The sequence below is a fragment of the Klenkia marina genome (genome assembly GCF_900101025.1).
Lineage (GTDB): Bacteria > Actinomycetota > Actinomycetes > Mycobacteriales > Geodermatophilaceae > Klenkia > Klenkia marina.
In genome coordinates this window covers 57,404-114,649 of record NZ_FMUH01000008.1, presented here as the reverse complement: position 1 = coordinate 114,649, position 57,246 = coordinate 57,404, and the positions used below count along the sequence as shown (strand labels likewise).

The following is a 57,246-nucleotide window of genomic DNA, read 5'->3' as shown; positions in this document are numbered from 1 at the left end:
TCGACCGCTTCGCTCTCGGGCTCGCCCTCACCGCCGCCCCCGGGGCGATCGGGCCAGGGCAGGGCAGCCCCGTACACGTTGGCCGGGTCGGTGGCGGCCAGCACGACGGCGGGGGTGGGGGTGCGGTCGGGGCTGGCGAAGCTGCGCAGCCGGTCGATGGAACCGGGGGTGCCGAACTGGGCGGCCCCCAGGGTCTCGACGAAGTAGCCGCGCCGAGCCCGGCCGTTCTCCTCGTAGGCCCGCAGGATCGGGTAGACCGCGGAGAACCCGCCGAACACCTGCTCGGCCATGACCGCGCCGCGGGTGAGCACGCCGTGGCGCTCGAGCAGCGCCTCGGTGCGGGCGTTGTTGCGCTTGGTCGAGTTGGTCTCCAGGTCGGGCAGCCGGGACCAGCGGCCGGCCACCATCGGGGGACCGGTGCGGGTGGGCATGGCCGGTCGGCCGACGCGGGTGCGGCCGTAGCGGGTGCGGTCGAGCCGGGCCCGTGGCGCCGGGGCCGCCTTCTTGTGCGCCCCCCCGCCGGCCAGCCGGGCGCGCAGCGGGGCGAGGGTGTCGTTGGTGAGGGCGCCGGCCCACACCAGGTCCCAGACCACCTCGGCGAACGCCTGGTCGTCGGTGGCCCCGACCCGGTCGGACAGTCCGCGGAAGAACAGCGCCTGGCCGCCGGCCAGCTCGTCGATCACCTGCTGGGCCACCCCGCCCTCGTCGCGGGCCCCCAGCGGCGGCTCGGGCAGGAGCAGCTCGGCCAGGTCGGCCGGCACGAGCGTGATCCAGCCGTCGCCGCCGGCCAGTCCGCCGGCTCCGGCCCACAGCACCTCGCCGGCGCTGGTCAGCTCGTCGAGCATGCCGGGCTGGTAGCCCTGCACCCGCGAGGGGAGCACGAGCGTCTCCAGGGCCGAGGCCGGCACCAGCGCGCCGGCGAGCTGCTCGACGACCGACAGCACGCCGTCGACCCCGCGCGTGCGACTGCCCACCGACTGCCACGACGGGGTGTAGCGGGCCAGCGTGGTGGTGGGGACCGGCTCGACCTCCTGCCGCAGCTTGGCCAGCGACCGGCGCCGGATCGAGCGCAGCACGTCGGCGTCGCACCACTCCTGGCCCACACCGCCGGGACGGAACTCGCCGGTGACGACGCGGCCGGTGCCCACCAGCCGGGCGATGGTGGTGGTGACCACGGCGACGCCCAGCCCGAGACGGTCGGCCACCTCGCTGGGCACGAAGGGGCCGTGCGTGCGTGCGTAGCGGCCGACCAGGTCACCCAGCGGGTCGGCGACCGGCTCGGTGAACGCCTCGGGGACCCCGACCGGCAGTGCCGTGCCCAGGGCGTCGCGGAACCGGCCGGCGTCCTCGATCGCGATGTAGCGGTCCTGGCCGGCGATGCGCACCTGCAGCACGCGGCGGGAGGCGACGAGCTCGTCGAGCCAGGCCTGGGGCACCCCGCGGGCGGCCGCCTCGGACGCGGTCAGGTCGCCGACCACGCGCAGCAGGTCGGCGCCGGCGTCGACGTCGCGGGGGTGCCGGTCGGCGGGCAGCCGCTGCAGCTCGGCCTCGATCTCGCCCAGGGCGTCGCCGTCGAGCAGCTCCCGCAGCTCGGAGCGGCCCAGCAGCTCGGCGAGCAGCCCGGTGTCCAGCGCGAGCGCCTGGGCGCGGCGCTCTGCCAGCGGTGCGTCGCCCTCGTAGATGAACTGGCCGACGTAGCCGAAGAGCAGGGACTGGGCGAACGGCGACGCGGTCTGGGTCTGCACGTCGGCCACGCGCACCCGGCGGGCACGGATGTCGCTCATCAGCTCGACCAGCCCGGGCACGTCGTAGACGTCCTGCAGGACCTCCCGGACCGCCTCGAGCGTGATCGGGAAGCCGGAGAACTCGCTGGCGACGCTCAGCAGCTGGGCCGCCCGCTGCCGCTGCTGCCACAGGGGCGTGCGTCGCCGCGGGTCGCGGCGGGGGAGCAGCAGGGCGCGGGCCGCGCACTCGCGGAACCGGCTGGCGAACAGCGCGGAGTTGCCGACCTCGGCGGTGACCTCGCGTTCGACGTCGTCGGGGTCGAGGATCGCGAGGTCGGCCTCGGGGGGTTCGCCGGTGGTGTCGGGCAACCGCAGGACGATGCCGTCGTCGGCGTGCATGGAGGCGACGTCGACGCCGTAGCGCTCGCGCAGCCGGGCCGCCAGCACCAGGGCCCACGGTGCGTTGACCTGCGCGCCGAAGGGGGAGTGCACGACCAGGCGCCAGTCACCCAGCTCGTCGCGGAAGCGCTCGACGAGCAGGGTGCGGTCGTCGGGCAGGTGGCCGGTGGCCGCCTTCTGCTCGGTCAGGTAGGCCTGCAGGTTGGCCGCGCCCCACTCGTCGAGCCCGGCGGCGCGAGCCCGTTCGAGCCCGGCCGCCGGGGTGGCACCGCCGACCTCGCGCAGGAAAGCGCCGAGGGCCCGGCCGAGCTCGAGCGGGCGGCCGAGGGTGTCGCCGTGCCAGAACGGCATCTTCCCCGGCTGCCCGGGTGCGGGGGTGACCAGCACGCGGTCGTGGGTGATCTCCTCGATGCGCCACGACGAGGAACCGAGCAGGAAGACGTCGCCCACCCGCGACTCGTAGACCATCTCCTCGTCGAGCTCGCCCACCCGCCGCCCACCGGTCTCGCCACCGCCGGAGACGATGAAGACGCCGAACAGGCCGCGGTCGGGGATGGTGCCGCCGCTGGTGACGGCCAGCCGTTGTGCACCGTTGCGGGCGGTGAGGGTGTCGGTGACCCGGTCCCAGGTGAGCCGGGGCCGCAGCTCGGCGAACGCGTCGGAGGGGTAGCGCCCGGCCAGCATGTCGAGCACCGCGTGCAGTGCGGAGTCCGGCAGGGAGGCGAAGGCCGCCGACCGGCGCAGCACCCCGGCGACCTCGTCGACGGTCTTCGGCTCCTCGGCGACGATGGCCACGATCTGCTGGGCGAGCACGTCGAGGGGGTTGCGCAGGTACCGGATGGACTCGATCTGCCCGGCCTTCATCCGCTCGGCCACGACGGCGGACTGCACCAGGTCACCGCGGAACTTGGGGAACAGCACGCCCCGGCTGACCGCGCCCACCTGGTGCCCGGCCCGCCCCACCCGCTGCAGCCCGGCGGCCACGTTGGGCGGCGACTCGACCTGCACGACGAGGTCGACCGCGCCCATGTCGATGCCCAGCTCGAGCGAGGAGGTGGCGACCACGGCCGGCAACTGCCCGGACTTCAGGGCCTCCTCCACGACCGCCCGCTGCTCGCGGGACACCGACCCGTGGTGCGCGCTGGCCACCGGTTTCGCGTCGGGCGGGAGACCCCCGCCGCCCCCGGACTGCGCCATGAGCTGGGCCGCGTCGGCCCCGGCCGGCACGGTCTCACCGGTCGCCCGCTCGTAGGCCAGCTCGTTCAGCCGGCTGGTGAGCCGTTCGGCCAGCCGGCGCGAGTTGGCGAACACAATGGTGGAGCGGTGCGCCTCGATGAGGTCGAGCACCCGTTCCTCGACCGCGGGCCAGATCGAGCTGCGCGGTTGCGAGCCCGAGGCCGATCCCTCGAGCTCACCGGTGGGCTGCCCCAGCTGGCTCATGTCCTCGACCGGGACGACGACGGAGAGGTCCCACTGCTTCTCCGACGGCGGCGCCACCACCTGCACGGGCCGGCCGCCGGCCAGGAAGGTGGACACCTCCTCGATCGGGCGGACGGTGGCCGACAGCCCGATGCGTTGGGCGGGCTTGTCCAGCAGCATGTCGAGCCGGTCGAGGGAGACCGCGAGGTGCGCCCCGCGCTTGCTGCCGCACACCGCGTGCACCTCGTCGAGGATCACCGTCTCGACCCCGCGCAGCGCCTCGCGTGCCTGGCTGGTGAGCAGCAGGAACAGCGACTCGGGGGTGGTGATGAGGATGTCGGTGGGTCGGCGGGCGAAGGCCCGGCGCTCGTCGGCCGGGGTGTCACCGGAGCGGATGCCCACGCTGATCTCGGGCCGGGGCAGCCCCAGGCGCGCGGCGGCCTGCCCGATGCCGGTCAGCGGGGCGCGCAGGTTGCGCTCGACGTCGACGGCCAGCGCCTTGAGCGGGGACACGTAGAGCACCCGGCAGGCGCGCTTCTCGTCGACGGGGGGCGTGCTGGCCAACCGGTCGAGGGACCAGAGGAAGGCCGCCAGCGTCTTGCCCGACCCGGTGGGGGCCACCACCAGTGCGTGCTCGCCGCTGCTGATCGCCGTCCAGGCGCCCTCCTGGGCCGCGGTGGGTGCGTCGAAGGCGCCGGTGAACCAGGCCCGGGTGGGCTCGGTGAACCGGTCGATCGCGGACGGGGCGGTGGGCACGGCACGAGTGTCCCCAGGGGGTACGACATTCACGCACGGGACTGGAAACAGTCAGCACTGTCTGCCAGAGTCGGCGCATGCGTCCCCACCTGTACGAGGCCGACCACGACGACTTCCGCGCCAGCGTGCGCACGTTCGTGGAGAAGGAGATCGTGCCCTTCCACGCCCAGTGGGAGAAGGACTCCATCGTGCCCCGGGACGTCTGGACCGCCGGGGGCGCGCAGGGCTTCCTCGGCATCGACCAGGACGAGCAGTTCGGCGGCGGGGGAGTCCGCGACTTCCGCTACCAGGCCGTGCTCTCGGAGGAGATGACCCGGGTCGGGGCCAGCGGCGTCGGCTTCACGCTGCACAACGACGTCGTCAGCCCGTACCTGCGCGACCTGGCGACCGAGGAGCAGAAGCAGCGCTGGGTGCCCGGGTTCTGCTCCGGCGAGCTGATCACCGCCATCGCCATGACCGAGCCGGGCACGGGCAGCGACCTGCAGGGCATCACCACCACCGCCCGCCGCGACGGCGAGGACTGGGTGCTCAACGGGTCGAAGACGTTCATCACCAACGGCATCAACGCCGACCTGGTGATCGTGGTCGCCCGCACGAACCCCGACGTCCCGGCGTCCAAGGGCACCAGCCTGCTGGTCGTCGAGCGCGGGATGCCCGGCTTCGAGCGCGGTCGCAACCTGGAGAAGGTCGGGCTGAAGGCCCAGGACACCGCCGAGCTGTTCTTCACCGACGTCCGGGTGCCGGCGGGGAACGTGCTCGGGACGCTCGACCGCGGCTTCCTGCACCTCATGGAGAACCTGCCGCAGGAGCGGCTGTCCATCGCCGTCGGTGCGGTCGCCGCCGTCGAGACCGTGCTGGCCCAGACCGTGGAGTACGTGACCGAGCGCACCGCCTTCGGTCGACCCGTGGGCAGCTTCCAGAACAGCCGGTTCGTCCTCGCCGAGCTGCAGACCGAGGCGACCATCGCCCGGGTGTTCGTCGACGAGTGCATCCGCCAGCTCGACGCCGGCACGCTCACCGCGGTCGACGCCGCCCAGGCCAAGTGGTGGTGCTCGGACCTGCAGAACCGGGCAGCCGACAAGTGCCTGCAGCTGCACGGCGGCTACGGCTACATGGACGAGTACCCGGTGTCCAAGGCCTGGCGCGATGCCCGAGTGCAGTCCATCTACGGCGGCACGAACGAGATCATGAAGGAGATCATCGGCCGCTCGATGGGCCTGTGACCATCAGCGCCGGCGGCGCCACATGATGAACAGCGAGACGGCCATGAGGCAGGCGATGGCGATCTGGCCGACGGTGTCCCAGGTCGCCGAGCCGGTGCTGGGGATCATGCGGTCACCGTAGCCGCGGGTACCGTCGGCGGGGTGCGACTGCAGGAGTTCTGGGGCCAGCTGCGCGACCAGTTCGGCGACGTCCGGGGTGAGGCGATCGCCCGCGACCACGTGTTCTCCGCGTTCGACGGCCGCACCGCGGTCGGGGCGATCGAGAACGGGGTGCCGGTGCGGACGGTCTGGCTCGCCATCTGCGAGGAGTTCGACGTCCCGGCGCAGGCCCGCTGACCTGCACCGGGACGCCGCCGCTCAGCGGCCGAGCACCAGGGCGACGTGCTCGGCCAGGGTGCGGGTCGGCCGACCGGTGAGGGCCGAGATGCCGCCCTGCCCGGCGTCGAGCTCGCCGGCGGCGATGTTGCCGTCGAGCGCGACGACGAACCCGGCGGTGCCCTCGTCGAGCCCGGCCCCGAGCAGCACGGCGCGGTGTTCGTCGGCGGAGAGGTCGGCACAGACCACCTCGGTGCCGGTCTGCCGGCCCACCTCGGCGGCCAGGTCGGCGAGCACGAAGGGCTGGTCCCCACCGAGCTCGTGCACGCCGGGCGAGGCCTGCTCGTCGGTGAGGACGGCGACGGCCGCCGCGGCGAAGTCGGCGCGCGAGGCCGGGAACGCCCGGCCGGCGCCGGAGCTGCCGGCGAGCTGCCCGGTGGCGGCCGCCTGCTGCACCTGGGTGTCGTAGTTCTCCCAGTACCAGTTGTTGCGCAGGACGACGGCCGGGATGCCGGCCGCGGCGATGGCCCGCTCGGTGGCGGCGTGCTCGGGGGCGAGCACCAGCGTGGTGGCGTCGGCCTTGGGGGCCGAGGTGTAGACCAGCAGGCCCACGCCGGCGGCCACGGCCGCCTCGACGACGTTGGTGTGCTGGGCGACCCGCTGGCCGACCTCGCTGCCCGACACCAGCAGGAGGCGGTCCACCCCGGTGAGGGCGGCGCGCAGGCCAGTCGGGTCCGTGTAGTCCGCGACCGCCACCTGGACACCGCGGGCCGCGAGGTCGGCGGCCCTGGCCTCGTCGCGCACGAGTGCGGTGACCTCGGCGGCGGGGACGCCGGCGTCCAGCAGGCCGGTGACGACGAGCCGGCCGAGCTGCCCGGTGGCTCCGGTGACGGCGATCATGAGCTTCCTCCTCGATAGGCACTAACCATTCGTTAGTACTGTGACGCAGAACGTACACTGCTCGGCATGGAGCGCACGCAGGGGTCGGCCGAGACCGGCGAGGTCGACCCCGCCGAGGCGTTCGCGGCTGACGTCTTCTCCCGGGCCTGCACGTCCCGCGGCGCGCTCGAGCACGTGACGGGCAAGTGGTCGCTGCTCGCCCTCACGGCACTGCTGGATGCCCCGCACCGCTTCGGCGAGCTGCGTCGGCGCGTCGACGGCGTGAGCGAGAAGATGCTGTCGCAGAGCCTGCAGGGGCTCGAGCGCGACGGGTGGGTGCACCGCGAGGTCCGGTCGTCGATCCCGCCGCACGTCGAGTACCGGTTGACGCCGGCCGGCGCCGAGCTCGCGCCGCGGCTGCTCGCCCTGGTGACGTTCGTCGAGGACCACATGCCCGAGGTGCACCGCGCCCGCGAGGACCACGACTCTCGCAGCTGAGCGCGACACGCCGATCGGCGGGCGTGTCGCTGGCTTCGAACACGTGTTCGTCCTACCGTGTTGTCCACAGACATCGTGCGGATCCACAGTTCTGCCCGGTCGGCCGATTTTGTCGGACCCCCGGCCTAGCGTCGGACCCGACCCGCAGACAGCGACTCGCAGCGACTCAGAAGGTGGACACCATGGCAACCCTGGACCGCGACAAGGCCCTCGACATGGCCCTGGCCCAGATCGACAAGCAGTTCGGCAAGGGCTCGGTCATGCGGCTGGGCGACTCGCCCGAGGTGGCCATGAAGGTCATCCCGACGGGCTCGATCGCCCTCGACATCGCCCTGGGCGTCGGCGGCCTGCCGCGCGGCCGGGTCGTCGAGGTGTACGGCCCCGAGGCGTCGGGCAAGACGACGGTCGCCCTGCACGCGGTGGCCAACGCCCAGGCCTCCGGCGGCATCGTGGCCTTCATCGACGCCGAGCACGCGCTCGACCCCGAGTACGCCCGCGCCATCGGTGTCGACACCGACGCACTGCTCATCAGCCAGCCCGACACCGGTGAGCAGGCCCTCGAGATCGCCGACATGCTGATCCGCTCCGGCGCCCTCGACCTCATCGTCATCGACTCCGTCGCCGCCCTGGTGCCCCGCGCCGAGATCGAGGGCGAGATGGGTGACAGCCACGTCGGTCTGCAGGCCCGCCTCATGAGCCAGGCGCTGCGCAAGATCACCGGCGCGCTGAGCAACTCCAACACCACCGCGATCTTCATCAACCAGCTGCGCGAGAAGGTCGGCGTGGTCTACGGCTCGCCCGAGGTCACCACCGGTGGTCGTGCGCTGAAGTTCTACTCCTCGGTCCGTCTCGACGTCCGCCGCATCGAGACCCTCAAGCAGGGCACCGACGCGGTCGGCAGCCGGGTGCGGGTCAAGGTCGTCAAGAACAAGGTCGCCTCCCCGTTCAAGCAGGCCGAACTCGACCTGATCTGGGGTACCGGTTTCAGCCGTGAGGGCGGGCTCATCGACATCGGCGTCGAGCAGGGTTTCGTCCGCAAGTCCGGCGCTTGGTACACCTACGAGGGCGACCAGCTGGGCCAGGGCAAGGAGAACGCCCGCGGGTTCCTGCGCGACAACCCCGACCTCGCCGACGAGATCGAGAAGAAGATCAAGGAGAAGCTCGGCATCGGGCCCCGGCTCGACGCGCCCGTCGACGCCGTGCCCGCCGACTTCTGAGCGAGCCGGTGACCAGCTCGGCCGACTCCGAGCCCGGTGACGGGGGCCACGACCACCAGGACGTCCTGGGGCGGGCCCCCGCCCCGGGCGAGGCGCTCGAGGTGGTCGACTTCGACCTCCTCGACGCGCCGGCCGCCGCGTCGGCGCCGCAGGTCGTCGACTTCGGCGACCTCGACCGGCCGCGGTCGGGCCGTGGTCAGGTGGCCGAACCGGCGCACACCTCGATCGCGGGCCCGGCGGACGTCGGGTCCGGCGAGGCCGACGTCCTGGACGGCCCCATCACCGCCACGGCTGTCGAGGTCGTGGAGCTCGACGAGATGCCGGTGGTCGCAGCGCCCGCTGTCGTCGTGGACGTCGAAGCAGCGGGCCGGGCGCTCGACCGGCCCGAGGACTCCCGGTCGTCCAGCGGGCGGTCGTCCGGCCGGCGATCCCGCGCCGCCGGTGGCCGGTCGTCCTCCGGCGACGGTGGGTCCCGGTCGTTCGGCGACGGCGGCTCGCGGTCGTTCGGCGGGCGTTCCCGCGGGGCGGGGTCCCGCCGCAGCGGTGGTGGGCGTGCCCGTGGCGCATGGGGCATCCAGCTGGATGCCGAGGTCGAGGAACCAGCGCCGGCGCCGACGCCGGGGGAGCTGCCCGCCGCGGCCGAGGAGCCGCAGGCCGCCACCGAGGCCGGACGTCGGCCGCGGGCGGGTGGACGCGGCCGCGCAGGGTCGTTCGGCCGGCCACGGCGGGCCGAGGGCGAACCTGCGCCCGAGTACGAGGACCCCGAACAGGCAGCCAAGCAGATCTGCCTCACGGCGCTCACCGGCGCTTCGCGCACGCGCCAGCAGCTCGCCGACCTGCTGGCCGCGCGGGACATCCCTGCCGACGTCGCCGAATCGGTGCTCGAGCGGTTCACCGAGGTCGGGCTCGTCGACGACGCGGCCTTCGCGGCGGCCTGGGTCAGCTCCCGCCAGTCGGCGCGCGGGTTGAGCCGGCGTGCGCTGGCCGACGAGCTGCGACGCAAGGGGGTCGACAAGGAGGTCGCCGAGGTGGCGCTCGAGGCGGTCGACCCGCAGGACGAATGGGAGACCGCTCGTGCGTTGGTCGCGCGCAAGGTGCCGGGGATGCGTCGGCTGGACCACGCGACCGCGACCCGCCGGTTGACCGCGCTGCTGGGCCGGAAGGGGTACGGCCCAGGGCTGTCGTCCTGGGTGGTGCGCGAGGCGCTGGAGGCCGACGGCAAGGCCGAGGACGCGGCCGCGGAGGCCGACGACGCACCGCCGGACCTCGCGGGCGCCAGGGGGTCGACGCGTCGGGGTCTGTGGTCAGGTCGTCCGCTCGACGACGAGGCAGCGGGTCAGCCGGCCGTGGTCGACGAGGTGGGCGAAGGTCTCGGCGCCGAGGGGTGGGCCCGCACGCGGCGGCCGGGTCGGTCGGGCTGACCCTCTCGACGCGGCACGGCCGTCGGCCGCGCACCGGGGGTGCACCGCCGCCGTCGTGTCCGGCCCGGTCGTGTCCCTCGGCTCAGGTCGCCAGCCATGCCGCGACGTCGACGGCGGTGCCCGCGGGGGAGTCCTCGTCGGGTACCAGCCACAGCGGGGACTCCGGCCGGCCCTCGGTGAGCCAGGCCTGGATCGCGGCGTCGAACCCCGAGGTCGTCGCGGTCAGCGCGGCCGGGCCGCGGCTGGGGTCGACGGGTCGGCGCGCGGGACCCAGGAACGTCACGTCGGACTCGGCGCCGTCGTCCCACTGCAGCACCACGCGGCACCGCGACCGCCGGTGGCGCGCGGGCGGCACGGCCTCGCGCACGACGGCCGACTGCGCACCGGCGGCCGCGGCGAAGTGCGTCGCCGAGGACCGCAGCTGGCTGACGAACAGCTGCTCGGTGTCGTCGCCCACCAGGTGCAGGGGGGCCACGCCCGGCTCGTCGGAGGGGCAGGCGGCGTAGGCGGCGGTGTCCATGGTCCGGCCAGTCTCGTACGTCCCCACCGGACGTGCGCGCAACGGCACGCCGTGTCACGTGTTCGGTGACGGACGGACCTAGACCGGTCCAGCCGCCCCCGGGGTGATGGTCGAGGTGGGGTCGTTGGGAGCGGCCACTGCGGCGGTCTTGGCGTTCGAGCGGGTCCGTCGCTCGATGACCTTCGCGGCCTGGGACAGCGCCACGTTCACCACGATGTAGATCACCGCCGCGGCGACGTAGAGCTGGAACGTGTACAGGTTGCCGAACTGGAAGTTGAAGAACTCGACCAGGCTGCGCGCCTGCCGGAGCAGCTCGATGTAGCCGACGATGAACCCGAGGGACGAGTCCTTCAGCAGCACGACCAGCTGGGCCACGAGCACGGGCAGCATGCGCCGGACGGCCTGCGGCAGCAGCACCAGCGTCATCACCTGGGTCTTGCGCATGCCCAGGGCCATCGCCGCCTCGCGTTGGCCCTTGTCCACCGACAGGATGCCAGCCCGGAAGATCTCCGAGAGCACCGCCATGTTGTAGAGCGTCAGCCCCAGCGCCAGGGCCCGGAAGGGGTTCATCGGCAGGCCGACGGTCGGCAGGAACAGCAGGCAGAACAGGATCAGCACCAGCAGCGGCACCGCCCGGAAGAACTCCACCACCACGGTGACCGGGATGCGCACCCAGATGTGGTGGGACAGGCGCCCGACCGCGAGCAGCGCGCCCAGCACGGTGGCGGCCACCATGCCCACGGCGGCCACGTAGAGGGTGTTGAGCAGCGCCTCACCGAGTGCCTGCGGCACGCCGGCGGCGGGGTCGAAGAGGACGGCCCAGCGCGCCGGGTCCAGCTGACCGTTGTCGGCCAGCCGCCACAGCCCGAGGCCGACCAGGCCCAGCACCAGGACGGCACCCACCGCGGTGCCGATGCGCTGGCGCCGGCGCGCCTTGGGGCCCGGCAGGTCGAACAGCACGGCCTGGGCGCTCATCGGATGATCGCCACCTTCCGCTCGATGACCCGGATGGCCCAGGCGGACGGGAGCGTGATGACCAGGTAGGCCAGCACGATGACGGCGAAGACCAGCAGGATCTGGTTGCCGTTGCTGTTGGTGAGGCGCTGCAGCGCCGCGGTCAGCTCGGTGGTGGCGAAGCCAGCGGCGATCGAGGTGTTCTTCGCCAGCGCGATCCACACGTTGCCCAGGGGCGGCACCACGGTGCGGAAGGCCTGGGGGAGCACGACGGTGGTCAGCGTCTGCCCGAAGCCCAACCCCAGGGCACGCGCGGCCTCGGCCTGACCGGGCGGGACGGCGTTGATGCCCGAGCGCACGGCCTCGCAGACGAAGGCCGCGGTGTAGAGACCCAGGGCGGCGACCGCGGCGGTGAAGCGCGACGGGAACTGCAGGTCCAGCTGCACGATGCCGAACACGAGGAAGAAGAACACCACCGTCAGCGGGGTGTTGCGGAAGGTCTCCACGAAGAAGGTGGCCAGGCCGCGCAGCGGCAGCACGGGGCTGACGCGCATGGCGGCCAGCACGGTGCCCAGCACCAGGGCGACCAGACCGCTGAGGACCGCCAGCGAGAGCGTCGTCAGGAACGCGCTCCACAGCAGGTCTGAGTTGTCGGAGATGAACTGCACCGGGCCAGCGCCGTCCTCGTGGGTGTCGGGAGGTGGGTCGGGGTGGCGGCGCCGGTGGGCGCCGCCACCCCGCGGGGATCAGTAGCGGTCGACCGTCGGCGGCTCGGGGGCGTCCTCACCGGTGATCGCACCGGCGGTGCGGTCCCAGGCCTCGGCCCAGCGGCCGTCCTCGAAGCTGTCCTCGAGGACGTCGTTGACGAAGTCGCGGAACTCGGTGTCGCCGAGGGCGAGGCCGATGCCGTAGGGCTCCTCGGTGAACGGGTTGCCCACGAGCTCGAAGCCGTCGGGGTTGCCGGCGACCAGACCGGTCAGGATGACGTTGTCGGTGGTGACGGCCTGCACGTTGCCGTTGGTCAGGTCGTCGGCGCACTTGGAGTACACGTCGTAGGTGACCAGGTTGGCCTGCGGGTAGTTGTCCCGGATGTTCTGCGCCGGGGTCGAGCCCTCGACCGAGCAGACCGTCTTGCCGGCCAGGTCGTCGGGACCCTCGATGCCCTCGGGGTTGCCGGCCGCGACCATGATGTCCTGGCCGGCGACGTAGTAGGGCCCGGCGAAGTCGACGGACTGCTTGCGGGTGTCGTTGATGGTGTAGGTGGCCACGACCAGGTCGACCTGCCCGTTCTGGATGAACGGCTCGCGGTTGGCCGACACCGTCTCGGTCCAGGTGATGTCCTCGGGCGCGATGCCCAGCTCGCCGGCCACGATCTTGGCGATCTCGACGTCGAAGCCCTCGGGTGTCCCGTCGGGGTTGAGCAGGCCGAACCCGGGCTGGTCGTACTTGGTGCCGATGGTGATGGTGCCGGCCTCGTTGAGCTCGGCCATGGTGGTGCCGGCCTCGAAGCTGGCCTCGGTGTTGACCGAGGCGCTGCTGTCGGCCTCCTGCTCGCTGGCCTGGTTGCCGGCCTCGGACGAGCAGCCGGTGAGCACGACGCCGAAGGCGGCGAACGCGGCCGCGTACCGAGCGGGACGGGATGTGAGACGCATGGGTCCTCTTCTCGTGGGGGTGCGGTCGGTCAGTGGTTCAGGATCTTGGAGAGGAAGTCCTTGGCCCGGTCGCTGCTCGGGGCCGTGAAGAACGTCTCGGGGTCGCTGGACTCGACGATGCGGCCGCCGTCCATGAAGACCACCCGGTTGGCCGCCCGCCGGGCGAAGCCCATCTCGTGGGTGACGACGACCATCGTCATGCCCTCGCGCGCCAGCGAGGTCATGACGTCGAGGACCTCGTTGATCATTTCGGGGTCCAGCGCCGAGGTGGGCTCGTCGAAGAGCATCACCTTCGGGTCCATGGCCAGGGCGCGGGCGATCGCCACGCGCTGCTGCTGACCACCCGACAGCTGGGCGGGCACCTTGTCCGCCTGGTGCCCGACGCCGACCCGGTCGAGCAGCTCGCGGGCCCGCTTCTCGGCGTCCGCCTTGCTCTTCCCGCGGACCTTGACCGGCCCGAGCATGACGTTCTCGAGGATCGTCTTGTGCGCGAAGAGGTTGAAGCTCTGGAACACCATGCCGACGTCGCTGCGCAGCGCGGCCAGGGCCTTGCCCTCGGCGGGCAGCGGGGTGCCGTCGATGGTGATCTCGCCCTGCTCGATGGACTCGAGCCGGTTGATGGTGCGGCACAGCGTCGACTTGCCCGACCCCGACGGCCCGATGACGACGACGACCTCACCGCGGTCGATGGTCAGGTCGATGTCCTGCAGCACGTGCAGGTCGCCGTACCACTTGTTGACCCCGGCGAGACGGACGAGGGGTTCTCCTGCGGCAGCGCTGGTCACGAGACGCGACACTAGGGCGACCCGGATGGCGGAGACGAATCCCGCCCATCACGAACCTGTAACGAACCTGGCAACCGGCCACGAGTTCCCCGTGCGCACATCGATTCGGTCACGATCGGTCCGTCGACCCGGCGCCGTACCCTCGCTGGTGCCATGACGAGCACCGATCTGACGAGCACCGACCGCACCAGCGCCGACCTCACCAGCGCCGACCTCACCAGCGCCGACCTGACGAGCACCGGCACGCGCACCTACCGCGTGCGCACGTACGGCTGCCAGATGAACGTCCACGACTCCGAGCGCCTGGCCGGGCTGCTGGAGGACGCCGGCTACACCGCCGCGGACGAGGGTGACGGTGCCGACGTGGTGGTCCTCAACACCTGCGCGGTGCGCGAGAACGCCGACAACAAGCTGTACGGGAACCTGGGGCACCTGCGCCCGGTGAAGGACGCCCGCCCGGGCATGCAGATCGCCGTGGGGGGCTGCCTGGCCCAGAAGGACCGGGCCAGGATCGTCGACCGGGCACCGTGGGTGGACGTCGTCTTCGGCACCCACAACGTCGGATCGCTGCCGGCGCTGCTCGAGCGCGCCCGGCACAACGACGAGGCCCAGGTCGAGATCAAGGAAGCCCTCGAGGTCTTCCCGAGCTCGCTGCCGGCCAAGCGCGACAGCGCGTACAGCGGCTGGGTGTCGATCAGCGTGGGCTGCAACAACACCTGCACCTTCTGCATCGTGCCGGCCCTGCGCGGCAAGGAGGCCGACCGGCGTCCCGGCGACGTGCTCGCCGAGGTGCAGGCGCTGGTGGACCAGGGCGTGCTCGAGGTGACCCTGCTGGGCCAGAACGTCAACGCCTACGGCTCCGACCTGGGCCACCGCGGTGCCTTCGCCGATCTGCTGCGCGCCACCGGCGCGGTCGAGGGCCTCGAGCGCGTGCGCTTCACCAGCCCGCACCCCCGCGACTTCACCGACGACGTCATCGCCGCCATGGCCGAGACGCCGGCGGTCTGCCACCAGCTCCACATGCCGCTGCAGAGCGGTTCCGACGACGTCCTGCGCCGCATGCGCCGCTCCTACCGGCGGGACCGCTACCTGGGCATCATCGAGCGCGTGCGGGCGGCGATGCCCGACGCCGCCATCACCACCGACATCATCGTGGGCTTCCCGGGCGAGACCGAGCAGGACTTCGCCGACACCCTGGACGTCGTGCGCGAGGCGCGCTTCTCCAGCGCCTTCACCTTCCAGTACTCCAAGCGACCGGGCACCCCCGCCGCGGACATGGACGGCCAGCTGCCCAAGGAGGTCGTGCAGGAGCGGTACCTGCGGCTGACCGCCCTGCAGGAGGAGATCAGCTGGGCCGAGAACCGCGCCCTGGTCGGCACCCGGGTGGAGCTGCTGGTCGCCGCGGGCGAGGGCAGCAAGGACGCCGACCGCGGCCGCATGTCCGGCCGGGCCCGCGACGGCCGGCTCGTGCACTTCGGGTCGGTCCCGGGGGTCCGCCCCGGCGACGTCGTCGAGACCGTGGTCACCGAGGCCAAGCCGCACTTCCTGATCGCCGACGCCGGGTTGCTGTCCCACCGGCGCACCCGCGCCGGCGACGCCGCCGAGAGCGGCGTCCGGCCGACCACGCCCGGGGTCAGCCTGGGCATGCCGGGCATCGGCCGGCCGGCGCCGCTGCCGGCGGCCACCGCCTGCGGCTGACCTCCTGGCACGGCGGGCGGCCGCGCCGTCCACAGTCGAGGTCGGTGTCCACAGATCCTCGCGGGCGGTTCCCGGCCGCGTCGTCCGCGGCGAGGCTGCCGGCATGCCATCCGCGCGCAGGTCCCGCCGTCCCCGACCCCGCCCCGCCCCGCCCCGGCCCGAGCCGCGCCCCCGCGCCGGGGTGCTGCGCGGGCGCGCCGAGGAGTTCGCCGCCGCGCTCCCCGAAGTGCTCGGGTTCCGGCCGGTGGAGTCGTTGGTCGTGCTCTGCTTCGGTGGCGGCGGTCGGCGCCCGAAGGAGCTGGTGTTCACCGTCCGGCTGGACCTGGTCGACGTAGAGCACGACGAGGACCTCGTGGCCGCCGTCCGCGACCAGGTGCGGCGCATCCAGCCGCTGCCCCGGCGGGCCATGTTCTTCGTCGTCACCGAGGACGCCGACGACCAGGTCGAGGCCGTCGCCGCCGACCCCTGGCGGGTGGTCCCGCACCGGCCCGACGCCGATGTGCGCCCGCTGCTGCCCGACCTGCCGCGGCGCGCGCTGGTGCACACCTTCGTCGAGGCCTTCGACGGCCTCGGGATCGGGACGCACGACGCGCTGCTGGTGCGCGGTGGCCGCTGGTGGAGCTACCCCGACGTGGACCCCCTGACCGGTGCCGCGGCCGGGCAGCCCCTCGACGTCGAGGGATCCCGGCTGACCGGGGTCGCGGCGCTGAACGGGCAGGTGGTCGAGACCGACCGCGCTGCTGCGGCGGCCCGGGCCTGGCCGACCGCGCCGCCGACCATCGCCGTCCTCGGGGCGTGCCAGCGGGCCGAGGACGCCCTGGTCACCCGGCTCGGGGACGGCGACCTGGACGGCGTCGTCGCCGACTACCGCACGGTGGTGGACGACGCCCTGCGCGCCCACGAGCCAGGCAGCCGGGTGGCGCTCACCCCCGACGCGCTGGCCGCGGTCGCCGCCGGACTGCTGCTCGTCCCCGTACGCGACCACGCCCTGGCGATGACGGCCGCCCCGGTCCACGACGACCGGGGCGAGGCCGCCGCAGCTGCCGCCGAGATCCTGTGGACCGAGCTCGTCACCCGGTTGCCGGACGACCTGGCGGGTGTGCCGGCCCTGCTGATGGGCACCGCGGCCTGGCTGCGCGGCTCAGGGGTGCTAGCGGTCTCGGCCCTGGAGCGCTCGCTCGTCTGCGAACCGACGCCGATGGCCGAGATGCTGCTCGACGCGGTGCGTGCGAACACCCCGCCCGCCGTCCTGCGGGCCGTGCTGACGGCTCCGGGGGACGGCGGGGCGGGATGACGCCGAGGTCAGCGGCGGCTGCCGGCCTTCTCGGCCGCGGCCAGGAACTCCTGCCGGCTGGCCAGGTTCGCCTCGGCCTCGCTGATCCGCTTGGGGTCACCGGCTGCCTTGGCCTTGGCCAGCTGCTCGGCGGCCTTCTCGGCGGCTGCGCGCAGCGAGGTCAGCATCGGGTTCTCCGCCACGGCCCGCGGGCGTCCGGAGTCGGCCGCGCCGCGCACCTTCTCCTCCACGGCCTGCATGCGGTCCTCCAGGCTGCGCATGACCTCGCGCGGCACGTGGCCGATCGCGTCGTAGCGCTCCTGGATCTTGCGGAGGGCGTTCTGCGCGCCGCGCAGGTCGCGGGTCGGGTCGATCTTCTCCGCCTCCGCGAGCAGGGCCTCCTTCTTCTCCTGGTTGGCCTTCTGCTCGGAGTTGCGCGCCTTGTCCGACTCCGACCGGGCGTCGAAGAAGACGTCCTGCGCGGCCCGGAACTTCTTCCACAGGTCGTCGTCGGTGTCCCGACCGACGCGCGGGACGGCCTTCCAGCGGTCCATGAGGCTGCGCATGGCTGCCGAGGTGGGGCCCCACTCGGTCGAGGTCGACAGCTTCTCCGCCTCGGCGATGAGCGCGCTCTTGGCGGCTCGCGACTCCGAGCGCTGCACGTCGAGGGCGGCGAAGTGCGAGCCGCGGCGCCGGCCGAAGGCGTCGCGGGCCGCGGCGAAGCGGGTCCACAGGGCCTCGTCGGTCTTGCGGTCGATGCCCTTGATCGTCTTCCACTCCTCGACGATCGCCTTCAGGCGGTCGCCGGATGCCTTCCACTGCGTGGAGTCCGCGGCGATGGCCTCGGCCTCGGCCGCGAGGGCCTCCTTGCGGGCGATCTGCTCGGCGCGGACCTTGGCCTTCTCGGCCCGGGCCACGGCCGCGGCGGCCTCGGACGCCTCGAGGATGGTGCCCAACCGGGAGGCCAGGGCGGGCAGGTCACCCACGACGTCGGCGGTGGGCACCTGCTCGGCCAGTGCCTGCGCCTTGGCGCGGATCTCGGCGGGGTTGCCGGTGTTCGCCCGCAGGCGCGCCTCGAGGAGACCCACCTCGGTCGCCAGGTCGTCGTAGCGGCGGCCGTAGTGGGCCAGCCCCTCGGCGGGCTCACCGGCCTGCCAGGAGCCGACGGCGCGCTCGCCGCCGTCGGCGGTGCGCACGTACACGGTGCCCTCGTCGTCGACCCGGCCCCACAGCGTGGGGTCCGAGGCCGGCGCCGCGGGGGTGGCGGGGGCAGCGGGAGCTGCGGGGGCTGCGGGGGCTGCGGGGGCGTGCGGGGTGGCTGCGGCGTCGGTGCTGGTGGTCGGGGTGTCGGCGGCGTCGGTGACGGCGGCCTCGGTCGGGACCTGCTCGGCGGCCCCGTCGGTGTCGGCGGCACCGACCGCGTCGGTGGTCTCGGCGGTCTCGGACACGTCGAGCACGTCACCGGCGGCAGGGACGTCGGCGGCGGCCACCACCTCGGCGGCGTCGGGCACCGGCGCGGACTCCACCGACTCCGTCGGCTCGGTCGCCTCTGCCGACTCCGTCGGCTCGGTAGCCTCTGCCGACCCCGTCGGCTCGGTCGCCTCTGCCGACTCGGTCGGCTGCACGCCGGCCTGGTCGACCGCCTCCTGCTCGGTGGCCTCGGTGGTCGGCTCGGCCGCGGGCTGCGCGGTCGGGTCGGCCAGTGCGGCGTCCGCGGGATCGGCGGCGGCCGGGGTACCGGCATCGGGGGTGACGGCGTCCGACCCGGCGGCCGGGGTGGCCTCCTCCGGCTGCGGGGTCACGTCTGCGGTGTTCTCCGTGCTCGACACGCAGGCAGTCTCCCACGGTGCGATCGGCGACACTCGCCCCGTGAGTCCCGACACGTCCAGCACCTCCGTCGCCGTCGCCTTCTGCCCGCACCCACCCGCGCTCCTCCCGGGTCTGGGTGGCGGCCCCGGGGTGGAGACCGACCGGCTGCGGATCGCCTGCGGGGAGGCGCTGCAGACCGTGCTGGGGATGCGGCCCGACGTCGTCCTGGTGGTGGGTGCGGGCCCGCCCGGTGTGCGCTACGGCGCCGGTGACGCCGCGGACCTCACCGCGTGGGGTGCAGCCGGCCGGTTGCCGTTCGCGGGCCGGGTGCGGCCCGGTGGGCACCTGCTGCCGCTGGCGCACGCCGTCGGCGCCCGACTGCTGGACGAGGCCGGCCACAGCGGGACCCGGCTGGGGGTCGCCCCCGACGACCTCGCCGATGCGCTCACCCAGCTGCCCGGACCGGTCGGCATCCTGGCGATGGGCGCCGGTGCCGGCCCCGGCGTCGCGACGGCGCTCGCCGCCGGCGACGCGGCGGCGCTGGCCGCGAGCGGAGCCCCGGGCCCGGAGAGCTGGGTGGCGGTCGGGTCGGTGCTGGCCGGTCGGTCGGTCACCGCCCGGGTGCTCCTCGACGAGGGGGCGCCGGGGGATGGCCACCTGGTCGCCGACTGGCTGCTGGCCGACGTCCCCGACGGCGTCCCGGGGTGGCTGCAGTGATGGCTGCCCTCGCGGGTCCGCCCCCGGTGGTCGCCGTCGTCGGGCCCACCGCGACCGGCAAGACGGCGCTCGCCGTGGCGTTGGCCGACCGGCTCGGCGGCGAGGTCGTCAACGCCGACTCCATGCAGCTCTACCGCGGCATGGACATCGGCACCGCCAAGCCCTCCGAGGCCGAGCGGGGCGGCGTGCCGCACCACCTCATGGACCTCTGGGACGTGCGGGAGCCGGCCAGCGTCGCTGAGTACCGCACCCGGGCCCGGGCCGAGGTCGACCGGCTGCGCGCCGCCGGCGTCGTCCCCCTGCTGGTGGGCGGGTCGGGCCTCTACGTCCGGGCGGTGCTCGACGAGCTGGAGTTCCCGGGCACCGACCCCGTGCTGCGGGCCCGGCTCGAGGCCGAGCTCACCGAGGTCGGTGCGGCGGAGCTGCACCGGCGCCTGGCCGGGGTGGACCCGGCGGCCGCTGCGGCCATCCTGCCCAGCAACGGTCGCCGGGTCGTGCGGGCGCTCGAGGTGGTCGAGCTGACCGGGCGGCCCTTCGCCGCATCGCTGCCCGAGCCCCGGCCGCACTACCCGGCCGTCGTGCTCGGCGTCGACCGCGACCCCGCCGAGCTCGACGAGCGGGTGGCGACCCGGGTGGACCGGATGTGGGCCCAGGGGTTCGTCGAGGAGGTGGCGGCGCTGGCCTCCGACGGCCTGCGCGAGGGCCCCACCGCGTCCCGCGCCCTGGGGTACGCGCAGGTGCTGCGCCAGCTCGACGGCGACCTCGACGCCGGCACCGCGCGGGAGGAGACGGTGCGCACCACCCGCCGCTTCGTCCGGCGGCAGCGGTCGTGGTTCCGCCGCGACACCGCGGTGCGCTGGCTGGACGCCGCCGACCCTGACCTGGTGGGGCGTGCGCTCTCTACGATCGGGGGGTGATCGACGCCAGCGGACCCCGGGTGCTCAAGGGCCACGGGACCCAGAACGACTTCGTGGTGCTGCCCGACCCCGACGGCACGGTGTGGCCCGAGGCCCGGCTGGACGCCACCCTGGTCCGCCGGCTCTGCGACCGGCGGGAGGGGCTGGGCGCCGACGGCGTGCTGCGCGTCGTCCCCAGCGCCTGCGTGCCCGACGCCGCCGACGTGCTCGGCGAAGCCCTGGCCGAGTGCACGTGGTTCATGGACCACCGCAACGCCGACGGGTCCTACGCCGAGATGTGCGGCAACGGCATCCGGCTCTACCTGCACGTGCTGCTCGCCGAGGGCCTCCTCGACGCCGAGCAGGCCCGCGCCGGTGTGCTGGTGGGCACCCGCGGTGGTCCCCGCCGGGTGGGGGCGGGCGCCGAGGGCTACTGGGTGGACATGGGCCCGGCCCGACCGCTGGGCCGGGGCGAGGCGCAGCTGGGCGGCCGCAGCTACCCCGGCACCGGGGTCTCGATGGGCAACCCGCACCTGGTCTGCCTCACCGACGCGGCCCTGGACTCCCTCGACCTCACCGTCGCCCCCGCGGTCGACCCGGCGCTGTTCCCCGACGGGGTCAACGTCGAACTGGTCAACGTGCTGTCGGCGCAGGAGGGCCCGGGTGGCACCACGGCGCACGTGCGGCTGCGGGTCTCCGAGCGCGGCGTGGGGGAGACCCGCTCGTGCGGCACGGGCGCGTGCGCGGCCGCGTGGGCGGCGCTGGACGCCGGCGGTCGCACCTCCGGCACGGTCACCGTCGACGTCCCCGGCGGCCGGTTGTCGGTCGAGGTCTCACCGACCACCACGGTGCTCACCGGCCCGGCCGTCGTCGTGGGCGCCGGTGCGCTCACCCCGGAGTGGCTGGGCTGACCGGCTCGCCGGCGGTCTCGTCGAGGGCGTCGGGCAGGTCGCGCATCCGCAGCAGCGGGCTCGCGACCACGGGCAGCGCCGCGAGCAGCTGACCGGCCACGGCCACCCACAGCGCCGGGACGACGCCGACCGCCGTCCCCAGCACCCCGCCGAGCAGCCCGCCGAGCGGCATCGTGCCGAACACGACGAACCGCACCGAGGCGTTCATGCGGCCCAGGAGGCGGGGCGGGCACAGCCGCTGCCGGAAGCTGACCTGGACGACGTTGTAGACCACGACCGCCCAGCTCAGCCCGACGCCGCCGGCCACCAGCACGACGACCTGGGCCGCGCCGTCCAGGGTGGCCGCCAGGGGGGTGCCGGCGGCGAAGACGCCGAACGCGACCGCGGAGACCGGGATCGTCCGGCCCTCACCCACCCACCGGGCGACCCGGGCCGCGGTGACCGCACCGAGCAGCCCGCCGGCCGCCCCCGCGGAGAGCACCAGGCCCAGCGTGGACTCGGACAGGCCCAGGGTGCGCAGCACGTAGAGCACGAGCAGCGTGCCGCTGATCGCCGAGAACAGGTTGCCGGTGCTCGTGCACGCCACGATGCGGCGCAGCAACGGGTGGGTGACGACGAAGGCCAGCCCCTCACGGATCTCGGTCCGCAGCGGTCGGCGGTCGGCCCGGTCGGGCACGACGTCGACGTGCCCGATGCGGCCGACGAAGAAGGCTGACAGCAGGTAGCCCACGGCCGTCACCACGACCAGCAGGGGCGCGGCCAGCACCCGCAGCAGCACGCCGGTGAGGCCGGGGCCGGCCACCTGCGCGACCGCCCGGCTGATCTCGAGCTTGCCGTTGCCGTCGGTGAGCTGGGCGCGGTCGACGATCTGCGGCAGGTAGCTCTGGTAGGCGACGTCGAAGAAGACGGTCGCGGTGCCGACCACCGCGGCCACGGCGTAGAGCTGGCCGAGGGTGAGCACGTCGAGCAGGTGGGCCACCGGCACCGTGGCCAGGGCCAGTGCCCGCACGGTGTCGGCGCGCACGAGCACCCGCTGCCGTCGCCACCGGTCCACCCACGCCCCGGCCGGCAGGGCCACGAGCAGGAAGGCGGCGGTCTCCAGGGCGGTGAGCACGCCCATCTGCCAGGGCGTCGCGCCCAGCAGCGCCACCGCGACGACCGGCAGCACCACGCCCACCACCTGGGTGCCGACGTGGCTGGCCGTCTCGGCCGCCCAGAGCTGCCGGAAGTCGCGGTGCCGCCACAGGCTCGTCATGCGGTCACCCTGGCGCGAGTGATTGGGACATGTCAATCAGTCGCTAGACTCCTGGCGTGGCGCGGGAGGGGTGGGGTGAGCGACGTCCCGCGACCGAGGCCGAGGCCCGGGCGATGGCCTCCGAGGTGCGGCTGCGGATCTTGCGCCTGTGCCTGGACCGACCGCTCACCAACCGCGAGATCGCCGACCGGCTGGACCGCAACCCGGCCACCGTCCTGCACCACGTGCGCACCCTGGTCGACACCGGGTTCCTCGTCGCCGAGCCCGAACGTCGCGGGACCCGCGGGGCCCGCGAGGTGCCCTACCGGGCCACCGGTCGGTCCTGGCAGCTCGACTGGTCGGCGGTCCCACCCCCGGCCCGGGACCCGATGCTGGGCGCGTTCCTCGCCGAGGTGTCCGCGGTGGGGGAGCGGCAGCTGCGCAGCACCCGGCTGGGCCTGCGGCTGTCCGCGCAGCGCCGCGAGGAGTTCGAGCGCGAGCTGTACGGGCTGCTCGACCGGTGGGCGCAACAGCCCTCCGACCCCGACGGCGAGCGATGGTCGCTCTACCTGGGGCTGCACCCGGAGGAATGAGGCCGGGTCCCCGACCGTTGTGCAGGACAGCAATCAAGGTGCCCCCCGCCCCGGGGGCATGTCACGCTGGGAGACGATGACCACAGCACAGAACCGGGCCGTTCTCGAGGACGCCGCCGCACGCGCCGCCAAGGCCGCCGTGCCCGCCGCCCCGACCGATCCCCGCCCCGCGCCGCGCGGGCAATGGGACACCCCGGACGACACCACCGGCAGCTACGCGCTCGAGGAGCGCGGTGCGCTGCGCCGCGTGGCCGGGCTCTCCACCGAGCTCGCCGACGTCACCGAGGTCGAGTACCGCCAGCTGCGCCTCGAGCGCGTCGTGCTGGTGGGCGTCTGGACGGAGGGGACGGCCGCCGACGCCGACCGCTCCCTGGCCGAGCTCGCCGCGCTCGCCGAGACCGCGGGCTCGGAGGTCCTGGAGGCGGTGAGCCAGCGACGGGACAAGCCCGACGCCGGGACCTACGTGGGCTCGGGCAAGGCCGCCGAGATCCGCGAGATCGTCGCGGGCACCGGCGCCGACACCGTCATCTGCGACGGCGAGCTGACCCCCGGCCAGCTCAACCAGCTGGAGAAGATCCTCAAGGTGAAGGTCGTCGACCGCACCGCGTTGATCCTGGACATCTTCGCCCAGCACGCCTCCTCGCGGGAGGGCAAGGCCCAGGTCGAGCTCGCCCAGATGCAGTACATGCTGCCGCGGCTGCGCGGGTGGGGTGAGTCGCTGTCCCGGCAGGCCGGTGGTCGCGTCGCCGGCGGTGGCGGCATCGGTACCCGTGGTCCGGGTGAGACCAAGATCGAGACCGACCGGCGGCGCATCCGCGCGCGGGTGAGCAAGCTGCGTCGCGAGATCGCCGGCATGGCCACCGCGCGGGCCACCCAGCGCTCGGGCCGCGACCGCAACAAGGTGCCCTCGGTCGCCATCGCCGGCTACACCAACGCGGGCAAGTCCAGCCTGCTGAACCGGCTCACCGACGCCGGGGTGCTGGTGCAGGACGCGTTGTTCGCCACCCTGGACCCCACGGTGCGTCGGGCCCAGACGCCCGACGGTCGGGACTACACGCTCACCGACACGGTCGGGTTCGTGCGGCACCTGCCCCACCAGCTGGTCGACGCCTTCCGCTCGACGCTCGAGGAGGTGGCCGCCGCCGACCTGCTGGTGCACGTCGTCGACGGCGCCGACCCCGACCCGTTGGGCCAGATCGACGCGGTGCACGTCGTCCTCTCCGAGATCGACGCGGGCTCCGTGCCCGAGCTGGTCGTCGTCAACAAGGTCGACGCGATGGCCCCCGACGACGTCCTCGCGCTGCGCCAGGCCCTGCCCGGCGCGCAGTGGGTGTCCGCGGCCACCGGCGAGGGCATCGAGGAGCTGCGGGCGGTCATCGCCGGGCGGTTGCCCCACCCCGACGTGGACGTCGACGTCCTGGTGCCCTTCGACCGCGGGGACCTGGTGTCCCGGGTGCACGCCGACGGGGAGGTCCTCAGCGAGGAGTTCTGCGCCGAGGGCACCCGCCTGCACGCCCGGGTCGACGGCGCACTGGCCGCTGCGCTCGGCGAGTTCGCGACCACGCGGTCCTGACGTCGGGCCCTGACCACCCGAGATCACGGGGAGGTCACGGCCTGGGCGGTACCGTGACCGGGTGAGCACCCCGAGCGCTGCGGCGCCCGCCCGGCGCGGGCCTGCGGTCATCGGGACGGGGCGTCCGCCGTGGTGGGCGGTGGCCGTCGGGGCCGTGGTCACCGTGCTGGTCACGATCAACCTGCTCGACCGCGGTGCCCTCGAGCGCATGGACCTGCGGGTCTCCGAGGTGGTCGGCGACTGGGGTCTGCGCGACTCGGGCGCGTACTGGGCGGTCTGGGTGCCCACGCAGGCCGGCGGCCGGGTCACCATCCTCGTGGTGCTCGCGGCCCTGGTGGGCTGGATCGCATGGCAGCGCCGCAGCCTGGTGCCGCTGCTGCGGGTGCTCGTCGCGCTCGCGCTGCTGACCGGGGTGGTCTACGCGTTCAAGTACGGCACCGGCCGCACGGCGCCGGCCTACCCGGGGTCCTTCTTCCACCGGGACGGCGCCTCCTACCCCTCCGGGCACGTCGCCAACGCCGTGCTGATGTGGGGGGTGGCGCGCTGGCAGGCCGTCGACTTCGGCCTGCCGGCCCGGGCCCAGCGGGCCTTCTGGGTGCTGTCGGTGGTCGGTCCCGCTGTGACGGGTGTGGCCATGGTGGCGCTGAACTTCCACTGGGTCACGGATGCACTGGTGGGGGCCGCAGTGGGGGTCGTCCTGCTGGGCGTGGTGCACGCACTCGATGCAGTCGTCCTGTCACGCTTCGTACATGCTCGAGGACGGCGGACCGCTGCCTGAGGCCACGGCCGGCCGGCCGTGGGCCCGCGCCCGGGTGTCCGCCGTCGTCCTCTGCGCCGCGATCGCGACCGGCCCCTTCCTGCCCGGCGCCTTCCTCTCCACCGGGGTGGCCGAGCCCGGTGTGCAGACCGCGGCCGCCGAGGAGGTGGCCCTGTTCGGTGAGCCCGCCGACGTGTGCGCGGTGACCGACCCCCGGTTGCCGGAGATCTCGGGTCTGGCCGTCGACGGCGCCACCACGCTGGTGATGAACGACGGCGGCGACTCGGTGGTCGTCCACGAGCTCGACGGGGCCTGCGCGGTGGTCGGTGAGCGCACGGCGGCGGTGGACCCCTACGACCCCGAGGACCTGGCACTGGGCTCCGACGGCACGGTGTGGCTGGCCGACACCGGGGACAACCGGCTCAGCCGGGCGACCGTCGCCCTCATCGCGCTGCGGCCCGACGGCACGGCTCCGGTGTACCGGCTGACCTACCCGGACGGCCCGCACGACGCGGAGGCCCTGCTGCTGGCCCCGGACGGCACGCCCTACCTGGTCACCAAGGAGGTGCTGGGCACCAGCGCGGTCTACCGCCCGACCGCGGCGTTGGACGCCGGCGCTCCGGTGCCGCTGGAGAAGGTCGCCGACCTGCCGCTGACGCTCACCGGCACGCCCGGTGGCCCGGTCGGTCGCGCCGGGCAGCTCATGGTCACCGGTGGGGCGGTGAGCCCGGACGGCGCCGTGCTGGCCCTGCGGACCTACACCGATGCCTACGTCTGGCCGCTGAACGGCTCCGACGTGGCCGGCGCGCTCGCCACGGCTCCGGTGCGCGTGGCGCTGCCGGAGTCCCCGCAGGGTGAGGCCATCTCGTTCGCCGGCGACGGGCGCAGCCTGCTGGTCACCGGGGAGGGGCTGCCGGCCCGGCTCGCGGTGCTGCCCGCGATCGGTGCCGTGGCCCCGGCTGCGGCGACGGCCCCGGCGGATGGTTCCCCCGCCGATGCCGCGCCCGCCCCGGCCGGCACGAAGCTCTCGCCGTGGACGGCCGGGGCGATCTCGGTGGTCGCGGCCGCGGTGCTGGTGGCCGGCGTCGGCCGCCTGCGCGGCCGACGCTGACCCGCTGCCTCAGACCCGCCGCAGGACGGTGACGACCCGCCCGAGCACCGTGGCGTCGTCGCCGGGGATCGGCTCGAAGGCCGGGTTGTGCGGCAGCAGCCACACGTGCCCGTCCCGTCGCTTGTAGGTCTTGACGGTGGCCTCGCCGTCGATCATCGCGGCCACGATCTCGCCGTTCTCGGCCGTGGCCTGCTGCCGCACGACCACCCAGTCGCCGTCGCAGATGGCGGCGTCGACCATCGACTCACCGGTGACCTTGAGCATGAACAGGGTGCCCTCGCCGACCAGCTCGCGGGGGAGCGGGAAGACCTCCTCCACCGCCTGCTCGGCAAGGACGGGGCCACCGGCGGCGATGCGCCCGACGAGGGGCACGTAGGTGGGGGCGGGCACCCGGGGGTCGTCGACGCCGGAGCCGGTGCCGCTGGCCGCCAGCCCGGCCGACGACGGGTCGCCCTCGGGGTGGTCGCCGGGCAGCCGGACGTCGAGGGCGCGCGGCCGATTGGGGTCGCGGCGCAGCCACCCCTTCTTCTGCAGCACGGACAGCTGGTGGGCCACCGACGACGCCGAGGAGAGCCCGACCGCCTCGCCGATCTCGCGGACGCTGGGCGGGTAGCCGCGGCGCTCGACGGAGTCGCGGATCACCTCGAGCACACGCCGCTGACGCTGCGTGAGGCCGTCGCCGGCCTCGCCGCGCTCGGGGAACTCACGGACCGACCCGCGGCCGGTGTCGCCGGCCGTCGACGTGCTGCCCGACGTGTTGCCCGACGTGGTGTCCCCGGACGCCGAGGCGGTGGACCTGCCGCGACCGGCCCGCTTGCTGCCGGTCGTCCCGCCGGGGGTGTCTCCCGCGCTGGCCACGTGTCCTCCTCGTCGGCCGCCTGCCGGCGACCGTCCTGTGCCCCCGGTCGAGCCGGCCTCGGAGGCTGTCCGACGGGGTGCTGATGGGGTGGTCGATCGGTACGCACCGTAACGCCTCGCGGGCCGGAGTTCAAACAGGTGTTCGAAGTTCCAGCGGTGTCATCTCGATTTTGTCGGAGGGGTGCGGTAGACATCGCACAGACGTTCGATCGAACAGCCGTTCGAGCGTCGCGGGGCCCGGCTGGGGTCCCGCCGAGCGACAGGGAGTGACCCACCATGGCCGGTACCGCGACCCACCTGCACACCGTCCCGACCCCTGCCCCCGTCGCCGTCCGGCGCCGGGGCAACCACCCGGCGGGCCGCGCGCTCGCGGCCCCGTCCCGTCCGGCGGTCGACGCCCGCGTCGAGCGACCGGTCGTCGTGCCCCTGCGGCCGGCGCTGGCCGAGGTCGTGCCCCTGCCGGCACGTGCGGCCCGTCCCGACCGGCAGCAGGTCCCCGGCCCCGTCCGGCTCACCCGTCGGGGGCGCCGCGTCGTGGCCGGTCTCGGGGTGGGGGCGGCCCTGGCCCTGGCCGCCGTCGTCGGCGGTGCCGCGCTCGACTCCTCCGCGGGGCCCGCGCTCGAGCTGGCCGGCCGCTCCACGGTGACGGTGCACAGCGGCGACACCCTGTGGTCCATCGCGGTGGCCGTGGCCCCCGACACCGACCCGCGCGAGGTCGTCGACGCGCTCCAGGAGGTCAACGACCTCACCGGCGCCGCGCTCGTCCCCGGCCAGGTCCTGCTGCTGCCCTGATCCCGCTCGCCGGCCCGCACCCGGGTGCGGGTACGGGCGCGTCGGAGGTCTCCGGCGTGGCGCTGCCAACCGCGCTCCGTCGTGCTGTCAGGTGCTGTGCCCGCGGTGGTGCCGGTGGGGCTCGAGGGGGTCGCGGGGCCCCCACCTGGGCCGACGCCTGGGCGGAAGACGACACGCCGAGTTGGGGTTGCGTACCTGTAGGGGTGCGGAGCTACTCTCACCACAACATCTAGTAGTTACAGAGATGTTCTTCCGTCCACATGCTGTTCCCCAGGTTTCCCCGAGGTCGTCCACCGGATGTCCCCGGCGGCGTCCACAGGGAGCCTCGCCGTCGAGAGGAGACGATCCGGTGCGCTGCCCGTTCTGCCACAACCCCGACAGCCGTGTCGTCGACTCCCGCGAGACCGACGAGGGCGCGACCACGCGGCGGCGTCGGTCCTGCCCCGGGTGCGGGCGCCGGTTCACCACCGTCGAGGAGGCGGTGCTGGCCGTGGTCAAGCGCAGCGGGGTGACCGAGCCGTTCAACCGCGCCAAGGTCATCGCCGGCGTGCGGCGCGCGTGCCAGGGTCGCCCGGTCGACGAGGACCAGCTCGCCGTCCTGGCCGCACAGGTCGAGGACGCCGTGCGCTGCAGCGGCTCGGCCGAGGTGCCCAGCCACGAGGTCGGCCTCGCCATCCTGCGCCCGCTGCGCGACCTCGACGAGGTCGCCTACCTGCGGTTCGCCAGCGTGTACCGCTCCTTCACCTCGGCGGCGGACTTCGAGAAGGAGATCGCCGAGATGCGGGCCAAGGCCGCGTCGGTGGCGCAGATGGCCACCGCCGACCTCCCGCCCCCGGTCATCCCGCGCAGCGCCGCCGGGCCGCCGGACCCCACCGCGCCCGGCGACTGACCCCGCCGCACTCCGCGACCTCCCCGCCGCGGTCGACCCGCGGGGGCCTCCCACCGGAGGTCTGCCCGCACTCCGCACGACCACCACCCAGCCGAACCAGCAGCTCGCACCCGACCCACCGGTCCGGGTGCAGACCCACGAACCCCAGGGGGAGTCTTGACCGAGACCACCGACCGCATCTCGTCCGGCCGCAAGCGCAACGGCAAGTCCGTCGGCCGCAAGGGCATCACGGTCGAGCGGGTGTTCACCACCGAGGGCGTGCACCCCTACGACGAGGTGACCTGGGAGCGTCGCGACGTCGTCATGACCAACTGGCGCGACGGCTCGATCAACTTCGAGCAGCGCGGGGTCGAGTTCCCGGCCGAGTGGTCGATCAACGCGACCAACATCGTCACCACCAAGTACTTCCGGGGCGCCGTCGGCACCCCGCAGCGCGAGACCAGCCTGCGCCAGCTCATCGACCGCGTGGTGCTCACCTACACCGAGGCCGGCCGCGAGCACGGCTACTTCGCCACCGAGGGCGACGCCGAGCTCTTCGAGCACGAGCTGACCTGGATGCTGCTGCACCAGGTGTTCAGCTTCAACTCACCCGTCTGGTTCAACGTGGGCACCGCGTCGCCGCAGCAGGTCAGCGCCTGCTTCATCCTCGCCGTCGACGACACGATGGACTCGATCCTGAACTGGTACCGCGAGGAGGGCCTGATCTTCAAGGGCGGCTCCGGTGCCGGCCTGAACCTCTCCCGCATCCGCTCCTCCAAGGAGCTGCTGTCCTCCGGTGGCACCGCCTCGGGCCCGGTCTCCTTCATGCGCGGCGCCGACGCCTCGGCCGGCACCATCAAGTCCGGCGGTGCCACCCGTCGCGCGGCGAAGATGGTCGTCCTCGACATCGACCACCCCGACATCGAGGAGTTCGTCGAGACCAAGGCGCGCGAGGAGAACAAGATCCGCGCGCTGCGCGACGCCGGCTACGACATGGACCTCGGTGGCAAGGACATCACCAGCGTCCAGTACCAGAACGCCAACAACTCGGTGCGCGTCAACGAGGAGTTCATGCGTGCGGTCGAGGAGGGCACCGGGTTCGGGCTGCGCTCGCGCACCGACGGCTCGGTGATCGAGACCGTCGACGCCAAGGAGCTCTTCCGCAAGGTCACCACCGCCGCCTGGGAGTGCGCCGACCCCGGCATCCAGTACGACGACACGATCAACGACTGGCACACCAACCCCGAGACCGGCCGCATCAACGCGTCCAACCCGTGCTCGGAGTACATGAGCCTGGACAACAGCTCGTGCAACCTGGCCTCGCTGAACCTCATGAAGTTCCTGCGGGCCGACGGCACGTTCGACTCGCGGCTGTTCACCCGGTCCGTCGAGCTGATCATCACCGCGATGGACATCTCCATCTGCTTCGCCGACTTCCCGACCGACCCGATCGGCGAGACCACGCGGGCCTACCGCCAGCTGGGCATCGGCTACGCCAACCTGGGCGCGCTGCTCATGGCGACCGGCCACGCCTACGACTCCCGCGGCGGCCAGACCCTCGCGGCGGCCATCACCTCGCTGATGACCGGCACCGCCTACCGCCGCTCGGCCGAGCTGGCCGGCGTGGTCGGCGCCTACGACGGCTACGCCCGCAACGCCTCGGCCCACGCCCGGGTGATGCGCAAGCACGCCGCCGCCAACGACGCGATCCGCCCCGTCGGCGCCGACGACGCCGACGTGCTCAAGGCCGCCACCGAGCAGTGGCAGGAGTGCCTGGCCATCGGTGCCACCAACGGCTGGCGCAACGCGCAGGCCTCCGTGCTGGCCCCCACCGGCACCATCGGCTTCATGATGGACTGCGACACGACCGGCATCGAGCCGGACTTCTCGCTGGTCAAGTTCAAGAAGCTGGTCGGCGGCGGCTCGATGCAGATCGTCAACCAGACGGTGCCGCGGGCGCTGAAGAGCCTGGGCTACCAGGACGAGCAGGTCGAGGCCATCGTCGAGTTCATCGCCGAGCACGGCCACGTCGTCGACGCCCCGAGCCTGCGCCCGGAGCACTACGAGGTGTTCGACTGCGCCATGGGCGAGCGGGCCATCTCCCCGATGGGCCACGTGCGCATGATGGCCGCGGTGCAGCCGTTCATCTCCGGCGCGATCTCCAAGACGGTCAACATGCCGGAGTCGGCGACCATCGAGGACGTCGAGAACATCTACTTCCAAGGCTGGAAGATGGGCATCAAGGCCCTCGCCATCTACCGGGACAACTGCAAGGTCGGCCAGCCGCTGTCCGACGGCGGCAAGAAGAAGGACAAGGTCGAGGAGGTCGCTCCGGCCCCGGTCGCGGCGACCCTGGCCCACCCGGTCCGCAAGCGGCTGCCCAAGAAGCGCACCAGCATGACCACCTCGTTCTCCGTCGCCGGGGCCGAGGGCTACATGACCGCGGGCATGTACGAGGACGGCAGCCTGGGCGAGGTCTTCCTCAAGCTGGGCAAGCAGGGCTCGACCCTGGCCGGTGTCATGGACGCCTTCTCGATCGGCATCTCGCTGGCGTTGCAGCACGGTGTGCCGCTGGAGACCTACATCTCCAAGTTCACCAACATGCGCTTCGAGCCCGCCGGCATGACCGACGACCCGGACATCCGCATCGCCCAGTCGGTGATGGACTACATCTTCCGTCGCCTGGCGCTGGACCACCTGCCGGTCGAGAAGCGGGCCAACCTCGGCATCTTCACCGCCGAGGAGCGCGCCGCGCAGGTCGCCGGTTCCTACGGCTCGGCCTCCACCGCCGTCGTCGAGGAGGACGTCGACCTCGAGGCGCTGCGCGGCTCGGCCCCCACCGAGGCGCCCGCCAAGGAGGAGGTCACCCCCGCCGGCCCGAAGTCGGTCAAGGAGGCCCACTCCTCGGCCGAGCTGCTGGAGCTGGTCACCGGCACCGCCACCGACGCGCCGCTGTGCATGACCTGCGGCACGAAGATGCGCCCGGCCGGCAGCTGCTACGTCTGCGAGGGCTGCGGCTCAACCAGCGGCTGCAGCTGATGTCGAGTCTCGCCGATAGGTCGCGGGATTCTCGCAAATAGGTCGCGGATTCTCACCTATAGGTCACTCGATTCTCACGAGTAGGTCACGGTGATGCGGGGGGTGTCGATGTCCAGCAATGGTCGTCGCGCCTCCCGCATCGTCGTTGTGGGGACTGGTCGATGAAGCCTGGCTGCCCCGCCGGTGTGAAGGCTTGTTCATCCATCAACAGGGAATCGGGGCCACAGTGAGCGTGCCGTACCAGGTCTATGACCTCAAGCAGCAGAGGGCCGGAGCGACCGTCGTCGTGACCCTGAAGGGGAACGCCGCGAACGTCCGGCTGATGACCTCATCTGCGTTCAGCGCCTACAAGGCGGGCCGCAACTTCCGGGCCATCCAGGGGCTCGTGAAAAAGTCCCCAGTACGTCTGCGAATCCCGAACGGTGGCCACTGGTACTTGGTCGTGGACCTGGTGGGTCTCGGGGGCCGGGTCTCATCTTCGGCCCACGTCGAGCCACCGCCGCTTCCCGCGTTGCGTTCGGCTCCCGCCGCGCCGCTGAGCATGATCCGCCACGCCCCACCCGCAGTCGGCTCTGCCACAGAGTCAGTCCAGCAGGTATGGGACGTATTCATCTCCCACGCTAGTGAAGACAAGGAGACCGTCGCAGCGCCGCTCGCGCAGCACCTTCAGGACCTCGGGGTCACGGTGTGGCTCGACAGTCTTGAACTGAAGATCGGTGACTCTCTCCGGCGGAAGATCGACGAGGGACTGGCTAACAGCCGCTTCGGGGTTGTTGTCTTCTCCCGCCCGTTCCTCGCGAAGGGCTGGACCCAGTACGAACTTGACGGACTGGTCACGCGGCAGGTCGACGGGGAGCAGAACCTGCTGCCGATCTGGCACGACATCACCCGCGACGAGATTAAGGCGGCTAGCCCGTCACTGGTCGAGAAGTTCGCGCTGCTCACCGCACAGTTCGGCATCGAAGACATCGCTCGGCAGATCGCCGATGTCGTCAAGGAGCAGAACGAAGACTCCCTGGCTGACTTCTAGTCAGCAGGCGCGGCGGTCAGACGTCGAAGCCGAACATGACGTCGTCGGACGGGACGATGAAGTCTCGACCGGGCTGCCCGACGTAGACCATGCCCTGGTTCTTGAGGTAGCCCAGTCGAGGGCCGTAACTCTTGCGGATCTGGGCTTGGGAGATGCTTCCGGTCACGACCTCGTAAAGGACGCGGGCAGTGCCGTTGTCCATGCTGTCGTCGCGTGCGGGGAGCCGTTCGAGGGAGGCGATGACTTCTTCCACGGGCTGCTCGTCCGCGCGGAGGGCGAGCCCGCTGGGGGCGATGTGGACGCGCATGCCGGTGCCGCGAAGAGACTGATTGGCGGTCTTTGCCGCGCCCCTGAGGTCCTTGCTCGTCCAGCCGAAGGCGTCAACGAGGTGGTCCCAGGCGATGATGCGCGGCTCGCGGCGAAGGACGGCGAGCAACTCGCGGGCCATGTCCTCACCGCCTGGGGGAACCTCAGCGGGTAGAGCCGGACTGAGCACCTCCGAGGTTGTCAGTCCAATTTCTCCGGCGAGCGCTTGGAGTTGGGCGACAGTCAGGCTGGTGTGTGTCTGATTGGTCCGGAGGAGCCCCCGGATGGCGGATTGGCCGATGCTGGTCTGGCGTGAGAGGTCGCGCTCGCTGATCTCTAGTTCGAGGAGTCGGCTGCGAATTCGATCCCCGTTGACGTAAATGGTGTTCGCTTCGGTCAAGGCCGGCAGCGACCGTTCGCGGCGAAGTCGGCTGAGCGGGCTAGAAGAGGGTGTCCATCTCCACCGTCGGGCGACGCGGAGACCGCGCAACCGCAGTCGGCGGTCGCTTAGCGGTCGCCCGCCGGGCGATCGTCTTGGCAACCTCGTTGTCCCCGGTCCGGCCGAGGGCTTTCCGGGAAACCAGCCAGGTGCCGCTGCCTTGGCTGGCTGCCAACCCGGCGCGTTCCAGCAGGGCCAGCGCTTCACGGACGACGGTCACCCCGCCGACGCCGTACTCCCGCTGAAGACGGGTGGTGGTGGCCTGCTCCTCGACGGTGATGTCGGTGGTGCCGCCACCGAACGCGTTGCGCCACGTCCGGGTCCACAAGTGGGTGGCCAGGTAGAGGGGCTTGATCGGGTCGTTGATGAACCCGCGCCGGGACTTGGTGGCCACAAAGCGAGCGGCCTGGATGCGTAGCCCCTCATCGAGGTACCCGCCGATGTGCGGGACCCTGTTCCCCGGGTGCAGTACACCGTTGTCGGGGCCTTGGAGGCGTTGGAACGAGTAGTGGGCCTCGCGCCGGACGAACTGCACGATGCACGGCGGTTCAGGCGGTGAGTACGGGTGATCGGGGTTGGCCAGACGCTCACGGATGATGCGGCGGACGGCCGCCAGGCCAATGTCCACATCTACCAGCAGCATCACGTCTACGTGCTGGACCGGCACCAGCCGTCTACCGGCGTTGGGGATGTGCGTGAACTCGGCGTAGTAGCCGATCTGGGAGCACAACTTCTCGACGCTGTTGTCGTGCAGCGCCATCTTGGCGATCTCACCGACGATGGCCGTGCCATCGGTGAACAGGACCGTGAAGTCCGGCGTGTAGGTCTTGCCTCCGACCTTGATGCGCGGGAACCGTTCGAAGTGGGCGACGGTGTCCCGGATACCCGCGCCCCAGGTGAACAGCCACTCCAACGCAGACACCACATCGACGTGCTGGTCGTAGGTCGTGAACTCGTCGAGCAGGTGCTTCTCTTCGGCGACATTGCCGGACGCGGAGGTAGGCACGGCCCTAGAAGGGAGAGACCAGGTCGTCGAGTGACACCGGCTCCGGCGGTGCTGCCTCGTCGATCGCCAGGGCTGAGAACTGGTCACCGAGGCTCTGAGTGAGGCGGGTCAACGCGCCCATGCTCGCCCGGAAGCCAGGGTGGACCTCGATCACGTCCGGCTCGGTGACGAATACGTCGAAGTTGGACCCGTCGGAGGCGTCGCTGACCACGACGTGCAGGTAGGGGTTGCGGTGCAGCACCGCGACCGCCACATCGCGCTGCGACTCCAGCACCTGGATCACTTCGCCGGTCGCCTCAGCGTCGACCAGGGTGGGCTGGGGAAGTCGGATGGTGATCGGCCTCAGCGGTTCCTCATCGACCTGCCGTTCCCGACCCGAGAGCAGTTCCCGGCGACGCGCGGCGGCGGTGGCCAACCTGCCGAGCACAACCCGGTCGAAGAGGCCGAAGTTGCCGTTGTAGTAGGTCGCCCCGGCCCGTCGCCGCAGGTGCAGGCTGATTACGTCGGCGATGTGCAGCCGCAGGGTTCGAACCGACGCGCCTTCGGCTTCGGTCTCCCGGATCGCCTCATGGTGGGACGGGCGCAGTGAGGATGCACGAGCCGCCCAGCCCCGGGTCAGGGAAGAGAAGTCCGAGGGCCTGCGGGCGGTCAGGCGACTGACCTCGACCTCGCCGAACTCGGACAGGGCGGTACCGATGTCGGTGAAGTCATCGTGGTTGAGGAACACCGGGACGACATCGGGGGCGGCCTTGACGATCCACCGCTCCACCCGCTGCCAGCGCGGGTCGGTGGGTGGCACGCTGCCGACCAGATGGAACACACCCTCGTGGTCAGTCGGCCACGCGCCCAGGACGAAGTCGCCGTGGCTGTCTCCCACGTGCAGCAGCGAGACCGGGCCGACGGTGAGCAGGGTGAGGACACCCCGGGGTCGGAGCAGCACCAGTGGGTTGTCGCCGGAGACAAGCACCGTCTCCACGGCCACCGGCTCGGCCGGAGATCCGGCGGTCCGGGCAACGGCCTCGGGCAGGGTGCCGAAGTCTTCGCCGCGTTCGGCGCGCTCCCAGAGGAAGAAGTCAAAACGCGTCATCTGCTGTGCGCTGTCGTAGGTGACCATGGCTTCTCCCTTCCGGTCGGAACGGACCCGTGCGGGTCATCATTCACGTCGGCGGCCGGGGGGCACCTCTTCAGGCCAAACGAACAGCCCATCGGAGTCAGACGAGGAACAGCGCTCGGCCAAACATCAGACCCCAAGTGCCGGGGAGAGAAGGGTCCGATTCGGATCGTTCGACCGGCTCTGTCAGACCCCAGCCATACCGTCGCCTAGACCAGAGCCCTGACCACCGGGAGGCAACAACAGATGACGCGCAACACTTGGCCGCGCGACAGGTACGTCGGTCCCGGCGGGGGCCTCTACGTTGGGCAGGGTGGGGGCCTGTACGTCGGGCCTGGCGGCGGTGCGTACCCCGGGCCGGGCGGCGGCCTGTACCCCGGCCCTGGTGGTGGGCTCTACCCGGGACCGGGCGGCGGGCTGTACCCGGGCCCCGGGGGCGGGGTCTACCCGGGACCGGGCGGCGGGCTGTACCCGGGCCCCGGGGGTGGGCTCTACCCGGGACCGGGCGGCGGGCTGTACCCGGGCTCCGGTGGCGGTCTCTACGTCGGGGCCTGCGAAAGCCCGTACCGCAGTAATCAGCCCCCGATGACAGCCCTCATCCCACACCTACGAAGCATCGGCATGACCGACGTTGCGAACACCCTCGCGCAGGCTCACGGGTTGAACCTCTGAGGACTCCGTCGGCTGGTGAGACTCCGAGTGACGGTCGACTGAGACTCGACACCTGACCTGATCGCACCGGTGCCCCGGTCCTCCTCGCGAGGGCCGGGGCACTGGCACGTGCGCGTCCAGCGGACCCACAGGTCGGTCCGCCACCGTCCTGCGCATGCAGGTGCTGGCGCCGGTGCTGTACGTCGTCCTCCTCGTGGCCGCCTGGCTGTCCACCCGGGTGCCCGGGTCGCCGACGCCGCTGGCCCCGACGCGCCGACCGTGGGCGGTGGTCGCCGCAGCGGCCCTGGTGGCGCTGCCCTCGGTGCTGCAGCTGACCGTCGCCCCCGGCCTGCTCGACGTGCTCGGCCGCCGCCCCGGTGAGCTCGTCGACGGCCAGGTGTGGCGCCTGGTCACCTCGCTGCTGGTGCAGGACGGCGGCTGGCCCGGCCTGGTGTACAACCTGGCGGCGCTGGTCTACGTCGGTCTGGTCGCGGAGCGGGTGCTCGGCCCGGCCCGCTGGTGGGCGGTCTGGCTGGTGGGTGGGGTCGGCGCCCAGTTCTCGGGGTTGTCCGTGCAGCCGACCGGCGCGGGCAACTCGGTGGGCACCTTCGAGCTCACCGGGGCCCTGGCCGTCCTCGCGCTGCTGCGCGGCGGTGGGCTGGCGCGGCTGGCGGGCGCGGTCGGTCTGCTGGCCGGCGTCGTCCTGCTGGTCGGCGGGGACGTGCACGGCGGGGCCGTCGTCCTGGGCGCGCTGGCGGGTGGGGTGCTGCACCTGCGCGGACACGACCACCCGGCGGGTGGTCGCCGCAGGGTGGCGCAGGGGAGCGCCCCCACCGACGGGCAGGATGGTGACGGCGGTCACTGGGGGCCGTCCTGGTCCGAGGAGAACCCATGACGACGACGTCCGCACCCCGCCCGCCCTTCGACCCGGAGGTCGCCGCCGCGCTCGAGGCGCTCTCGGAGGTGCTGACCCCGTCGCTGCTGCCGGAGATGATCCCGCTGCTGCGCCGGCCCAACCCGGCGCTCCCGCCGCCCTCGGACGAGGAGCTGTCCCAGGGCGGCGTCCTGGAGGTCTCCACCCGCACGGTGCCCGGGCCGGCGGGCGACCCGGACGTCGAGGTCGTGGTGCTGCGCCCGAGGGGGGCGACGTCCGCCGTCCCCGCGGTGCTGCACACCCACGGCGGGGGCATGGTCATCGGGGATGCCCGCTCGGGCCTGCTGGAGGTGGCCGGCTGGGCCGCAGAGCTGGGTCTGGTCGTCGTGTCCGTGGAGTACCGGCTGGCGCCGGAGACACCGCACCCGGGTCCGGTCGAGGACTGCTACGCCGCGCTGGCCTGGACACACCGCAACGCCGCCGAGCTGGGCGTCGACCCCGCCCGCATCGTGGTCGCCGGGGCGAGCGCCGGCGGTGGGCTCGCGGCGGCGCTCGCCCTCATGGCCCGCGACCGCGGCGAGGTGGCCCTGGCCGGCCAGCTGCTGATCTACCCCATGCTCGACGACCGCAACGACTCCGGCTCGGCTCGGCAGATGGCCGGGGTGGGCGTCTGGGATCGCACGTCGAACCGGACCGGGTGGTCGGCGCTGCTCGGCGACGCCGCCGGCGGCCCCGACGTGTCCCCGTACGCGGCCCCGGCCCGGGCCGCCGACCTGTCCGGCCTGCCCCCGGCGTTCGTCGACGTCGCGTCGACCGAGACCTTCCGCGACGAGGACGTCGCCTACGCCTCCCGCATCTGGGCCGCCGGCGGGGTGGCCGAGCTGCACGTGTGGCCCGGGGGCTGCCACGGCTTCGACCTCTTCGTGCCCGACGCGGCCATCTCCCGAGCGGCCCGGGCCGCCCGCGTGGCCTGGTTGCGCCGACTGCTGGACGCCTGACCGGACCGGTCAGGCGGGCGCCGGGGGACCGGCGCGGGGAACCGGTGCGGGATGACTGGTGCAGGGGAGGGGGCGTCGCTACGGTGCCGGGTGCGCCCCCGACGGGCCGAGCCGGAAGGAGTCCCGACACCGCCCCGCTGGCCCGCGGGCGCACCGTGCTCCTCGTCGCGGTGTCGGCGCTCCTCCCGGTGCACCCCACCGCACGAGGAGTCCCGCATGACCGCCCGCTTCGACCACACGGTCATCGCCGCCCGCGACGCCGCCGCCTCGGCGGAGTTCCACCGCGAGCTGCTCGAGGCCGACCCGGCCCCGAGCTGGGGGCCGTTCGTGAACCTGTCCCTGGACGGCGGTGTGCTGCTGCATTTCGCCGCACTGCCGCAGGAGGAGTTCCCCGAGATCCAGAACCAGCACCAAGCGTTCCTGGTCGACGACGCCCACCTGGACCGGGCGCTGCAACGGATCCGCGCCGAGGGCCGCGACCACTGGGCGGACCCGCAGCGCACCAAGCCCGGGCAGACGAACACCGAGCACGGCGGCCGCGGGGTGTACCTGCTGGACCCGGTGGGCCACTACCTGGAGCTCACCACCGCGCACTACGTCTGACCAGGACCGTCGGTGCGCTGTCCTACTGTTCTGCCTCGTGGAGGGTGCGGACGGGCCGGTGTCCCGGGGGCTCGAGGTGCTGCAGCGCCGCGGCCTGGACGCCACGGGCATCAGCATCACCATCTCCGACCCGCGCCGGCGCGGGAACCCCCTGCTGTGGGTCAACCGGGCGTTCACCGAGACCACCGGCTACGCCTTCGCCGACGCGGTGGGCCGCAACTGCAGCTTCCTGCAGGGCCCGGACACCGACCAGCGCGAGGTGGCCCGCATCCGCGCCGCGATCGCCGCCGAGGAGTCGGTGACGGTCACCCTGCTCAACCACCGGGCCGACGGCACGCCGTTCTGGAACCGGCTGAGCATCGACCCCGTGCTCGACGGCGAGCAGCTGGTCGGGTTCGTCGGGGTGCAGACCGACGTGACGGCCGAGATCGTGGCCGGTGCCGAGCGCGACGCCGCCCGTGCGGCCAGCGAGGCCGCCCTGGCCCGCGAGACGGCCGCCCGGATCTCGCTGCAGTCGGCCCACCGGCGGCTCCAGCTCATGGCGGCGGCCACCACCACCCTGTCGGCGTCGCTGGACCCCGAGACCGTGGTCGGGCACCTGGCCGACCTCTGCGTCCCCCAGCTGGCCGACTGGTTGTTCGTCGCCGAGACCGACGAGACCGGCACGGTGGTGCGGGTGACCACCCGGCACCACGCACCCGCCGGGCACGAGGCAGCCCTGCAGCAGGTCGTCCGGGCCTACGAGGGCCGGCCCCTGCCGGTGACCGCGCCGGCCGCCCAGGCCATCGAGGGGGGCAATACGGTCACGCTGTCCGACCTCCACCCCGACGGCCTGGCGTCCTACGCCCGCGGGCTGCCCGACGACGTGTTCGCCCAGCTCGGTACGCGGGCGCTGGCCGCCGTCCCGCTGGCCGCCGCGGACAGCACGTGGGGGGCGATGGTCCTGGTGCGCGCCACCCCGCACGCGTTCCCGGCCGGTGACCTCGAGGTCGCCGAGGACCTCGGACGGCGGGCCGGGCAGGCGCTGGCCAACGCCCGCACCTACACCCGCGAGGCCACCCTCGCCGAGAGCCTGCAACGCGCCCTGCTGCCCGGGTTGCCCGACCTGCCCGACGTCACCGCCGCCGCGCACTACACCAGCGCGGTGGTCGGGGCGGCCGTCGGCGGCGACCTCTACGACCTGATGGACCTGCCCGGCGACGCCGTGGGCATCGTGGTGGCCGACGTCGCCGGGCACGACGTGGGTGCCGCGGCGACCATGGGCACCCTGCGCGACCTGGTGCGGGCGCAGAGCTGGGCCGAGCCCGCGCCCGACCCCGCCCAGGTGCTGGCCGGGGTCGACCGCCTCATGCAGGTGCTGCACGTGCCGACGCTGGTCACCGCGGTGGTGCTGCAGGCGGTGCGGCCCACGGCGGCCCAACCGGGGTGGACGGTGCGGCACGCCAACGCCGGCCACCCGCCCGTCCTCCTGCGGCTGCCCGACGGCGGCGTCGACGTCCTCGACGCCCACCACGACGTCCTGCTGGGGGTCGACCCCGCCCTGCCGCGCACCACGGTCACCCGCGTCGTCCCGGCCGGCAGCCAGCTGGTGCTCTACACCGACGGCCTGGTCGAGCAGCCCGGCCCGGGCGGCGGCCCGGTCCGCGACCTCGACGAGGGCACGCAGCGGCTGGTCGACCGGCTGACGGCGCTCCCGGTCGACGCCACCCCGCAGCAGGTCGTCGACGACCTGCGGCAGCTGGTGGTCGAGCGGCTCGACGACACCGCGGTCCTGGTCGTCCAGCTCGGTTCTGGGACGCTGTCCGGGTGACCGAGGACCTCTACCTGCCGTTCGCCGAGCGCACCCCGGACAGCCAGTACGCCGACGTGCTGCGGGCGATCCTCGCCGAGGGCGAGCGGACGGCGACCCGCCAGGGCGTCGAGGCGCTCACGCTCATGCAGCAGACCACCCGCTACCCGCTGCGCAACGGGTTCCCGATCATCACCGAGCGGTCGATCAAGAGCTTCTGGCCCAAGGCCGTCGGCGAGCTGTGCGCCTTCATCAACGGTGCCACCACGATCGACGAGCTGGCCGCGTTCGGCTGCGACTGGTGGGACGCCTGGGCGACGCCCGAGAAGACCCGCAAGCGCGGCCTGCCCGACGGCGACCTCGGCCCGGGCTCCTACGGCGGGGCGTTCCACGACTTCCCGGCCCCGCCCGGCCGCGAGCCGATGGACCAGTTCACCCACCTGGTCGAGCAGGTGCGCGAGCTGCCCGAGCTGCGCACCCACTTCGTGTCGCCGTGGATCCCGCAGTACCAGGTGCGCGGCGAGGGCAAGACCCCCGGGACGACGATCGCGCCGTGCCACGGCTGGGTGCACGTGCGGGTCCTGAACGGCACCCTGCACCTGCACATGTTCCAGCGCTCGGCCGACGTCCCCGTGGGCGTGCCGGCGAACATGGTGCAGTACGCGGCGCTCACGCTGATGCTCGCGCAGCTGACCGGCACCCGGCCGGGCACCTTCCACCACACGATGAGCGACGCGCACGTCTACGTCGACCAGCTCGACGCCGTGCACGAGATGCTGGCCCGCGAGCCGCGCCGGCTGCCCACGCTGACCCTCACCGAGGAGGGCCGCCGGGTCACCGACATCCACGACTTCCGCGGCACCCACTTCGAGCTCGCCGACTACGAGCCGCACCCCTCGATCCGCGGCATCCCGGTCGCCTCGTGACCGCCTTGTCGCTGGTGGTGGCGGTGGCCGACGACGGGGTCATCGGCGACGCGAACGGCCTGCCCTGGCACATCAGCGAGGACCTCCGCCGCTTCCGCGAGCTCACCACCGGCCACGTGGTCGTGGCCGGCCGGCTCACCCACGAGTCGGTGGTCGCCCGGCTCGGGCAGCCGCTGCCGCGCCGGCACACCGTGGTGGTCAGCCGCCGCACGCCCCCCGGGGGGCCGGAGGTCTGGACGCCGGGCGCGGCCACCGTCGTGCCCGACCTCGACGCCGCCCTCGCGCTGGCGGGCCGGCTGGCCCCGGACGCCGACCACCCCGAGGTGGTCGTCATGGGCGGCGCGCAGCTGTACGCGCGGGCCCTGCCGCAGGTCGGCATGGTGCACCTGACCCGGGTGCACCTGGAGCCCGGCGGCGACACCCGCATGCCCGAGGGGTGGCTCGACGGGTTCACCGTGGTCGACAGCACCGACCTCGGCACGGCCTCGGGCACCGACGTCACGTTCCAGACGCTCACCCGTGGCTGAGCCCACGACCGGGCCCACGACCGGGCCCACGACCGGGCCCACGACCGGGCCCACGACCGGGCCCACGACGGGGCCCACGACCGGGCCTGCCGTCGAGACCGCCGCCGAACCCGGGGCCCCGCTGTACTGCCCGGCCAACGCACGCACACCCGAGCAGGTCGCCCGCATGGCCGACCTCGAGGCGCGCGGGGTGTGCCTGTTCTGCGCCGACGCCGGCTCCGAGGTCGGTGGGGGAGACCTGGTCGCGGAGACGGAGCACTGGCGCGCCGTCGGCAACGACTTCCCGTACCGGGGCGCCGCCGAGCACGTGCTGCTGGTGCCGCGCGCGCACGTCACCGACGTCCTCGACCTCGGCGACGTCGCCCGGGCGGAGCTGTGGGACGTGCTCCGCACCGTGCGGGGCGGCTCCACGGGGCCCTACGGGCTGGGCATGCGCAACGGGCCGTGCGAGGGCACGGGCGGCACGATCGCGCACGTGCACCTGCACGTGCTGGTGCCCGACGGCGAGCAGCCGCTGCGCATGCGGTTCAGCTCGGCGCGCTGACGCCCAGATCGACCCAGACCAGCTCCACCCCGGCGCCGGCCAGGATCTGCTCGGCGTCCAGCAGCGAGTACGAGCCGCGGAAGAAGCAGCGGCCGAACCGCGCCTCGGCGACCAGGTAGGCGCACGCCGGGCAGGGGAACGCCGAGACGTAGACGTCGGCGCCCGCGGTGTCGAAGGCGCCGGCCGCGGCCTGGCCCACCAGCGAGGCCTCCGCGTGGATCGCCGTCGACAGGTCGGCGCGCAGGCCGCGGGAGAACTCGTTGCGGGGGTCGCCGTCGACGTAGGGCGCGTGCTCGGTGGGCTGGTGCCGGTTGTGCGCGGTGGCCAGCACCTGCCCGTCGCGGGCAGCCAGCGCGCCCACCTGCCGCCACCAGTCCGACGAGCGGTCACCGGCGGCCATGGTCTGCCGCATGAGCTCGACGTGCACCGGGTCGGTCGTCGTCCCTGCGGTGGCCCCGGCGGGGCGCTCCTCGGTCGCCCACTGCCGGTCCCAGCGCAGGAAGACCGGCACGAGGCGCCACTCGATGCCCGGGTGGTCGTCGGCGAGTGCGCGGGTCACCGACTCGTCGGGGGCCAGGACGACGGGGTCGAGCGCGGCCGGCAGGTCGCCCGGCTGCACCACCCGGACGTCGACCCCGTGCTCCAGCGCCAGGATGCGGCCGACGGTGGCGGCGTCCAGCCCGCGGATCTCCTTGCGCATCGCCGGGAAGCGCTCGGCGAACCCCTCGCCGAGCAGCAGCACGCGGTCGACGTCGGGGTGCTCGGCGAGCAGCCGGCGGTGCCCGGCGTGGTAGACCGGCGCGTGCAGCAGGAGCTGGGTCACGACTCGTTCGAGGCGGCGTCGGCCAGGTGGATCAGCCGCAGCCGGGCCGAGGTGCTGACGGTGGACATGCGGTCGAGCACCACCACGCGGTCGCAGTACTCGGCCTCCAGCCGCGCGACCTCGTCGTCGGTGTAGGTCTCGGCCGTGGCCACCAGCACGCTGGGGCGGACCGCCTTGATCAGCGCCCACTGCTCGTGCTCGACGTGCTTGAGGGTCACGATGCCCACCCCGCGCTGGTGGGTGACCATGCGCAGCCGCTCCATCTCGGGGACGGCGGGGCGGCTGGGCCCCTTGCGCCGGCGCACCTTCTCGTCGCTGTCGACGCCGACGATGAGGAACCCGCCGAGCGACCGGGCGTGCTCGAGGTAGCGGCTGTGGCCCTCGTGGATCATGTCGAAGGAGCCGCTGGTGAGCACCACCCGCAGGCCGAGGGTCTTCAGCGCCGCGCTCATGGCGGCGAGCCGGTTGAGGTCGTCGACGAACCGCTCCTCGAAGTGCGACGCGTCCTGGAAGAGGTCGCTGTAGAGCCGGCCCGGCTCGGGGTTCCCGGTCACGCGGCGAGGCTACCGGTCGGTCAGGATGGGTCCATGAGCGAGCGCGCGCACGATCTCGTCCTGTTCGGTGCCAGTGGCTTCGTCGGCAAGCTGGTGGCCGGGTACCTCGCCGAGCACGCCCCCGAGGGCACCCGCATCGCCCTGGCCGGCCGCACCCGGGCGAAGGTCGAGCTGGTGCGCGCCGACCTGCCGGGGGCCGCCCGCAGCTGGCCGGTGCTGGTGGCGGATTCCGCCGACGAGGACGCGCTCGCCGAGCTCGCCGCGAGCACGCGGGCGGTGATCACGACCGTGGGTCCCTACGCGAAGTACGGGATGCCGCTGGTGCAGGCCTGTGCCCGGGCGGGCACGCACTACGCCGACCTCACCGGCGAGGTGCTCTTCGTCCGCGACGCGATCGACGCCGTGGACACCGTGGCCCGCGAGTCCGGCGCGAAGATCGTGCACGCCTGCGGCTACGACTCGATCCCCTCCGACCTCGCCGTCGCCGAGCTCGCCCGCCGGGCCGCCGCTGACGGGGCCGGCGGGCTGACGGAGGTGCAGACCGTCGCCACCGCCAAGGGCGGGTTCTCCGGCGGCACCATCGACTCGATGCGCGCCCAGGTGGCGGCGATCAAGGAGCATCCCGAGCTGCGCCGGGTCGCCGGGCACCCCTACGCGCTCAGCCCCGACCGGGCGGCCGAGCCGGCCACCCGCCAGCCCCGTGACGCCACCCCCCCGACCCGCACCGCCGACGGCCGCTGGGCCGCGCCCTTCGTCATGGCGCCGTTCAACACCCGGGTCGTGCGCCGGAGCAACGCCCTGGCCGACTTCGCCTACGGCCGCGGGTTCTCCTACGGCGAGGTGATGGCCACCGGCGGCGGCATCCCCGGGGCGGTCACCGCCGGCGTCGTCACCGGCGGGCTGGGCGCGGTGCTGGCCGGCATGTCCTTCGGCCCCACCGCCGCGCTGCTGGACAAGGTGCTGCCCGCCCCCGGCGAGGGCCCCGACGAAGCCACCCGCGCGCGCGGCTTCTTCCGCATGGTCACCACGGGGACGACGGAGTCCGGCCGCCGCTACCGCTCGGTCGCCGCCGGGAAGGGCGACCCCGGCTACGCCGCCACCGCGGTGATGCTCGGCGAGGCCGGGTTGTCGCTGGCGCTGGACGACCTGCCCGACCGGGCCGGCTCGCTCACCCCGGCGACCGCGTTCGGCGCCGTGCTGGTCGACCGCCTGCGGGCGGCCGGCCACACCTACGAGGTCACCGAGCTGTGAGGGTCCGCCGCGCCGAGGACGACGACCTGCCGCTGCTGGCCGCCGTCGAGCGCGCGGCCGACCAGCTCTTCGTGCCGCTGGGGATGACCGACTTCCCGCCCCCGGCCACGCCCCAGCAGCGGGCTGCGGCCTGGCGGGTGCTGGTCGAGGGCCGGCCGCCTCGCGGGTTCGCCGTGCTCGACCAGGTCGACGGCGCGGTGCACGTCGAGCAGCTCTCGGTCGACCCGGCGCACGGCCGGCAGGGCATCGGCGCCGCGCTGCTGGCCGCGACCGTCGACGCGGCCCGCGAGGCCGGCGCCGACCGGGTGACGCTGTGCACCTACGCCGACGTGCCGTGGAACGGGCCCTTCTACGCCCGGCACGGGTTCGTCGAGGTGGCCGAGCCGACCCCGGGCCTGGCTGCGCTGCTGGCCCACGAGGTCGAGCTCGGCCTGGACCGCTACGGCCGCCGCGCCGCGATGGCCCGCCCGGTCTGACGACCGTTCGCCCGGTCCGACATCAGCGCGCCCGGTCCGACGACCGGTTGCGGGGTTGTCGCCCCCCGCGGTGAGGTGAGGGGGCGAGAACCCCGCAACCGCTGTGCGGTCAGCCGTCGCCTCGGCGGATGACCCTCCCGGGCAGCGCGCCCTCGACCACCGAGCCGTCGCGGACCACCGGGGTGCCGGCGACCAGCACGTGCCGGAAGCCGCTGGTGGGTGCCAGCGCGGTGTAGCTGGCCCGGTCGGTGACGGTGTCCGGGTCGAACACCACGAGGTCGGCGTCCGCGCCCACCTGCACCCGGCCCTTGCGGCGCATGGCCGGTACCGCCTGCTCCAGCAGCTGCGCGGGCAGCAGCGACGAGCGGCGCAGCGCCTCGGTGAGGGTGAGCAGGCCGCGCTCGCGCACCAGCCAGCGCAGGGTGCGCCCGTACGAGCCGGCCGTCCGGGGGTGGGTGGTGGCGTCGGCCGGCGGCGGCCAGACGTCGGGGACGGCGGCCCCGCCCGGGCCGACCAGCGGCATGGCGTCGGTGGCGACGGCCGTGTCGGGCAGCAGGAACGACCGCTCGAGGACGGCGAGGTCGGCCAGGTCGTCCTCGTCGAGCATGTGCACCACCACGAGCCCGCCGGGGTCGGTGGCCCGCAGGTGGGTGAGCTCCGCGGCGTCGGCGATGCGCTCGCCGCTGGCCAGCCAGGTGATCGACGACGGCGTCAACCGCATGCGGGGCAGCGCCTCGGGGGCCAGGAACGCTGCGCCCACCACCGTGGCGCCCGCGCCGTAGGGGTAGGCCTCGGTGCTCACCCGCACGCCCTCGCGGCGGGCGGTCTCGACCGCGCCGGCCACCTCGTCGACCATGCGGTTCGACGTCGAGTTCACGTGGCACATGTGCATGTGCGCCCCGGTGCCGGCGGCCGCGGCGATGACCTCCAGCGCGCCCTCCAGCGAGGTGCCGGGCTCGTCGGTGGAGATGTAGCGGGTGTGGGTGAACGTGGGCACCCCGCGGCGGGCGGCGAGCCCGGCGAGGCGGAAGTACTCGGCCCGCCCGCTGTCGGGCGCATAGCCCACCAGGCAGCCGATGCCCAGCGCACCCTCGTCGAGGGCGTCGTCGAGCAGGCCCAGGATGCGGTCGACCTCGGCGTCGGTGGCCGGCCCGCGCCACCGGGGCCCGTTCTGGAACTGCCCGAACAGGTCGAGGCTCAGGTCGCCGTCCCCGGGCAGCGGCACGCCGTCGAGCACGTGCATGCGGGCATCGGTCCAGGCCGCGGAGAACCCGACGTTGACCGGCCGGCCCTCGGCCTCGGCGCGGGCGCACGCCGCGGCCACCGGCAGCGCCCCTGCCTCCAGCTCCAGCGCGGTGGTGACGCCGTCCAGCGCCTGCAGCCGCAGGCCGGTGAGCGACTGGGCGTGGCTGTGCAGGTCGACGAACCCGGCCGTGACCACCTGGCCCGAGACGTCCCAGACGGCGCGACCGGGCGGCGCCTCCTCGGCGACCGCGGTGATCGTGCCGTCGGTGATCCCGACCGCCCGCACGGCGTCGAGCCCCGTCTCCGGGTCGACCACCCGCCCGCCCACCAGGACCATGTCGTGCACGGCGTCGGGCATCAGCTGACCTTGGGGTTGGCGCGCACCCCGTAGTGCACGTACTCGCTGCCGTCGGGCAGTGCGTAGAAGGTCACCGCCATCCAGCTCTCCTGCCCCGGCGGCTGTGCGCAGAACAGGCCGTCGGCGACCGCGTGCAGGGTGAGCTCCTCGGGGGCGTGGCCGGGGGCGTCGGCCAGGGGGCCGGTGGGCACCATGCGCAGCACCAGGCCGCCGTCGCGCTCGCTGACCTCGGTGCGCATCGAGCTGCGCTCGTAGGTGCCGGTCCACCGGGACAGGTCGAGATCGGGGGCCTGGGCCGGGGGCTGGATCTGCTCGGCCATCGTCACCCCGGCGAGGTCGGAGACGACCTCGCCGACCAGGGCGCGGAACAGGTCGGCGGTGTGCCCGCCGTTGGTCAGCAGCACGACGACCAGCCCGGCGTCGGGCAGCACCCGCAGGTAGGCGTTCTGCCCGAAGGTGGTGCCGTCGTGGCCGTACAGCCGTTGTTCGTCCCAGCCGAAGCGGATCCAGCCCAGGCCCCAGGAGTCCGCGCCCAGGGTGTGGGCGTCGGGCAGCCGGGTCTGCTCGGCCTGCATCTGCGCGGCGGCGCCAGCCGGGAGCAGCGGGGCACCGCCGGTCATGTGCGCCCGGGCGAAGGCGGTGACGTCGCGGGCCGAGGCGTTGATCAGCCCCGCGGGCCCGGCCGAGCGGGGCAGCAGGAAGGTGCTCACCGGCTCGAACGGCTGGTCGGGGCCTTCGCTCACGTGGCCGACCGCGGCCCGGTGCAGGATCGCCTCCTCGGGCAGCGTCGAGGTGCGGGTCAGGCCCAGCGGCTCCACGATCCGCTCGCGCAGCACGGCGTCCCAGGTCTTCCCGGTGAGCACCTCGACCACCCGGCCGGCCAGGCTGAACCCGGAGTTGCAGTAGGAGAAGGTCGCGCCCAGCGGGTGGTTCTGGGCCACGTCGGACAGCGCCGCGACGTACTTCTCCAGGACGTCGTCGCCGCGGCCGGTGTCGGTGAACACGTCGCCGTCGATGCCGCTGGTGTGGGTGAGCAGGTGCCGCATCGTCACCCGCTTCGTGACGTCGGGGTCGCCCAGCGCCAGGTCGGGCAGCACCTCGACCAGCGGCGCGTCCAGGTCCAGCTTCCCCTCCTCGACCAGCTGCATGACCAGGGTCGCCGTCCACACCTTGGAGATCGAGCCGATCTGGAACACCGAGTCGGTGGTGACCTCGACCCCGGTGGCGGTGTTGAGCACGCCGGTGGCGGCCTCGACCAGCTCGTCGTCGGCGCCGTCACGGCCCAGCCGCAGGATCGCCAGGGTCGCGCCGGGCACCTGGTGGGTCGCGGCGAGCTCGTCGAGCCGCTGCTGCCAGTGGTCCGCCGAGAGCGGGGGAGTGGTCACGTGCTGCTCCGTCCAGTCGATGATCCGCCGGCTGAGGTCGGCCCGGTGGCTGGGCCGTCCGTCGACGACGAACAGGTGGGAGGCCCCCGGGTAGAGGACCAGCTCGGTGGGCACGCGGCGGTTGCGCAGCGCGGTGAACCACAGCTCGGCCTGCCCGGCCGGGCAGCGCTCGTCGGCGGCGCCGTGCACCACCAGCGTGGGGGTGGCGACCGCGCCGACCCGGGTCCACGGGTTCACCTCGGCCAGCGCGTCCCGCTCGGTCACCGGGTCGGGCCACTCCAGGCCGCCGAGCAGCGGGCCGACGTCGGAGGTGCCCCACATGCCGGTGAGGTCGGCGACCACGCCGCCGGCCACGGCCGCGGCGAACCGGTCGGTGCGGCCGGTCAGCCAGCAGGTCATGAAGCCGCCGTAGGAGTAGCCGGTGAGCGCCAGCCGGTCGGGGTCGGCGACGCCCTCGGCGACCAGGGCGTCCAGCGGCTCCAGCACGTCGCGCTCGTCGGCGAGACCCCACCGGCCCACCGCGGCGGTGTAGTGCTCCAGGCCGTAGCCGTCGCTGCCGCGGATGTCGAGCAGCAGCACCGACCAGCCCCGGCCGACGAGCACCTGGTGGTAGGGGTGGATCGCGTCGGCGGCCGGGGTCCAGGCGTTGTGCGGCCCGCCGTGCACGTCGACCAGCAGCGGCCCGGGGCCGGTGACCGCGGGGTCGCGCAGCAGCCAGCCGTGCACGGTGCGGCCGTCGGACACGGTGAACCTGCGCGGCTCGGGGCGCACCAGGGCGACGTCGGGGAGGGCCTGCGCGGTGTGCCGGGTCAGCCGCACGGGTGCACCCCCGGACAGCGGGACGACGGCGACCTCGCCGAAGGTGCCGGGGTCGGCCAGCACCACCGCGGCGACGTCGGCCCCGGTGGCGACCGCGAGGCCGGACACCACGACGTCGTCCCCGCCGACCAGCCGCTCCGGCGCGCCGGTGCCGTCGAGCGGGGCCACCACGACGTGGGTGCAGCCGTGGTCGCGGACGCAGAACGCCACCCGGCGGCCGTCGGGGGTCAGCTGCGCCGGCCCGCCGGGGTACCCGGGGCCACCGGGCATGACGGTACGGTCGAGGGGCGCGGCCAGGTCGGTGACGCCGCCGTGCAGCGGTACCCGCAGCAGCTGGGTGTGACCGACCTCGACGCGCTGCTGCCCGCTCACCAGCAGGACGTCGTCCGGGGCCCAGACGACCGGGCCGGCCACGCCCTCGGTGGGTCCCACCGGCTCCGGCTCGCCGCCCGTGGCGGCCACGACGTGCACGGCGGAGCGGCCGGTCAGGTCGGGGTCGGGCCCGGCGGGGGCAGCGAACGCCAGCCGCCCGCCGTCCGGGGACCACGCGGGGGCACCGACGTGCCGGTCGTCCGAGGTCACCTGCCGGACCGCACCGGTGACCCGGTCGAGCACGTGCAGCTGGGTGCGCACCTCGCCGAGGTGACCCGTGCCGTCGGCCTTCCAGCCCAGGCGGGTGGCCACCAGCGGGGCGTGCTCGTCGGGGGTGCCGGCCGGGTGCACGGGGGCGGTGAAGGCGAGCGCCCCGCCGTCCGGGCGCCACACCGGGGCGCCGGCGCCGAGGGGCAGGTCGGTCACCCGCTCGGGCTCGCCGCCGGCCATCGGCAGCAGGTGCAGCTGGGCCGGGCCGTCGTCGCCGCCGCGCAGGAACGCGAGCACCGCGCCGTCGGGGGAGAAGGCGGGCGCGGTGTCGGCCGGGCCGTGGGTGAGCGGCCGGGGCGTCGTCCAGCCCTCGCCGTCGGCCCGCACGACCCAGAGGCAGCGCCGGTCGACGTCGGCGGCCGCGTCGGTGGTGCGCAGCACGTAGACGACGGTGCGGCCGTCGGGGGAGATCGCCGGCTCCGCGGGCAGGGCGAACGCGGCCAGGTCGGCGAGCTGCAGCGGGCGTGCCATGCCCGGATCGTGCCGTCGCCGTGCGGGTACCGGTTCGTCCGTCCCGACGAACCGGCCCTTCCCTGTTCGGCCTCGGGGACGAACGGCAGCCGCGTCCGCGGCCCTAGCGTCCACCGCCATGACGAGCGCGACGAGCACCACGGTGGAGCAGGTCGGGGCCTGGCTGGCCGAGCGGCTGCCGGCCCTCCTGGCCGAGCACGACGTGCCCGCCGCCGCGGTGGCGGTGTCCGTGGGCGGCGAGGTGGTCGAGGCCGCCGCGGGTCTGCTCAGCCGCGCCACCGGGGTCGAGGCCACGACCGACTCGGTGTTCCAGATCGGCTCGGTCACCAAGGTCTGGACGGCGACCCTGGTGATGCAGCTGGTCGACGAGGGCGTGGTCGACCTCGATGCGCCCGTGCGCCAGTACCTGCCCGACCTCCGCCTGGGCGACGAGTCCGCCGCCGCGGCGATCACCGTGCGGCAGCTGCTGGCGCACACCGCCGGCTTCGAGGGCGACGTCTTCACCGACACCGGCCGCGGCGACGACGCCCTCGAGCGCTACCTCGGCGAGCTCGCCGAGGTCGAGCAGCTGTTCACCCCCGGCGAGCTGTTCAGCTACAACAACGCCGGCTACTGCGTGCTCGGTCGCCTGGTCGAGGTGCTGCGCGGCAAGCCCTACGACCAGTGCCTGACCGACCACCTCATCACCCCGCTGGGCCTGACCACGGCCTCGCCCAGCCCCTACGAGGCGATCGTGCACCGCGTCGCGGTCGGGCACGTGACCCCCGCGCCCGGCGCCGACCAGGTGCCCGCGCCGGTGTGGGCGATGGTGCGGTCCAACGCCCCGGCCGGGTCGATGCTGGCCATGTCGGCCCGCGACCTGGTCGGGTTCGGCCGGCTGCACCTGTCCGGCGGGGTGGCCCCCGACGGCACCCGGCTGCTGGCCGAGGCCACCGTGGCGGCGATGCGCGAGCCGCAGGTGCGGCTGCCGGAGCTGCGGGTGCTCGGCGACGCCTGGGGCCTGGGCTGGGAGCTCTTCGACGGCCCGGGCGGCGTGCACGGCCACGACGGCAACACGATCGGCCAGGCCTCGTTCCTGCGCCTGGTGCCCGAGCACGACCTGGCGGTCGCGCTGCTCACCAACGGCGGCAACCCCTACGCCCTGTACGCCGACGTGGTCGGGCACGTGCTGCGCGAGCTCGCCGGCCTGGAGCCCCGGGCGCTGCCCACCCCGCCGGCGGACCCCGTGCCGGTGGACACCGCCCGGGTCACCGGCACCTACGAGAGCCTGGTCTACGACCTCGTGGTGAGCGCCGACGACGACGGCCGCACCTGGCTGCAGATCGTCCCGAAGGACCCGCTGGTCGACATGACCGACGGCCCCGAGCGCACCGAGCTCGTCGGCTACGGCCCCGACGCCCTCATCCCGGTGCAGGGCCAGATGGGGCTGCACATCCCGCACGTGTTCCTCGGCGACGACGGCTCCGGCCGCGCCCGCTTCCTGCACCTGGGCCGCGCCGTCCGCCGCGCCGGCGTCTGAACCCACCCCCGACCCCACCCCGAGAGGACCCCGCATGAGGCACGTCCGCACCGCCGCCGGACTCGGCGTCACCGCCCTCGCGCTCGCCGCCTGCGGCGGCGGCTCCGGGGGCGGGGAGAACGCCGTCTCCGGTGGCACCTTCGTCTTCGCGGTCGCCGCCGACCCGGGCAACCTGGACCCGCAGGCCTCGGCGGCCAGCGGGCTGTTCCAGATCACCCACTTCGCCTACGACTCGCTGCTGGGCCTGGACGCCGACGGGGAGGTCGTGTCGCAGATGGCGACCGACTGGTCGGTGGACGGGTCGACGGTCACGCTGACCATGGACCCCGACGTCACCTGCTCCGACGGCACGCCCTTCACCGCCGAGGACGCCGCCGAGAACATCAACTACGTCGCCGACCCGGCCAACCAGAGCCCGTTCCTCGGGGTGTTCGTGCCCGACGGGGTGACCGCCACCGGTTCCGAGGACGGCACCGTCACCCTGACGCTGGCCGCGCCGGCGCCGTTCGTGCTCAACGGCCTCGCCGGGGTGCCGATGGTCTGCTCGGCCGGGCTGGCCGACCGCGACTCGCTGACCGACTCGACGCTGGGCACCGGGCCCTTCCAGCTCACCGAGGCCGTGCCGAACGACCACTACACGTACACCGTGCGCGAGGACTACACCTGGGGCCCGGACGGCGCGAGCACCAGCACCGAGGGCACGCCGGACCAGGTGGTGTTCCAGATCGTGCCGAACGAGACCACCGCGGCCAACCAGCTGCTGTCCGGCGAGGTGAACGCCGCGCAGATCATCGGCCCGGACTTCGACCGGCTGGAGTCGGCGGGGCTGTTCTCCACCAGCGTCACCGCCGTCCTCGGTGAGCAGTGGTACAACCAGACCGCCGGTCGCCCGGCGTCCGACCCGGCCGTCCGGCTGGCCCTGACCCAGGCCGTGGACTTCGAGCAGGTCGCCCGGGTGCTCAGCGCCGACCGCGGCGGACCCGGCACCAGCTTCGCCGCCTCGGCCCCGTCGGCCTGCGGCGGCGACTCGGTCTCCGACGCGCTGCCGGCCTTCGACGCCGACGCGGCCGCGGCGACCCTCGACGCGGCCGGCTGGGTCGCCGGCGCCGACGGCACCCGGGCCAAGGGCGGCGCACCGCTGGCCATCACGTTCCTCTACGACACCGAGCTGGGTGCCAGCGGCTCGGCGGCGGCGGAGCTCGTGACCACGGCCTGGCAGGACCTCGGCGTGACCGTCGACGTGACCCCGCAGGACGAGACGGCCTCGATCAGCACGCTGTTCGGGTCGGGGGACTGGGACGCCGCCTGGGTGCAGCTGAACGTCAGCAGCCCCGACCAGGTGGTGCCCTTCGTCTCCGGGACCGTGGTGCCCGACGGCAACAACTTCGCGCACATCGTCAACCCCGAGTACGACGAGCTCGTCGCCCAGGCCAGCGCGATGGAGGGCACCGCGGGCTGCGACACCTGGTTGCAGGCCGAGGCCGCGCTCGTCTCCTCCGCCGACGTCTTCCCCTTCGCCAACCAGGAGTCGACCTTCTTCGGGTCGGGCGCGGAGTTCGCCGTCGGCGACGGGCTCATCCCCACCAGCATCCGCATGCAGGGCTGAGCCGGTGACCGCCACCACCGCCGCCACCGCCGGGACGCCGTCCCGGCGGATGGCCGACAACCCGTGGCTCGCCTTCGCGGTGCGCCGCGCCGGCCGGCTGCTGGTCTCGCTCTGGGTGCTGGTGACGGCGTCGTTCCTGATCCTGCACCTGATCCCGGGCGACCCGGTGCGTGCGGCGCTGGGGCCGACCGCACCGGCCTCCCTGGTCGCGGCCCGGCGGGCCTCCCTGGGGCTGGACCGGCCGCTGTGGGAGCAGTACCTGGACTACCTGCAGGGCGTGCTGACCGGCGACCTGGGGTCCTCGCTCGGCTCCTCGCTGCCGGTGTCCCGGATCATCGGGCAGCGCCTGCCGGCCACCCTGGAGCTGGCGCTGCTGGCGTTCCTCGTGGTGGTCGCGCTCGCCGTGCCGATCGGGGCGGGCATGGGCGTGCTCACCCGGGGCGGCCGGCGGCGCGGCGGCGAGCTGGCGTTCTCCTCCGCCAGCACGGTGCTCGGCGCGGTGCCCGACTTCGTGCTCGGCGTCGGGTTCGTCTACGTCTTCAGCGTCACCCTGGGCTGGCTGCCGGTGGCCGGGCGCACCGGGCCGCCGTCCTACGTGCTGCCGGTGCTGGCCCTGGCGATCGGCCCGGCCGCGGCCCTGGCCCGCATCGTGCGGGTGGAGATGCTCACGGCCCTGCGCAGCGACCACGTGCGGACGGCGCGGGCCAAACGGCTGCCGGCCTGGCAGGTGAACCTGGGCCACGCGCTGCCGCACGCGCTCACGGCCTCGATCACCCTGGGCGGTCTGCTGCTGTCGGCGCTGGTGGCCGGCACGGTGCTGGTGGAGAACGTGTTCTCCTGGCCGGGCCTGGGCTCGACCATCGTGTCCTCGATCCTGGAGAAGGACTACCCCGTCGTGCAGGGGGTGGTGCTCGTCTACGGCGCCGGCGTGCTGCTGGTGAACCTGCTCGTGGACGTCGTCCTGTCCCTGCTGGACCCCCGCTCCGTCATCCGGGAGAGCTGATGACCACCGTGGCCCCGGGGGCGCTGGTCCCCCTCACCGACGCCCCGGCCGCACGGGGCCGGTGGGGCTCCGTGCTGCGCACCCCGGTGGGCATCGGCGCCGGCGTGCTGCTGGCCGCGGTGCTGGTGCTGGCCGTCGTCGCGCCGTTCGTGTGGGGCGACCAGGCCGAGGCGGTGGACACCGACGCGATCCTGCAGGGGTCGTCGGCCGCGCACCTCGTGGGCACCGACAACCTCGGCCGCGACCTGTTCGCCCGCACGATGGTGGCCACCGGCCTCTCGGTGCGGCTGGCCCTGACCGCCACCCTGCTCACCGTCGTGCTCGGCATGCTGCTGGGTGCGGCCCCGCTGCTCCTGGGCCGCCGCGCCGGCCGGCTGGTCACCGCGGGCATCGACATCGCGGTGGCCTTCCCCGGCCTGCTGCTGGCCCTGTTCTTCGCCATCGTGTTCGGCGTCGGCGCCACCGGCGCGGTGCTCGCGATCGGCGTGGCCGGGGCGCCGGTGTTCGCCCGGCTCACGTCGACCCTGGCCGCGGGCGTGGCCTCGCGCGACTACGTGCTCGCCGCCCGGGTGGCCGGGGTCGGCCGGTTCCGGGTGCTGCTGCGCCACGTGCTGCCCAACATCGCCGAGCCGCTGGTCGTCAACGCCACCATCGGGGCCGGCGGCGCCCTGCTGGCCTTCGCCGGCCTGTCGTTCCTGGGGCTGGGCGTGCAGGCGCCGGACTACGACTGGGGCCGGCTGCTGCAGGACGGCCTGTCGGGCATCTACCGGCACCCCGAGGCTGCGCTGGCCCCCGGCCTGGCGATCGTCGTCGCCGGGCTGGCGTTCAACCTGTTCGGCGAGGCGGTGGCCAAGGGCATCGGGCTCACCTCGGCGACGGGCCCGGTGCGCCGCCGCCGCACCACCGGGGCCGACGAGCAGCCGGTGACCGAGCGGGGCCCGGGAGCCGAGCAGCCCGTGCTCGACGTCGAGGACCTCTCGGTGGCGTTCCCGGGGGCGCACGGCACGGTGCGGCCGGTGCGCGGGGTCACCTTCTCGGTGGGCCGCGGCGAGGCCGTCGGCGTCGTGGGCGAGTCGGGGTCGGGCAAGTCGCTGACCGCGCTGGCCGTGGCCCGCCTGGTCGAGGCGCCCGGCGAGGTCACCGCCGCGCGGCTGGACTTCCGGGGCACCGACCTGCGGGCCGGCGGCGAGCGGGCGCACCGCCGGCTGCTGGGCACCGGGTTCGCGATGGTCTTCCAGGACCCGATGACCTCGCTGAACCCCACCCGCCGGATCGGCTCCCAGCTGGCCGAGGGCGCTCGCCGGCACCAGGGCCTCTCCCGCGCGGCCGGGCTCGCCCGGGCGGTCGACCGGCTGCGCAGCGTGCGGGTGCCCGAGCCCGAGCGCCGCGCCCGGCAGTACCCGCACGAGTTCTCCGGCGGCATGCGGCAGCGGGCGATGATCGGCATGGGGCTGATGGGTGAGCCGGCGCTCATCGTCGCCGACGAGCCCACCACCGCCCTCGACGTCACCGTGCAGCGCTCGGTGCTCGACCTGCTGGCCGCGATCCGCCGCTCCGACGACGTCGCGCTGCTGCTCATCAGCCACGACGTGGCCGTGGTGCGCGAGGTGTGCGACCGCGTGCTCGTCATGTACGCCGGGCGGATCGTGGAGGACCTGCCCGCCGACCGGCTCGCCGCGGGCAGGCACCCCTACACCCGGGCGCTGGTGGCCACCGTGCCGGACATGGCCGTCGACCTCGACGCGCCACTGCCGGTCATCCCGGGCCGGCCGGTCGACCCCTCGGCGCAGCCGCCGGGGTGCGCCTACGCCGCCCGCTGCCCGCTGGCGTCGGACCGGTGCCGGGCGGAGGACCCGCCGCTGGTCGCCGACGCGGACGGCGGACGGGTGGCCTGCTGGCACGCCGACGAGGTCGCCGCCGGCGCGGCCGACGGGGAACTGGCGGCGGCCGGTGCCGCACGGGAGGAGGTCGCGTGAGCGAGCTGGTGTTCGACGACGTGACGGTGCGCTACGGCGACGCCCGCACCGGCCACACCGCGGTCGACGGCGTGAGCCTCGTCGTCCCCGACGGCGCCGTGGTCGGACTGGTGGGCGAGTCCGGGTCGGGCAAGTCCACGCTGGCGAAGGCCGCGGTCGGGCTGGCCCCGGTGACCGGCGGGGCGGTGCTGCTGGACGGCGTCCCGGTGCCCACTCGTCCTGGCCGCCGTCCGGTGCAGATGGTCTTCCAGGACCCGTACTCCTCGCTGGACCCGCGGATGACGATCGGCGACAGCGTCGCCGAGGCCGTGCCGCGCGGCACCCCGCGGGCACAGCGGCGGGCCGAGGTGGTCCGGCTGCTGGAGCTGGTGGACCTGGACCCCGCCCGGGCGCGGGCCTACCCGGCGCAGCTGTCGGGCGGTC

At 73.9% G+C, this 57,246-nt stretch carries 50 protein-coding genes (2 of these 50 only partly in view); 32 read left to right on the top strand and 18 right to left on the bottom strand.

Annotated features, from left to right (window positions below; genetic code table 11):
* Positions 1 to 4,298, bottom strand: the 5' portion of a protein-coding gene (locus BLP29_RS19590; protein ID WP_092807722.1) for an ATP-dependent helicase. It extends 337 nt beyond the left edge of the window; the window shows 4,298 of its 4,635 coding nt (coding positions 1-4,298); its start codon is at positions 4,296 to 4,298; its stop codon lies beyond the left edge, outside the window.
* A gap of 77 nt (positions 4,299 to 4,375) precedes the next feature.
* Between BLP29_RS19590 and BLP29_RS19585 the strand changes: the two genes are divergently transcribed.
* Entirely contained in the window at positions 4,376 to 5,521 is a 1,146-nt protein-coding gene (locus BLP29_RS19585; RefSeq protein WP_092807720.1) for an acyl-CoA dehydrogenase family protein, read from the top strand.
* Positions 5,522 to 5,524: 3 nt separating this feature from the next.
* Here the strand turns inward: BLP29_RS19585 and BLP29_RS20805 are convergent, their stop codons facing one another.
* The gene (locus BLP29_RS20805) at positions 5,525 to 5,629 is read right to left on the bottom strand and encodes an LPXTG cell wall anchor domain-containing protein (RefSeq protein WP_133379310.1); all 105 of its coding nucleotides are present in this window, start codon (positions 5,627 to 5,629) and stop codon (positions 5,525 to 5,527) included.
* Between the two features lie 33 nt (positions 5,630 to 5,662).
* On the opposite strand from BLP29_RS20805, the gene BLP29_RS19580 reads away from it, so the two are divergent.
* Positions 5,663 to 5,857 (top strand): DUF3046 domain-containing protein, encoded by a 195-nt coding sequence (locus BLP29_RS19580; protein ID WP_092807718.1) that lies wholly within the window; start codon positions 5,663 to 5,665, stop codon positions 5,855 to 5,857.
* A 21-nt stretch (positions 5,858 to 5,878) separates the two neighbouring features.
* On the opposite strand, the gene BLP29_RS19575 is transcribed toward BLP29_RS19580, so the two are convergent.
* Positions 5,879 to 6,736: an NmrA family NAD(P)-binding protein gene (locus BLP29_RS19575; RefSeq protein ID WP_092807716.1), complete on the bottom strand. Its 858-nt coding sequence runs from the start codon at positions 6,734 to 6,736 to the stop codon at positions 5,879 to 5,881.
* A gap of 66 nt (positions 6,737 to 6,802) precedes the next feature.
* Here BLP29_RS19575 and BLP29_RS19570 point away from each other — a divergent pair, with 66 nt between their 5' ends.
* The 3 genes from BLP29_RS19570 to BLP29_RS19560 all read left to right on the top strand — a co-directional run bounded on the left by BLP29_RS19570 (position 6,803) and on the right by BLP29_RS19560 (position 9,851).
* Entirely contained in the window at positions 6,803 to 7,213 is a 411-nt protein-coding gene (locus BLP29_RS19570) for a winged helix-turn-helix transcriptional regulator (protein ID WP_092807714.1), read from the top strand.
* Between the two features lie 182 nt (positions 7,214 to 7,395).
* Positions 7,396 to 8,430: a recombinase RecA gene (gene recA, locus BLP29_RS19565; RefSeq protein ID WP_092807712.1), complete on the top strand. Its 1,035-nt coding sequence runs from the start codon at positions 7,396 to 7,398 to the stop codon at positions 8,428 to 8,430.
* Between the two features lie 8 nt (positions 8,431 to 8,438).
* Positions 8,439 to 9,851 carry a regulatory protein RecX gene (locus BLP29_RS19560; protein WP_243470116.1) on the top strand — a complete coding sequence of 471 codons (1,413 nt, stop codon included), beginning with the start codon at positions 8,439 to 8,441 and terminating at the stop codon, positions 9,849 to 9,851.
* Between the two features lie 82 nt (positions 9,852 to 9,933).
* Here BLP29_RS19560 and BLP29_RS19555 read toward each other — a convergent pair whose 3' ends face one another.
* The 5 genes from BLP29_RS19555 to BLP29_RS19535 form a co-directional block, all read right to left on the bottom strand.
* Complete coding sequence (locus BLP29_RS19555; protein WP_092807710.1) at positions 9,934 to 10,371, bottom strand: hypothetical protein; 438 nt, start codon at positions 10,369 to 10,371, stop codon at positions 9,934 to 9,936.
* A gap of 78 nt (positions 10,372 to 10,449) precedes the next feature.
* Positions 10,450 to 11,346, bottom strand: coding sequence for an amino acid ABC transporter permease (locus BLP29_RS19550; protein ID WP_092807708.1), 897 nt, complete (start codon positions 11,344 to 11,346; stop codon positions 10,450 to 10,452).
* Positions 11,343 to 11,993, bottom strand: coding sequence for an amino acid ABC transporter permease (locus BLP29_RS19545; protein ID WP_092807706.1), 651 nt, complete (start codon positions 11,991 to 11,993; stop codon positions 11,343 to 11,345). The genes BLP29_RS19550 and BLP29_RS19545 overlap by 4 nt, the downstream gene beginning before the upstream one ends.
* Before the next feature lie 78 nt (positions 11,994 to 12,071).
* Positions 12,072 to 12,977: a glutamate ABC transporter substrate-binding protein gene (locus tag BLP29_RS19540; protein ID WP_092807704.1), complete on the bottom strand. Its 906-nt coding sequence runs from the start codon at positions 12,975 to 12,977 to the stop codon at positions 12,072 to 12,074.
* 29 nt (positions 12,978 to 13,006) lie between these two features.
* Positions 13,007 to 13,762 carry an amino acid ABC transporter ATP-binding protein gene (locus BLP29_RS19535; RefSeq protein ID WP_207798616.1) on the bottom strand — a complete coding sequence of 252 codons (756 nt, stop codon included), beginning with the start codon at positions 13,760 to 13,762 and terminating at the stop codon, positions 13,007 to 13,009.
* 153 nt (positions 13,763 to 13,915) lie between these two features.
* On the opposite strand from BLP29_RS19535, the gene miaB reads away from it, so the two are divergent.
* Together miaB and BLP29_RS19525 are read left to right on the top strand one after the other, a co-directional pair.
* The gene (miaB, locus tag BLP29_RS19530; protein ID WP_092807699.1) at positions 13,916 to 15,460 is read left to right on the top strand and encodes a tRNA (N6-isopentenyl adenosine(37)-C2)-methylthiotransferase MiaB; all 1,545 of its coding nucleotides are present in this window, start codon (positions 13,916 to 13,918) and stop codon (positions 15,458 to 15,460) included.
* Positions 15,461 to 15,563: 103 nt separating this feature from the next.
* Positions 15,564 to 16,754 (top strand): DUF4192 domain-containing protein, encoded by a 1,191-nt coding sequence (locus BLP29_RS19525; protein ID WP_092807698.1) that lies wholly within the window; start codon positions 15,564 to 15,566, stop codon positions 16,752 to 16,754.
* 8 nt (positions 16,755 to 16,762) lie between these two features.
* Here the strand turns inward: BLP29_RS19525 and BLP29_RS21885 are convergent, their stop codons facing one another.
* Positions 16,763 to 18,562, bottom strand: coding sequence for a DUF349 domain-containing protein (locus BLP29_RS21885; protein WP_279385472.1), 1,800 nt, complete (start codon positions 18,560 to 18,562; stop codon positions 16,763 to 16,765).
* 40 nt (positions 18,563 to 18,602) lie between these two features.
* On the opposite strand from BLP29_RS21885, the gene BLP29_RS19515 reads away from it, so the two are divergent.
* From BLP29_RS19515 to dapF, 3 genes are read left to right on the top strand one after another with little or no spacing between them, the layout of a single operon-like run.
* On the top strand, positions 18,603 to 19,259 hold the full coding sequence (locus tag BLP29_RS19515; RefSeq protein ID WP_092807790.1) for a hypothetical protein: 657 nt from the start codon (positions 18,603 to 18,605) through the stop codon (positions 19,257 to 19,259).
* Positions 19,259 to 20,176: a tRNA (adenosine(37)-N6)-dimethylallyltransferase MiaA gene (miaA, locus tag BLP29_RS19510; protein WP_092807788.1), complete on the top strand. Its 918-nt coding sequence runs from the start codon at positions 19,259 to 19,261 to the stop codon at positions 20,174 to 20,176. The genes BLP29_RS19515 and miaA overlap by 1 nt, the downstream gene beginning before the upstream one ends.
* Complete coding sequence (gene dapF / locus BLP29_RS19505; RefSeq protein ID WP_092807696.1) at positions 20,173 to 21,066, top strand: diaminopimelate epimerase; 894 nt, start codon at positions 20,173 to 20,175, stop codon at positions 21,064 to 21,066. The genes miaA and dapF overlap by 4 nt, the downstream gene beginning before the upstream one ends.
* Here dapF and BLP29_RS19500 read toward each other — a convergent pair.
* Complete coding sequence (locus BLP29_RS19500) at positions 21,044 to 22,321, bottom strand: MFS transporter (protein WP_092807694.1); 1,278 nt, start codon at positions 22,319 to 22,321, stop codon at positions 21,044 to 21,046. The genes dapF and BLP29_RS19500 overlap by 23 nt on opposite strands.
* Positions 22,322 to 22,377: 56 nt before the next feature.
* Here BLP29_RS19500 and BLP29_RS19495 point away from each other — a divergent pair, with 56 nt between their 5' ends.
* The 4 genes from BLP29_RS19495 (at position 22,378) to BLP29_RS19480 (ending at position 26,334) form a co-directional block, all read left to right on the top strand.
* Positions 22,378 to 22,893: an ArsR/SmtB family transcription factor gene (locus BLP29_RS19495; RefSeq protein WP_243470115.1), complete on the top strand. Its 516-nt coding sequence runs from the start codon at positions 22,378 to 22,380 to the stop codon at positions 22,891 to 22,893.
* Positions 22,894 to 22,969: 76 nt separating this feature from the next.
* Positions 22,970 to 24,466: a GTPase HflX gene (gene hflX / locus BLP29_RS19490; RefSeq protein WP_092807786.1), complete on the top strand. Its 1,497-nt coding sequence runs from the start codon at positions 22,970 to 22,972 to the stop codon at positions 24,464 to 24,466.
* A gap of 61 nt (positions 24,467 to 24,527) precedes the next feature.
* Positions 24,528 to 25,244, top strand: coding sequence for a phosphatase PAP2 family protein (locus BLP29_RS19485; protein ID WP_092807690.1), 717 nt, complete (start codon positions 24,528 to 24,530; stop codon positions 25,242 to 25,244).
* The gene (locus tag BLP29_RS19480; RefSeq protein WP_243470114.1) at positions 25,216 to 26,334 is read left to right on the top strand and encodes an NHL repeat-containing protein; all 1,119 of its coding nucleotides are present in this window, start codon (positions 25,216 to 25,218) and stop codon (positions 26,332 to 26,334) included. The genes BLP29_RS19485 and BLP29_RS19480 overlap by 29 nt, the downstream gene beginning before the upstream one ends.
* A 9-nt stretch (positions 26,335 to 26,343) precedes the next feature.
* Here the strand turns inward: BLP29_RS19480 and lexA are convergent, their stop codons facing one another.
* Positions 26,344 to 27,192 carry a transcriptional repressor LexA gene (gene lexA, locus BLP29_RS19475; RefSeq protein ID WP_133379308.1) on the bottom strand — a complete coding sequence of 283 codons (849 nt, stop codon included), beginning with the start codon at positions 27,190 to 27,192 and terminating at the stop codon, positions 26,344 to 26,346.
* Positions 27,193 to 27,468: 276 nt separating this feature from the next.
* Between lexA and BLP29_RS19470 the strand changes: the two genes are divergently transcribed.
* From BLP29_RS19470 to BLP29_RS19455, 4 genes are all read left to right on the top strand, one after another.
* Complete coding sequence (locus BLP29_RS19470; protein ID WP_092807688.1) at positions 27,469 to 27,984, top strand: LysM peptidoglycan-binding domain-containing protein; 516 nt, start codon at positions 27,469 to 27,471, stop codon at positions 27,982 to 27,984.
* Positions 27,985 to 28,333: 349 nt separating this feature from the next.
* Complete coding sequence (gene nrdR, locus BLP29_RS19465; RefSeq protein ID WP_092807686.1) at positions 28,334 to 28,873, top strand: transcriptional regulator NrdR; 540 nt, start codon at positions 28,334 to 28,336, stop codon at positions 28,871 to 28,873.
* Positions 28,874 to 29,029: 156 nt separating this feature from the next.
* Positions 29,030 to 31,891 (top strand): vitamin B12-dependent ribonucleotide reductase, encoded by a 2,862-nt coding sequence (locus tag BLP29_RS19460; RefSeq protein ID WP_092807684.1) that lies wholly within the window; start codon positions 29,030 to 29,032, stop codon positions 31,889 to 31,891.
* Positions 31,892 to 32,009: 118 nt separating this feature from the next.
* Positions 32,010 to 32,921: a DUF1883 domain-containing protein gene (locus BLP29_RS19455; protein WP_207798615.1), complete on the top strand. Its 912-nt coding sequence runs from the start codon at positions 32,010 to 32,012 to the stop codon at positions 32,919 to 32,921.
* Between the two features lie 16 nt (positions 32,922 to 32,937).
* Here the strand turns inward: BLP29_RS19455 and BLP29_RS20800 are convergent, their stop codons facing one another.
* From BLP29_RS20800 to BLP29_RS19440, 3 genes are read right to left on the bottom strand one after another with little or no spacing between them, the layout of a single operon-like run.
* Entirely contained in the window at positions 32,938 to 33,627 is a 690-nt protein-coding gene (locus BLP29_RS20800) for a hypothetical protein (protein WP_133379306.1), read from the bottom strand.
* A 40-nt stretch (positions 33,628 to 33,667) separates the two neighbouring features.
* Complete coding sequence (locus BLP29_RS19445; RefSeq protein WP_092807680.1) at positions 33,668 to 34,672, bottom strand: helix-turn-helix domain-containing protein; 1,005 nt, start codon at positions 34,670 to 34,672, stop codon at positions 33,668 to 33,670.
* Between the two features lie 4 nt (positions 34,673 to 34,676).
* Positions 34,677 to 35,786, bottom strand: coding sequence for a hypothetical protein (locus BLP29_RS19440; protein ID WP_092807678.1), 1,110 nt, complete (start codon positions 35,784 to 35,786; stop codon positions 34,677 to 34,679).
* An 823-nt stretch (positions 35,787 to 36,609) separates the two neighbouring features.
* Here BLP29_RS19440 and BLP29_RS19430 point away from each other — a divergent pair.
* From BLP29_RS19430 to BLP29_RS19400, 7 genes are all read left to right on the top strand, one after another.
* Positions 36,610 to 37,329, top strand: coding sequence for a rhomboid family intramembrane serine protease (locus BLP29_RS19430; RefSeq protein WP_092807674.1), 720 nt, complete (start codon positions 36,610 to 36,612; stop codon positions 37,327 to 37,329).
* The gene (locus BLP29_RS19425; protein WP_092807672.1) at positions 37,326 to 38,306 is read left to right on the top strand and encodes an alpha/beta hydrolase; all 981 of its coding nucleotides are present in this window, start codon (positions 37,326 to 37,328) and stop codon (positions 38,304 to 38,306) included. Before BLP29_RS19430 ends, BLP29_RS19425 begins: the two co-directional genes overlap by 4 nt.
* Positions 38,307 to 38,522: 216 nt before the next feature.
* The gene (locus tag BLP29_RS19420) at positions 38,523 to 38,909 is read left to right on the top strand and encodes a VOC family protein (protein WP_092807670.1); all 387 of its coding nucleotides are present in this window, start codon (positions 38,523 to 38,525) and stop codon (positions 38,907 to 38,909) included.
* Positions 38,910 to 38,946: 37 nt separating this feature from the next.
* Complete coding sequence (locus BLP29_RS19415; protein WP_165839459.1) at positions 38,947 to 40,719, top strand: PP2C family protein-serine/threonine phosphatase; 1,773 nt, start codon at positions 38,947 to 38,949, stop codon at positions 40,717 to 40,719.
* Positions 40,716 to 41,624, top strand: a complete 909-nt coding sequence (thyA, locus tag BLP29_RS19410) for a thymidylate synthase (RefSeq protein WP_207798614.1) — start codon at positions 40,716 to 40,718, stop codon at positions 41,622 to 41,624. The genes BLP29_RS19415 and thyA overlap by 4 nt, the downstream gene beginning before the upstream one ends.
* The gene (locus tag BLP29_RS19405; protein WP_207798613.1) at positions 41,621 to 42,151 is read left to right on the top strand and encodes a dihydrofolate reductase; all 531 of its coding nucleotides are present in this window, start codon (positions 41,621 to 41,623) and stop codon (positions 42,149 to 42,151) included. Before thyA ends, BLP29_RS19405 begins: the two co-directional genes overlap by 4 nt.
* The gene (locus BLP29_RS19400) at positions 42,144 to 42,695 is read left to right on the top strand and encodes an HIT family protein (RefSeq protein ID WP_092807666.1); all 552 of its coding nucleotides are present in this window, start codon (positions 42,144 to 42,146) and stop codon (positions 42,693 to 42,695) included. The genes BLP29_RS19405 and BLP29_RS19400 overlap by 8 nt, the downstream gene beginning before the upstream one ends.
* On the opposite strand, the gene BLP29_RS19395 is transcribed toward BLP29_RS19400, so the two are convergent.
* Both BLP29_RS19395 and BLP29_RS19390 read right to left on the bottom strand, forming a co-directional pair.
* Positions 42,679 to 43,518, bottom strand: coding sequence for a deoxycytidylate deaminase (locus BLP29_RS19395; protein WP_092807664.1), 840 nt, complete (start codon positions 43,516 to 43,518; stop codon positions 42,679 to 42,681). The two genes, BLP29_RS19400 and BLP29_RS19395, sit on opposite strands and share 17 nt — an antisense overlap.
* On the bottom strand, positions 43,515 to 44,072 hold the full coding sequence (locus BLP29_RS19390) for an adenylyltransferase/cytidyltransferase family protein (protein ID WP_092807662.1): 558 nt from the start codon (positions 44,070 to 44,072) through the stop codon (positions 43,515 to 43,517). Before BLP29_RS19390 ends, BLP29_RS19395 begins: the two co-directional genes overlap by 4 nt.
* 33 nt (positions 44,073 to 44,105) lie before the next feature.
* On the opposite strand from BLP29_RS19390, the gene BLP29_RS19385 reads away from it, so the two are divergent.
* Positions 44,106 to 45,323, top strand: a complete 1,218-nt coding sequence (locus BLP29_RS19385) for a saccharopine dehydrogenase family protein (protein WP_092807660.1) — start codon at positions 44,106 to 44,108, stop codon at positions 45,321 to 45,323.
* Positions 45,320 to 45,799, top strand: a complete 480-nt coding sequence (locus BLP29_RS19380; protein WP_092807658.1) for a GNAT family N-acetyltransferase — start codon at positions 45,320 to 45,322, stop codon at positions 45,797 to 45,799. Before BLP29_RS19385 ends, BLP29_RS19380 begins: the two co-directional genes overlap by 4 nt.
* A gap of 109 nt (positions 45,800 to 45,908) precedes the next feature.
* On the opposite strand, the gene BLP29_RS19375 is transcribed toward BLP29_RS19380, so the two are convergent.
* Both BLP29_RS19375 and BLP29_RS19370 read right to left on the bottom strand, forming a co-directional pair.
* Complete coding sequence (locus BLP29_RS19375; RefSeq protein WP_207798612.1) at positions 45,909 to 47,402, bottom strand: amidohydrolase family protein; 1,494 nt, start codon at positions 47,400 to 47,402, stop codon at positions 45,909 to 45,911.
* Positions 47,402 to 50,719 carry a serine hydrolase gene (locus BLP29_RS19370; protein ID WP_092807656.1) on the bottom strand — a complete coding sequence of 1,106 codons (3,318 nt, stop codon included), beginning with the start codon at positions 50,717 to 50,719 and terminating at the stop codon, positions 47,402 to 47,404. Before BLP29_RS19370 ends, BLP29_RS19375 begins: the two co-directional genes overlap by 1 nt.
* A 118-nt stretch (positions 50,720 to 50,837) precedes the next feature.
* Between BLP29_RS19370 and BLP29_RS19365 the strand changes: the two genes are divergently transcribed.
* The 5 genes in view from BLP29_RS19365 to BLP29_RS19345 are tightly spaced (at most 34 nt apart) and all read left to right on the top strand, a layout consistent with a single transcriptional unit that may run on beyond the window.
* Complete coding sequence (locus BLP29_RS19365; RefSeq protein WP_092807654.1) at positions 50,838 to 52,238, top strand: serine hydrolase domain-containing protein; 1,401 nt, start codon at positions 50,838 to 50,840, stop codon at positions 52,236 to 52,238.
* A gap of 34 nt (positions 52,239 to 52,272) precedes the next feature.
* Positions 52,273 to 53,844, top strand: coding sequence for an ABC transporter substrate-binding protein (locus BLP29_RS19360; RefSeq protein WP_092807652.1), 1,572 nt, complete (start codon positions 52,273 to 52,275; stop codon positions 53,842 to 53,844).
* Positions 53,845 to 53,848: 4 nt separating this feature from the next.
* The gene (locus BLP29_RS19355) at positions 53,849 to 54,847 is read left to right on the top strand and encodes an ABC transporter permease (RefSeq protein WP_207798611.1); all 999 of its coding nucleotides are present in this window, start codon (positions 53,849 to 53,851) and stop codon (positions 54,845 to 54,847) included.
* Positions 54,847 to 56,823: a dipeptide/oligopeptide/nickel ABC transporter permease/ATP-binding protein gene (locus BLP29_RS19350; protein ID WP_092807650.1), complete on the top strand. Its 1,977-nt coding sequence runs from the start codon at positions 54,847 to 54,849 to the stop codon at positions 56,821 to 56,823. The genes BLP29_RS19355 and BLP29_RS19350 overlap by 1 nt, the downstream gene beginning before the upstream one ends.
* Positions 56,820 to 57,246, top strand: partial view of an ABC transporter ATP-binding protein gene (locus BLP29_RS19345; protein ID WP_092807648.1) — the 5' portion only. The gene runs 317 nt beyond the window's last position; the window shows 427 of its 744 coding nt (coding positions 1-427); it begins with the start codon at positions 56,820 to 56,822; its stop codon lies beyond the right edge, outside the window. Before BLP29_RS19350 ends, BLP29_RS19345 begins: the two co-directional genes overlap by 4 nt.

Coding starts and splice junctions, on each gene's coding strand:
- BLP29_RS19585 (WP_092807720.1), top strand. CDS start 4,376: ATGCGTCCCCACCTGTACGAGGCCGACCACGACGACTTCCGCGCCAGC.
- BLP29_RS19360 (WP_092807652.1), top strand. CDS start 52,273: ATGAGGCACGTCCGCACCGCCGCCGGACTCGGCGTCACCGCCCTCGCG.
- BLP29_RS19375 (WP_207798612.1), bottom strand. CDS start 47,402: ATGCCCGACGCCGTGCACGACATGGTCCTGGTGGGCGGGCGGGTGGTC.
- hflX (WP_092807786.1), top strand. CDS start 22,970: ATGACCACAGCACAGAACCGGGCCGTTCTCGAGGACGCCGCCGCACGC.
- BLP29_RS19350 (WP_092807650.1), top strand. CDS start 54,847: ATGACCACCGTGGCCCCGGGGGCGCTGGTCCCCCTCACCGACGCCCCG.
- BLP29_RS19455 (WP_207798615.1), top strand. CDS start 32,010: ATGGTCGTCGCGCCTCCCGCATCGTCGTTGTGGGGACTGGTCGATGAA.
- BLP29_RS19365 (WP_092807654.1), top strand. CDS start 50,838: ATGACGAGCGCGACGAGCACCACGGTGGAGCAGGTCGGGGCCTGGCTG.
- miaA (WP_092807788.1), top strand. CDS start 19,259: ATGGCTGCCCTCGCGGGTCCGCCCCCGGTGGTCGCCGTCGTCGGGCCC.
- BLP29_RS19420 (WP_092807670.1), top strand. CDS start 38,523: ATGACCGCCCGCTTCGACCACACGGTCATCGCCGCCCGCGACGCCGCC.
- BLP29_RS19425 (WP_092807672.1), top strand. CDS start 37,326: ATGACGACGACGTCCGCACCCCGCCCGCCCTTCGACCCGGAGGTCGCC.
- recA (WP_092807712.1), top strand. CDS start 7,396: ATGGCAACCCTGGACCGCGACAAGGCCCTCGACATGGCCCTGGCCCAG.
- miaB (WP_092807699.1), top strand. CDS start 13,916: ATGACGAGCACCGATCTGACGAGCACCGACCGCACCAGCGCCGACCTC.
- BLP29_RS19480 (WP_243470114.1), top strand. CDS start 25,216: ATGCTCGAGGACGGCGGACCGCTGCCTGAGGCCACGGCCGGCCGGCCG.
- BLP29_RS19540 (WP_092807704.1), bottom strand. CDS start 12,977: ATGCGTCTCACATCCCGTCCCGCTCGGTACGCGGCCGCGTTCGCCGCC.
- BLP29_RS20805 (WP_133379310.1), bottom strand. CDS start 5,629: ATGATCCCCAGCACCGGCTCGGCGACCTGGGACACCGTCGGCCAGATC.
- BLP29_RS19550 (WP_092807708.1), bottom strand. CDS start 11,346: ATGAGCGCCCAGGCCGTGCTGTTCGACCTGCCGGGCCCCAAGGCGCGC.
- BLP29_RS19570 (WP_092807714.1), top strand. CDS start 6,803: ATGGAGCGCACGCAGGGGTCGGCCGAGACCGGCGAGGTCGACCCCGCC.
- BLP29_RS19385 (WP_092807660.1), top strand. CDS start 44,106: ATGAGCGAGCGCGCGCACGATCTCGTCCTGTTCGGTGCCAGTGGCTTC.
- BLP29_RS19430 (WP_092807674.1), top strand. CDS start 36,610: ATGCAGGTGCTGGCGCCGGTGCTGTACGTCGTCCTCCTCGTGGCCGCC.
- BLP29_RS19555 (WP_092807710.1), bottom strand. CDS start 10,371: ATGGACACCGCCGCCTACGCCGCCTGCCCCTCCGACGAGCCGGGCGTG.
- BLP29_RS19440 (WP_092807678.1), bottom strand. CDS start 35,786: ATGGTCACCTACGACAGCGCACAGCAGATGACGCGTTTTGACTTCTTC.
- BLP29_RS19525 (WP_092807698.1), top strand. CDS start 15,564: ATGCCATCCGCGCGCAGGTCCCGCCGTCCCCGACCCCGCCCCGCCCCG.
- BLP29_RS19470 (WP_092807688.1), top strand. CDS start 27,469: ATGGCCGGTACCGCGACCCACCTGCACACCGTCCCGACCCCTGCCCCC.
- BLP29_RS19500 (WP_092807694.1), bottom strand. CDS start 22,321: ATGACGAGCCTGTGGCGGCACCGCGACTTCCGGCAGCTCTGGGCGGCC.
- BLP29_RS19370 (WP_092807656.1), bottom strand. CDS start 50,719: ATGGCACGCCCGCTGCAGCTCGCCGACCTGGCCGCGTTCGCCCTGCCC.
- BLP29_RS19575 (WP_092807716.1), bottom strand. CDS start 6,736: ATGATCGCCGTCACCGGAGCCACCGGGCAGCTCGGCCGGCTCGTCGTC.